Here is a 49,848-nt window from a genome sequence, read left to right as displayed (position 1 = left end):
CTGCTCTCGCACGTATCCGGTATTAGCTCAAGTTTCCCTGAGTTATTCCGAACCGAAGGGCACGTTCCCACGCGTTACTCACCCGTCTGCCGCTGACACCACAAGGATGCCCGCTCGACTTGCATGTGTTAAGCCTGCCGCCAGCGTTCGCTCTGAGCCAGGATCAAACTCTCAAGTTGAAGAGCTGATCAAAGCTGATCACAACATAAACGGAGGCTCACGACCGATCGGCGTTTCCACCAATCGTGTGAGCACCGAAACGTCAGACCAGCATCATCCTACTCACGATCCCACCCAGAAGGCAGGATCCGCAGGGACGACGCCGTCCACGCTTCTCTTTCTCGTATGAACTTGTCAAAGAGCGACCCGGCTGAAAACCGGGGTATCATCGGCGACGACGGGACCAGCGCCTGACCAAGGTCAGGCTCGCCGGCCCGGACTGTCTCGAAGATGGCTCAGCGCCCGGTCCGCTGTCGCGGCCGGCGCCGGTGGGTGGTCGTATAGGCCCCGTTTCCCGGCCCGTCAACACTCGTTTTCCCGGCTCAGCTTCGAAAACTCCCCTCCCCGCTCCAGCGATGGATCGCTTGGCTGAGCGAGAGCGGTCCGGACGGCGATCGGATCGCCGACGGCGTGCCGGAGAAGCGGGGGGCCGGCGCGGGCTGGACCGTGCCGTCGTGGGTGACGAACGTCTCTCGCGCGGCGAGGTGCGGATGGCCCGGGGCCTCGCTCAGCGTGAGGACCGGGGCGACGCAGGCATCCGTCCCTTCGAGGAGGTTGCACCACTCGTCGCGGGTCCTTGTGAGGAACACGGCCTCGAGCTTGGCCCGCAGCACCGGCCACATCTCCGGGTCGTCGCGCCGGTCGAAATCCGGGTCGGCGTCGAGGCCGGCGAGGCGGCGGAACAGGGCATAGAACTGGGGCTCCAGCGGTCCGATCGCGACATGACGGCCGTCGGCGCACGGATAGGTCCGGTACCAGGGCGCACCGCCGTCGAGGAGGTTGGCTTCCCGTTGGTCGGTCCAGCGCCCTTGCGAGGCCAGCTCCGAGAACATCGCCATCAGGGAAGCGGCACCGTCGCAGATCGCCGCATCGACGACCTGGCCGCGGCCGGTGCGGCCGGCCGAGAGCAGGGCAGCGAGAATCCCGGTCACCAGGTAGAGCGCGCCGCCGCCGTAATCGCCGACGAGGTTGAGCGGTGGCACCGGGTGCTCCGCCGGGCCGATCGCCGCGAGCGCGCCGGTGACCGCCAAGTAGGTGATGTCGTGCCCGGCCGACTTCGCCAGCGGCCCATCCTGGCCCCATCCCGTCATGCGGCCGTAGACGAGGCGCGGGTTGCGGGCGAGCACGGCATCGGGCCCGAGGCCGAGCCGCTCCATCACGCCGGGGCGGAACCCCTCGATCAGGGCGTCGGCCCGCTCCAGCAGCGCGAGGGTGCCGGCCGCGTCGGCCGGATCCTTGAGGTCGACCGTCACCGTCGGGCGGCCGCGCGACACCACCGTCTTCGAATAGGGGTCGGCCCCGCCCGGCCGGTCGAGCCGCACCAAGTCGGCGCCCATGTCGGCGAGCAGCATCGCCGCGAAGGGGCCGGGGCCGATGCCCGCGAACTCGACGATGCGCAGGCCCGCGAGCGGCCCGACCTGCCCTGTCCCGCCCGACGGGTTCATGCACGCTTCTCCCCCGATGCTCATCGCCCGGCGCTTGTCGTCGCCTGATCGGCGCGCCTTGACGATGAAAGGTCGGCCCCATAGCGATGGAGCCCAACGACCCGTCCGCGTAGCAGACCGGTCCGCCCTTCGCCATGGGCGGATCTCCGGTGCGGAGGGGCGGCCACCCACCGGACGAGTGGGACCACGGCACGGGGAGAAAGCGGATGAACGTCAACGGCGTAGCGGCCATCGTCACGGGCGGCGGTTCGGGGCTCGGCGCGGCGACCGGCCGGGCGCTGGCGGCCGCGGGCGCGCGGGTCGCCCTCCTCGACCTCAACGAGGGCGCCGCGTCCGAAGTCGCCGGGGAGATCGGCGGGCTCGCCCTGCCCTGCGACGTCGCCGATGCGGCGAGCGCCGAGGCGGCGGTGGCCCGGGCGGCTGAGGCGCACGGTCCGGCCCGCATCCTGGTCAACTGCGCCGGCGTCGCGACGGCCGGCCGGATCGTCGGGCGCAACGGCCCCCTCGACCTCGCCGCCTACGCCAAGGTGATCCAGGTCAACCTGATCGGCAGCTTCAACCTGATGCGCCTGGTAGCGGCCGGCGCCCTGGCGCTCGATCCGCTCGAGGGGGGCGAGCGCGGCGTCATCATCTCCACCGCGTCCGTCGCGGCCTATGAGGGGCAGGTGGGCCAGGCAGCCTACGCCTCGTCGAAGGCCGGCATCGTCGGCCTGACCCTGCCGGCGGCGCGGGAATTCGCGCCGGCCGGCATCCGGGTCTGCGCCATCGCACCCGGTATCTTCGAGACGCCGATGCTGCGCGGCCTGCCGCAGGAGGTGCAGGATTCGCTCGGCGCCGCGGTGCCGTTCCCCTCCCGACTGGGTAAGCCGGCGGAATATGCCAAGCTCGCCATGGCGATCATCGACAACCCGATGCTCAACGGCGAGGTCATCCGCCTCGACGGGGCGCTGCGCATGCAGGCCAAATAACTTACAGGCCAGATAACCAGGGAACCAGCAGCGCCGTCGAACGGCCTCGTTCGACGGCTTTGGGTCAGCCCGAATGGGCGCCGGCGCGCGCCCAGGAGAGAGCCGGATGCTCAGCGACGACCAGATTCTGATCCGCGACACCGCCCGCAGCTTCGCGCAAGAGAGGCTGAAGCCGTTCTCGGCCGAATGGGACCGGGAGTCGCGCTTCCCCCGCGAGGCGATCGCCGAGATGGGAGCCCTCGGCTTCATGGGCATGCTGGTGCCCGAGGAGCATGGCGGGGCCGCCGTCGACCACGTCGCCTACGCGCTCGCCATCGAGGAGGTGGCGGCGGGCGACGGCGCGGTCTCGACGGTGATGAGCGTGCACAACTCGGTCGGTTGCATGCCGATCCTGAAATTCGGCAGCGACGAGCAGAAGGCGCGCTTCCTCGGCCCGCTCGCCCGCGGCGAGCAGCTCGCCGCCTTCTGCCTCACCGAGCCGGGTGCCGGGTCGGATGCGGCGGCACTCAAGACCCGGGCCCGGCGCTCCGGCAATGCCTGGGTGCTGTCGGGCACCAAGCAGTTCATCACCTCGGGGGCGAATGCGGATCTGGCGATCGTCTTCGCGGTCACCGACCCGGAGGCGGGCAAGCGCGGCATCTCGGCCTTCATCGTGCCGACCAAGACCCCCGGCTATACGGTGGCACGCATCGAGCACAAGCTCGGCCAGCGTGCCTCGGACACCGCCCAGATCGTGTTCGACGAGATGGAGCTCACCCCCGACCTGATGCTCGGCCAGGAGGGCGAGGGGCTGAAGATCGCGCTTGCCAACCTCGAGGGCGGGCGCATCGGCATCGCCGCCCAGGCCGTTGGCATGGCGCGGGCCGCATTCGAGGCCGCCCTGGCCTATGCGGGTGAGCGCGAGACCTTCGGGCAGACGATCGACCGGCATCAGGCGGTCGCCTTCCGGCTCGCCGACATGGCGACGCGGATCGAGGCCGCCCGGCTGCTGGTACTGAACGCCGCGCGCCTGCGCGATGCCGGCCGGCCCTGCCTGAAGGAGGCCGCGATGGCGAAGCTCTTCGCCTCCGAGATGGCGGAGGCCGTCTGCTCCGACGCGATCCAAATCCATGGCGGCTACGGCTACCTCGCCGATTATCCCGTCGAGCAGATCTACCGCGACGTGCGGGTGTGCCAGATCTACGAGGGGACCAGCGACGTCCAGCGCATCGTGATCAGCCGGGCGCTGACGGCATAACGGCGCCGAGCCGCGTCCGTCGCGCCGAGGAAGCGGGATCGCGTCCAGGCTGTGAAATACGGTCCGGCGGCGCTCCTCTGACGTAGAGACGAAGGAACTTTCTCCGATGATGCAAGTCGACCGGGGCGGGACGACGCCCGCAAAGCATCGTCCCGCGTCCGGCCGGCGACATATTTCGCCCGACCTGTGTCATCTCGTGCGATGGGCGCGGCGCGACGATCGCATTTCAACCGCTTCTTAATTTTTCTGACATTGTGTCGAGTCCGATCTGGCGTTCCTGCGCCGAGGCCGCCGGCAAGGAGCGTCGCGGTGCATCTTCGTCCCGAGCGTGAGGCCGAGCGCCTCGCCGACCTGCACGCCCTCGCCATCCTGGACACGCCGCCGGAGGAGCATTTCGACGCGGTCTGCCGCCTCGCCCGCGGGCTGTTCCGGGTGCCCTATGCCTGGATCTCGCTGGTCGATGCCGACCGTCTGTGGTGCAAGGCGTCGTCCGGTATCCAGTTCGGCCCGACGGCCCGGGATGCCGCCTTCTGCCACCACGCCATCCTGACCGATGCCCCCCTCTTCGTCGAGGACGCGACGGCCGATCCGCGCTTCCGCGAGATCGCCCTGGTGGCGGGAGTACCGGCCGTGCGGTTCTACGCCGGCGCACCGCTTGTCCTGCGGCCGGGCCTGCCGCTCGGCACCCTCTGCCTCGGCGATACCGTGCCGCGCCGGCTCTCGCCCGAGGAGCTGGCGCGGTTTTCCGACCTCGCCGAGATCGTGGTGGCGCAGCTGCGGCACTACGAGGCCCGGGTCGCCAGCGAGGCCGAGGTTCTGCGCCGTCGCGCGAGCGAGGAGGCCCTGTCGCGCGCCAACGGCAACCTGGTCCTGGCCGAGCAGATGGGGCGCATCGGCCATTGGCGCGTCGATCTCGCCACCGGCGCCACGACCTGGTCGGACGAGGTCTGCCGCATCCACGGCCGGGCGCCGGGCGACCCGATCACCGACGTCGCGGAGGCGCTGTCATATTACCACCCGGAGGACCGGGACCGGATCGCCGGTCTCGTCACGCAGGCGCGGGAGCACCGGACGGGGTTCCAGTTCAAGGCGCGGATCCTGCGCGGGGACGGCGAGGAGCGGATCATCGTCTCGCGCGGCATCTGCCAGGTCGACGAGGCCGGCGGCGCCGTCGCCCTGTTCGGCAGCGTGCAGGACGTGACCGAGATGGCCCGGGCCGAGGCCGAGCTGCAGGCGAGCGCCGCGCGTCTGCGCGCCAGCACCGCCCTCCTCGACGCCACCCTGGCGCATATGGACCAGGGCCTGATGATGGTCGACGAGGCCGGGATCGTGCGGGTCTGCAACGAGCGCGCCCTGGCGCTCCTCGACCTGCCGCGGGACCTGATGCGGTCCGAGCCGAGCTTCGACGCGGTGCGCCGCCACCAGATCGCGCAGGACGACTTCGCCGGCTGCGACGCCGGCCTGCGCGAGCGGGTCGCCCACGGGCCGCTCACCACCCATCCCCGTACCTACGAGCGCGAGCGGCCGAACGGCACGGTGCTGGAGATTCGCACCGTGCCGCTGCCCACCGGGGGTGCGGTGCGCACCTATACCGACATCACCGCCCGCAAGGCGGCGGAGGCGCGGGCCTCCCACGTCGCCCGGCACGATCCCCTCACCGGGCTGCCGAACCGGGCCCTGTTCCGCGACAGCCTCGACCGGCGCCTCGCCTCCTTGGGGCGCCACGGCGGGACCTGCGGCCTGCTCTGTCTCGACCTCGACGCCTTCAAGGCGGTCAACGACACCCACGGCCACCTCGCCGGCGACGCGCTGCTGCGCGAGGTGGCGGGACGGATCCGCGCCGTCCTGCGGCGGGAGGATCTGCCGGCGCGCCTCGGCGGCGACGAGTTCGCGATCCTGCTCGGCGGCGAGACCGATCCGGCCGGGGGCGCCGCCACGGCGGAGCGGCTGGTCGCGGCCCTGCGCGAGCCGGTCGATCTCGGCGGGCAGGAAGCGATGATCGGCGTCAGCATCGGCATCGCCTTCGCGCCCGGGCACGGGCTCGACAGCGACACCCTGCTCAAGCGGGCCGATCTCGCGCTCTACCGGGCGAAGTCGGAGGGCCGCAACACCTACCGCCACTTCGCGGAGGCGATGGACCGGGAGGCGGAGGAGCGCCGGCGCCTCGAGCTCGACCTGCGCCTGGCGCTCCAGCGCGGCGAGTTCGCCCTGCATTATCAGCCGGTCTTCGACCTCGCCGCCGGGCGGATCGCGGCGGTCGAGGCGCTGCTGCGCTGGGACCATCCGGCCCGCGGCCCGCTGGCGCCCGCCGCCTTCCTGCCGCTCGCCGAGGAGACCGGCCTGATCCTGCCGATCGGCGAGTGGGTGCTGCGCTCCGCCCTGCGCGACGCCCGCGCGCTACCGCCGGGGGTCCGGGTGGTGGTGAACGTCGCCGGCGCACAGCTGCGCCAGCCCGGCCTTCCCGGCGCGATCCGGGCCGCCCTCGGGGCGAGCGGCGCGGCGGCGGAGCGGCTGGAGCTGGACATCGCCGAAGCGGCGGTCTCGGAGGCGGCCGTCGGGGAAACGGCGATCTCGGAGATGGAAGGCCGGCTGGCCGAGCTTGCCTCGCTGGGCGTGGGGCTCGCCTTCGACGGCTTCGGCGCCGGCGCCTCCTCCCTCGGCGCCCTGCGCCGCCTGCCCTTCGGGCGGATCAAGCTCGACCACGGGCTCGTGGCCTCGCCCGATGCTCGCGACCTCTTGCCGGCGGTGGTCGCCCTCGGGCGGGCGCTGGGGATGGAAGTCGCGGCCGGGGGGGTGGAAACGCGGGCGCAACTCGCCGCCCTGCGGGAGGCCGGCTGCACCGGGGCGCAAGGGTTCCTGCTCGGGCGGCCGGTGCCGTTCGGCGAGGTTCTGGCGCTGCTGGGGGGAGCGGGCTTCGGTGATGCCGCCGGTCCCGCGATGCGGTCGTGTGCGTGACTGCCGCCGCCGGACGGATATCGGGGGCATTCAGGGCTGTTCGGCCACGAGGGATGAGAGCGTCGGCGTTCACGCCGCCCGCACGGTTCCGGCTCGCAGGATCATCCCGGGGCCGACGCAGCGGAGCCCGGGATGACGCGAAGGGTGGCGGAACCGTCACGAGACTCGAAGAGAGTTCACACCCCCCGGAACACGGCGTAACCGAACCGCGTGAACTTCAGCGGCAGATGATGATGCTCCGCTACATCCGCGATGGTGAAGCGAAACGGCACCTGATCGAGGAAATGCGGCCCCGGCCTCCCTTGCCCGGTGAAGTAGGCGCCAAGCTGGAAGACCACCTCGTAGCGACCGGCCGCGACGCCGACGCCGCGCACCACCGGATGGTCGAACGACCCGTTGGCTCCGATCTCGCCTTCGGCGACGACGCGCGGCCCCCCCTCGTCGAGGGCGGCGATCGTCACCCGCAGGCCGACGGCCGGGCAGCCTTCCGCCACGTCGACGGCGTGGACCGAGATGCCGCCGGCCGTCATCGCGCCGCCTCCCGGGGCAGGACCGGCCAGCGATCGGCGAAGGGGCGGCGTGCCTCCATCGCCTCGGCGAGGTCGAGGAGCAGGTCGTCGCGGCCGAAGCCGGCGACGAGGTGGAGGCCGATCGGCATCCCGTCCGGCGCCGGATCGACGGGCAAGCTCAAACCCGGCAGTGCGGCGGCATTGACCCAGCCCGAATAGACCGCGTGGCCGCGCGGGCCGACCGGGTGTCCGTCGATCACCTCCGGATAGACCGCGTCCGCCGCCCAGGGCATCGCCGCGGCGGACGGCGTGACGATGAGGTCGAGATCGGCGAAGGCCGCGCTCGCGGCGTTGCGCAGGGCCTGCACCCGCTCGACGATCTCGGCGAGCAGGGTCGCCGGGGCGCGGGCGCCGTCGGCCGCCATCGCCCGGTACGGCTCGCTCGCCCGCGCGCCCAGGGCCGGATCGGCTGCGAACAGGCGGGCGAGGCCGATCCTGCCGATCTCCGGCCACAGGGCGTTCAGACCGGCGATGTCGAAGGGCAGAGGCCCCTCCTCGACGGCGACGCCTGATGCCTCCAGGTCGGCGAGCGCCCGCCGGCACGCGGCGGCGATGACCGGATCGAGGGGCGCGTCGCCGATACGCTCGACGTAGCGGGCGCGCAACGGGCGACCGGGCCGGGGCGACGGTGCGAAGGTGGACCACAGCACCCGGGGGTCGGCGCCCTGCATCAGCCGGAGCATCGCCCGGCTGTCCGCCACGGTGCGGGTGAGCGCACCCGCCACCTCGAAATCGAGCAACGGCGAGGGCAGGCCGCCGAGGCGCGGCACCCGGCCGAGGCTGCTCTTCAGCCCGACGAGGCCGGTATGGGCGGCGGGCCGGCGCAACGACCCGCCGCCATCGGTGCCGAGCGCGATCGGCGCGTAGCCGGCCGCCGTTGCGGCGGCTCCCCCGCCGGTCGAACCGCCGGGCGTCAGGGCCACGTTCCACGGGTTGCGGGTGACGCCGAAACGGGCAGATGCCGTGTAACCTTGCACGGCGAATTCCGGCATCGTGGTCTTGGCGAGCGTCACCAGGCCGGCGCGGCGGGCCCGCGCGACGGGCAACTCGTCGGAGGGAGAGGCCGGCGCCTCGCCCGGCTCGGCATAGGTCGAGGGCAGCCCCTCGGTGACCAGGAATTCCTTCACGGTCATCGGCACGCCGTCGAGGGGCGAGAGCGGCGTACCCGCGCGCCAGCGGGCGGCGCTCGCCTCGGCCTCTTCCTGAGCGCGCGGGTTCTCCCGGGCGATCGCGTTGAGGTGCGGCTCCCACGGGTCGGCGCGTCGTCGCGCCGCCTCCAGGGCGTCGACCGGCGAGGCGCGGCCGCCGGCGAAGAGCCGGCCGAGTTCGACCGCCGAGAGGCGCCACAGCTCCGTGCTCAAGCGTCGCCTCCGGCAATCAAGTCATGGTCCGTCATGGGCTTTCCCCGAAATGGCATACGATTTGCGAACCCCCGGGCAGCAAGATCGATGCCGCAGGAAAAGCCACCGTGACACCATCCGGAGCCCGCAACCAGACGCAGGCCCAAGGTCTGGTTCAAGCCGAAGGCCGGTCCGTCGTGCTCGACGGCATCACCCACCTTTATGGCGGCGCGACCGCGGTCGAGAACGTGAACCTCGACATCAAGGGCGGCGAGCTGGTCTCGCTCCTCGGACCGTCGGGCTGCGGCAAGACCACGTTGCTGCGCATCGTCGCCGGCTTCCTGCGCCAGACCGAGGGGCGGGTGATCGTCGGGGATCAGGTCATCGACGCCTTGCCGCCGAGCCGGCGCGCCGTCGGCATCGTGTTCCAGAACTACGCCCTGTTCCCGCACCTGACGGTGGCCGAGAACGTCGCCTACGGCCTCGCCGCCCGCGGCGCGCCGCGGGCCGAGCAGGCCGCGGAAGCGAGGCGCCTGCTCGATCTCGTGCAGCTCGGCCATGCAGGCAGCCGCTTCCCGCGCCAGCTCTCCGGCGGGCAGCAGCAGCGGGTGGCGCTCGCCCGGGCGCTCGCCATCCGTCCCGCGGTTCTGCTCCTCGACGAGCCCTTCGCGGCCCTCGACAAGAACCTGCGCCTCGACATGCAGATCGAGGTGAAACGGCTCCAGCGCGTCGCCGGCGTGACGACGCTGCTCGTCACCCACGACCAGGAGGAGGCCCTGTCGCTCTCCGACCGGGTGGCGGTGCTGTCGAACGGGCGGCTGGAGCAGTTCGCCGCCCCGACCACGGTATACGATGCGCCCGAGAGCCTGTTCGTCAACACCTTCGTGGGCTCGGCCAACGCGGTACCGGGAGTCATGGTGGGCCAGGACGGCGACGGCCCGCGCATCGCGCTCGATGCTGGCGGCGAGGTCGTCGCTCGTCCCCTCGCCCGGCCGATCGCGTCGGGGTCCCGGGTCACCGTGTGCCTGCGGCCCGAGCACCTGCGCCTCACCGACGGGCAGGAGGGCATCGCCGGGGTGGTCGAGATGGCCCTGCCGCTCGGGCCCACCGTCGTCCACGAGGTCCGGGTCGGGGCCGGCCGCCCGCTCAAGATCGCCGAGCCGCGCCTCGGCGGGGGCTCGTTGCGCCCGCCCGGCACGCCCGTGCGCATCGCCGTCGCCCCCGGCCTCGCCTCCGCCTTCCCGGCCGCCGCCTGACACACCCACGGAGCTTCCCGATGCTCGACCGCCGCACCCTTCTCACCACCGCCCTGTCGCTCGGCGCGATGGAGCTGTTTCCCGGCCTGTCCTTCGCGCAGGCGCGGCCCCTCGTCTTCGCGACCTTCACGGGTAGCTGGGAGGAGGCGCACAAGGCCGTGCTGGTGCCGGCCTTCCGCAAGGAGACCGGCAACGCCCCGATCGTCCTCGACCCGATGCTGTCGGTCGACCAGATCGCCAAGGTGTCGGCCGCCAAGGCCAACCCGCCGATCGACGTGATGCTGCACGATCCCGGCCCGGCCCTCAGGGCTCTCGCCCAGGATCTGGTCGAGCCCTATCCGGTCGAACGCAGCGCCGCCTTCAAGGAACTGATCCCCGACGCGCAGGACCCGCACGGACCCGCCGCGTTCTTCCAGGTCGTCGGCCTGACCTACAACCCCGACACGGTGAAGACCCCGCCGACCTCCTGGGCCGACCTGTGGCGGCCCGAATACAAGGGCCGGGTCGGCATCACCAACATGAACTCGACGCTCGGCACCGGATTCATGGTCGAGATCGCCAAGATGCATGGCGGCTCGGAATCGAACATCGACCCCGCCTTCAAGGCGATGGAAAAGCTCAAGCCCAACCTCTCGGCGGTGGCGGCCAATCCGGGCGCGCTCGCCACCCTGTTCCAGCAGGGCCAGGTCGACATCTCGCCCGGCAACTTCAACGCGATCCAGATCCTGAAGGCCAAGGGCGTGCCGGTGGAATTCGTGGCGCCGAAGGAAGGCGCCATCGCCTTCAAGACGCTGATCCAGATCGTGAGAAACTCGCCGAACCGCGAGCTCGCCTTCATGCTGATCGAGGCGGCGATCTCCGAGCCGGTCCAGACCCGGCTGATGCAGGCACCCTATCTGGTGGTGCCCACCAACACCAAGGTCAAGATGACCGGCGAGATCGCCCGCGTGCTCGCCAAGGACACGGACGACTTGAAGAAGAAGTTCGTGTTCCAGGACTGGAAGACCATCAACGCGCAGCGTCCGGCCTGGATCGAGCGGTTCAACCGCGAGATCAAGCTGTAAGGAGCGGCACCCGTGGCTCTGCCGGACGTCACCACCTACCCCTTGCGGCTGGCGAGCCCGCTCGCTCTGTTCTTCGCGGCGTTCTTCGCCGCGCCCCTCGTCGCGCTGCTCGCCCTGTCGCTGCGGGGGGCGGATGGCGGTTTCGGCCTGTCGCAATACGCGGCTTTCCTCGGCGACGGCTTCAGCCTCGGCGTGCTCCTCGGCACGCTCTGGCTCGGGCTCAAGGTCACGGCCGCCTGCCTGGTGCTCGGGCTGCCGCTCGCGCTCGTGGCGACCCGGGCCGGGGGCTGGGTGCGGGGGATCGTCATCCTGGCGGTGCTGACGCCGCTCCTCACCAGCGTGGTCATCCGTACCTTCGCGTGGATCGTGATCCTCGGGCGGCAGGGGGTGATCAATTCCCTGCTGTCCTCGCTGGGCCTGATCGAGACGCCTGTGCGGATGCTCTACGCCGAGGGCGGGCTCGTCGCGGCGCTGGCCCAGGTACAGATGCCGCTGATGGTGCTGCCGCTGATGACGGCGCTGGCGCGCATCGACCCCAGCCTGTGGGACGCCTCGGAAGCGCTCGGGGCCGGGCGCTGGCGCACGTTCGTCCGCGTGACCCTGCCGCTCTGCCTGCCGGGCCTGATCGCCGGCTCGGTCCTCACCTTCGCGGCGGCGATCTCGGGCTTCATCACCCAGTCGCTGATCGGCGGCGGGCAGATGCTGTTCATGCCCGGCTACATCTACCAGCAGGCCATCGCCTTGCAGAACTGGCCCTTCGCGGCGGCGATGTCGGTGATCTTCCTCGTCGCGGTGCTGGCCGTGGTGCTGGCCTTCAACGCGCTCGGCCGCCTCGCCCGCGGCTATGCCCAGACGTGAGAGTGACGATGCCCCGCTCCCCCGGCGCCCGATTCCCCAGCACCCTTGACCGGCTCTCCTTCGAGGGCCTCCTGCACCTGCTGGCGGCTCTCGCCATGGTGCTGCTGCTCGCGCCCACCCTCATCGTGCTGGTGGTCTCGTTCACCGACGGCCTGTCCTTGCGCTTTCCGCCGCCGGGCTATTCCTTGCGCTGGTACGGCGAGCTGATGGAGGCCTGGCAGCTCCATTACGCCCTCAAGAACAGCCTGACGGTCGCCGTGCTGGCCACGGCGCTCGCGGTCGGGCTCGGCGTGCTGGCGGCGCTGGCGGTGGCGCGTTCGCCGCGCCTGTCGGCCCGCCTCCTCGACAGCTTCTTCCTGTCGCCGCTGATCCTGCCGGCGCTGGCCTTCGGCCTGTCGAGCCTGATGTTCTTCTCGCTGCTGGGCTGGCCGGTCTCGGTCTTCACGCTGGTCCTCGGCCACACCGTGGTCTGCGTGCCTTACGTGGTACGCAACACCGTGGCGGCGCTGACCCAGCTCCAGCCGACCCTGCTCGAAGGCTCGGCGAGCCTCGGCGCCTCGCGGCTCTACACCTTCCGCCGCATCACCCTGCCGCTGATCCGGCCCGGCATCCTGTCGGGCGGCTTCCTCGCCTTCATGGCCTCGTTCGACAACATCCCGGTCTCGTTGTTCCTGCGCGACGCCGCCACCGACATGCTGCCGATCCGGATGTGGCAGGACCTCGAAGGCCGCCTCGACGTCACCATCGCGGCCCTCTCCGGGATCCTGATCGTCGCGACGATCGGGGGGATCGCGGTGATGGAACGGGTGACGGGGTTGTCGCGGCGGTTGGTGTGACGGGCCTCGCTCGATGTCGCATCCCGGCCGACAGGTCGGGTGCCCCCGCCCCCGCACGGGAGGGGAGATCCCCCGCTTCGCGATGATGGGGACAAGCCCGGCTGACACCGCATGAGGCCTCCTTGGTAGATCTGCTCCCGCCATTGCCCGACGCCCCGCCCCGCTCCACGCGTCGCGAGCCCTCGCTCACCGAGCAGGCCGCCGCCGCCTTGCGCCGGCTGATCCTGCTCAACATCATCCCCCCCGGCGAGGTCCTGAACGAGCCCGACCTTGTCACCCGCCTCGGCATGTCGCGCACGCCGGTGCGGGAGGCCTTGAAGCTGCTGGCCGGCGAGGGCCTCGTCACTCTGCGGCGCAACCGGGCCGCCCTGGCGGCCCGCCTCGATCCCGCCGACCTCGTGCCGCTGTTCGAGCTGGAGGCGGCCCTCGAGAGCGCCTGCGCCGGCCTCGCCGCCGAGCGGATGACGCCCGCGGAACTCGCCCGCCTCGCCGGGTTGCAGGACGCCCTGGAGGCGGCGCGGGACGACCGCGACACCTATACGCGGCTCAACCGCCAGGCCCATCGGCTGATCGTGACGGCCTCCCGCAGCCCGGCCATCGCCGAGGCGCATGGCCGGGCCTTCGCCCGCCTCGAACGGGCCCGCAACTTCGCCCTCGCCGCCGACGGGCGGGTGGCGGAATCGCTCGCCGAACACCGGGCGATCCTCGACGCCCTGCGGGCCCGGGACCCGGAACGCGCCCGGACCCGGATGCATGCCCACGTCGCCCGCACCCAGGCCCTGCTGGTGGCCCGCCTCGAAGGACGGAAACGATGACCGACGACGCGGTGCCGCCGGCCCTCGGGGTGATCCTGCCTTCCTCGAACCGGGTGGTCGAACGGGCGACGGAAGCCCGCCTCGCGGGGAGAGCCGAGGCCTGCTACGCGCGGGTGCCTTACGGCGCGATGCTGACGGGCGAGGCCTACGACCCGTCGGTGTTCCTCGCCGCCGCCGACCTCCTGGCCGATGCCGGCGTCGCGGCCCTGTGCTGGAACGCCACCCGCGGCGCCGCCCTCGGCTTCACCCCAGACGAACGCCTGTGCGAGGCCGTCACCCGCCGCACCGGCCTGCCGATGGTGACGACGGCCCTGGCGGCCCGCGCACGGCTCCGCGGCGGCGGCGTCCACCGCCTCGGCCTCGTGGTGCAGGGCGGCGCCGACGAGGCCGCCCTGGTCGGCGCCCGCTTCGCGGAGGCCGGAATCACCGTCGCGACGGCTGCCACGCTCGGGATCACCGAGAACCGTCTCGCCGCCCTCGTGCCCCTTCCCCGCCTCGCGGAGGCGGCGCGGGACGCGGCTGCCGGCAGCGACGCGGTGCTGATCTGGAGCACCAACCTCCCGGGCTGGCGCCTGCCGGCGGAGATCGACGGCGTGGCACTCCTCGACGCGACCACCCTCGGCACCGACGCGCTGCTCGCCGCCGGCCTGCCGGGCGGTCCCGCGTGACGCTCCCGCGATGCCGATCGCCTCGGGGCCGCGCTCAGCGGATTTCGCAAGAGCGGTTACCGGTTGTGCGACGAAAATCTGCGACAGCACAAGGGTCTAAGCGGACGGAGCGTTGGCCTGCCCACGCAAGTCTGCTTAGGGTGACGCAGGCCCGGACGGGGCGTGCGGGAGGAGCGGGACCGGAGCTGCGGCGCCGGCGGCCTGCCCGCGCGCCCGCGCCGGCCCCCCTCTCATCAGGCAGCGCCCCATGAGCCTCATCACCTATCTCACCCGGATCCAGTTCGAGCGCGGCGCCGTCCGGCTGATCGGCGAGGAACTGGCGCTCCTCGGCGCCCGCCGGCCGATGATCGTCACCGATCGCGGCGTCGTGGCGGCCGGCCTGATCGCCCGCGTCCTCGACGCCGCCGGCCTGCCCGCCTCGACCCCGGTCTTCGACGGCACGCCCGAGAACCCGACCGAGGAGGCGACGATCGAGGCGCGCGACCGCTTCCGGGCGGAAGGGTGCGATTCGGTGATCGCAGTCGGCGGCGGCTCGCCCCTCGACCTCGCCAAGGGCGTGGCCCTGCTCGCCACCCACGACGAGCCGCTGGCGACCTACGCCGCCATCCTCGGCGGCATCCCGCGCATCCGCGCCGACCAGCCCCCGGTGATCGCCGTGCCGACCACCGCGGGCACCGGCAGCGAGGTCGGCCGGGCGGCGCTCATCACGCTGGCGGACGGGCGCAAGCTCGGCTTCATCTCGCCCCACCTGATCCCGAACGTGGCGGTCTGCGACCCCGAGCTGACGCTCGGCCTGCCCCCCGGCCTCACCGCCGCCACCGGCATGGACGCGCTGACCCACTGCATCGAGACCTATCTGAGCCCCCGCCACAACCCGCCGGCCGAGGCGATCGCCCTCGACGGGCTCGCCCGCGCCACGCGCTCGCTCCTCCGCGCGGTCCGCGACGGCAGCGACCTCGACGCCCGCGAGGACATGATGATGGCGGCGCTCGAAGGCGGCATGACCTTCCAGAAGGGCCTGGGGGCGGTCCACTCGATGTCGCACGCGCTCGGGGGCCTCAAGGCGAAGCGGCTGCATCACGGCACCCTCAACGCCGTGATCCTGCCCCACCTGCTGCGCTTCAACGCCCCGTCCTGCGAGGCGAAGTACGGGGCGTTGCGCCAGGCGATGGGCCTGCCGGAGGGCGCCGACCTCGCCGCGGCGATCGAGGCGCTGAACCGCGACCTCGATCTTCCGACCGATCTCGCCGCCATGGGGGTGACCGAGGCCGAGTGCGAGGCGCTGGTGCCGCGGGCGGTCGAGGACCACTCGACGGCGACCAACGGGCGGCCGGTCGGGGCCGAGGAGTTCCGTGAGCTGTTCCGCGTCTCGCTGCAAGGGCGGGCGGCGTAAGCGGCCGACGCACCACGCAGCCGACATCGGCACGGCGCTTCAAGACCGGTCCGCGCGCGGCTGACACCCTCCATCGTCGGTCCGGGGCCGCGCAGCGGAACCCGGGAGGTGGCGGAGGGTGGCGGAAGCGCCGGGCGGGCTCACGGCGTCACCCCGTCCGTCGAGAACTCCGCCGCCAATGCCGGCAACAGCTCCCCCAGGAAATCCTCCGCTGCCGCCGGCAGGGTGCGCCCCGCCTTGGCGATCAGGCAGACCGGCCGCGAAAAACTCGCCTCGGCGATCGGGCGGGAGCGCAGCTCCGGCTCGGCCCGGATCTCGCGGGCGGAGCCCGGCAGGATGGTGAGGCCGAGCCCGGCCCGCACCATGCCGATCGCGGTCATCATGTATGTCGCCTCGCAGGCCGTCACCGGCAGCCGGCCGGCGGCGACGAAGGCGGCGTCGACCACCGCGCGCACGCTGGTCTCGGCATCCATCAGCACCAGCGGGTGCTCGGCCAGCGCCTCCAGCGTCACGACGTCCGCGGCCCCGATCGGATGCCCGTCCGGATAGACCACGTGCAGGGCATCCGCCGCGCGGGCCAGCACCGTGACGTCGGGATCGCGCACCGCGCCCCCGGTGACGCCGAGATCGACCTCCTCGCTTCGCACCAGCGCCAGCACCCGCTCGGCGATGACGTCCTTGACGACGAAGCCCATGCGCGGATGCGCTGCCCGGAACGCCGCGACGGCGTCCGGCAGCAGCCCCGCCGCCACCGAGGGCAGGGCCGCGATCCGCACCGTGCCGTGGCGGCGCGCCGCGAGGTCGCGGGTGTCGACGACGACGCTGTCGAGCTCGCGCAGCACGCGCTGGAACACCGGCAGCAGCTCGCGCCCGACCCGGGTCGGCTCGACGCTGCGGCTGTTGCGGTCGAGGAGACGCACCGCCAGCGCCTCCTCCAGCCGGCGGATCTGCACGGTGAGGGCCGGCTGCGACAGGTTCAGGAGCGCCGCCGCCCGGGTGAAGCTGCGCAGATGCGCCACCGACACGAAGGCGCGGACCTGGCGAAGGTTGAGATCCATAACGAAACGCTATTCTGGCGATCGGATCTTTTCAATTGCCGGATCGCCGGCCCCGGGTTGTGATTTCGGGGTCATCAACGGCGCCACCATCCCGAGCGCCGGCAACCCTGGGAGGAAGCGATGCTGGCCCTGCTCGGCCTGTGCACCATCGCGCTGCTGCTCGCCTGTATCCTGACCAAACGCCTCTCGCCCCTGGTGGCGCTGATCGTGATCCCGGTCGCCGCCGCGCTCGTCGGCGGGTTCGGGCTCGATACCGGCAAGTTCGTGCTCGCCGGCCTCCAGAGCCTGGCGCCGGTCGTCGGCATGTTCGTGTTCGCGATCCTGTTCTTCGGGATCGTCAGCGATGCCGGCTTGCTCGACCCGATCATCGACCGGATCCTCGCCACCGTCGGCACGCGGCCGAGCCGGATTGTCCCCGGAACGACGCTGCTGGCGCTCCTGATCCATCTCGACGGCTCGGGGGCGGTGACCTTCCTCATCACCATTCCGGCGATGCTGCCGCTCTACGACCGGGTCGGGATCGACCGGCGCATCCTCGCCTGCGCGGCCTCGCTGGCGGCGGGCGTGAACTTCCTGCCCTGGACCGGGCCGATGATCCGGGCCTCCGCCGCGCTGAAGCTGCCGATCCCCGACATCTTCGCGCCGCTGGTGCCGGTCCAGGCGGTCGGGCTCGCCTTCATCTTCGCCGTCTCGTACTGGCTGGGCCTGCGCGAGGAGCGCCGGCTGAAGCGCGCGGGGGCCGGGACGGCCGAGGCGCTCGCGGCCGGGGCGCGGGCATTGACCGAGGCGGAAAGGTCCTTGCGCCGCCCCGACCGGTTCTGGCCGAACCTCGTCCTCACCCTCGCGGTGCTCGGCACGATGGTGCTGATGGCGGAAAAGATCCCGCCGGCGCTGATGTTCATGCTCGGCACGGCTCTGGCGCTGATCGTCAACTATCCTGGCGTCGACGCGCAGCGCCAGCGCATCGACGCCCACGCCAAGGCGGCGATCCTGATGGCGTCGATCCTGCTCGCAGCGGGCGTGTTCACCGGCATCATGCAGGGCACCGGCATGCTCAAGGCGATGGCGCAGGGCGCCGTGGCCTTCGTGCCGCCGAGCCTCGCCCCGCACATCCCGTTCGCGCTCGGCCTCGTCTCGATGCCGCTCAGCATGCTGTTCGATCCGGACTCGTTCTATTTCGGCGTGCTGCCGGTGGTGGCCGAGGTCGCCCACCAGCTCGGCGTGCCGCCCTTGCAGGTGGCGCAAGGGGCGCTGCTCGGCCAGATGACCACCGGCTTCCCGGTCAGCCCGCTGACGCCGGCGACCTTCCTGGTCTGCGGCCTCTGCGGCATCGACCTCGCCGACCACCAGAAATTCACCTTCCCGTTCCTGCTCGCGGCCTCCGTGGTGATGACCTTCGCGGCCGTCGCCTTCGGGGTCTTCCCGCTGTGATCCCGCAGCCCCCGCAGGGTGCGGTTCGGCCCGAACGGGCGTCCGGGCCCATGCGCCGGGCCCATGCGCCGGGCGCCTTCGCCGGAGGCGAAGGCACAAGGAGACAAGTCATGAGAACCATCCGCCTGGGCGCCGGGGCCGGCTATGCCGGCGACCGGATCGAGCCCGCCATCGAGCTCGCCGAGCACGGCGCCCTCGACTACCTGGTCTTCGAGTGCCTGGCCGAGCGCACCATCGCGCTCGCCCAGCAGGCCCGCCTGCGCGATCCGGCCGCCGGCTACGACCCGCTGCTGGAGGCCCGGATGCGGGCGGTGCTGGCCCCGTGCCGGCGGAACGGCACCCGCGTGGTCACCAACATGGGCGCCGCCAACCCGCTGGCGGCGGCCGAGAAGACCCGGGCGATCGCCCGCGACATGGGGCTTTCCGGCCTCAAGGTCGCTGCGGTGATCGGCGACGACGTGCTGGCGGCGGTCGAGGCCGGAGACGACGCGATCCTCGAGACCGGCGGGCGGGTGCGCGACCTCGGCAACCGGGTGATCTCGGCGAACGCCTATCTCGGCGCAGGTCCCATCGCCGAGGCGCTGGCCCAAGGCGCCGACGTCGTGATCACCGGCCGGGTCGGCGACCCGGCCCTGTTCCTCGCCCCCCTCATCCACGCCTTCGGCTGGGCGTTGGACGATTGGGACCGGCTCGGCCGCGGCACGCTCGCCGGGCATCTCCTCGAATGCGCCGGCCAGGTCACCGGCGGCTACTTCGCCGATCCCGGGGTGAAGGACGTGGCCGGCCTCGCCCGCCTGGGCTTTCCCATCGGCATCGTGACCGAGGACGGCGAGATCGAGATCACCAAGGTGCCGGGCTCGGGCGGGGCGGTGACGCTCGCCACCTGCAAGGAGCAATTGCTCTACGAGGTGCACGACCCCGCCCGCTACCTGCAGCCCGACGTGGTGGCGGATTTCTCCCACGTGACCATGGAGGCTCTCGGCCCCGACCGGGTGCGGGTGACGGGGGGCCGCGGCGCGCCGGCGACCGGCCTCCTCAAGGTCTCGGTCGGGCTGATCGATTCCTATATCGGCGAGGGCCAGATCTCCTATGCCGGGCCGGGAGCCTTGGGCCGCGGGCGGCTCGCCCTCGACATCGTGCGCGAGCGCTTGACGCTCACCGGCGTACGGGCGAGCGAGCTGCGCTTCGACCTGATCGGCGTCGATTCGCTCCACGGCCCAAGCCTCGCCGGCTCGGCGGAGCCCTACGAGGTCCGCATCCGCGTCGCCGGGCGCTGCGACAGCCTCGGTGAGGCGACGCGGATCGGCAACGAGGTCGAGACGCTCTACACCAACGGCCCGGCCGGGGGCGGCGGCGCCTGGAAATCGGCCCGCGAGGTCGTCGGCGTGCTCTCGGTGCTGGTGCCGGCGGCGCTCGCCCGGCCGAGCGTGCGGATGTTCGAGGCGTGAGGGAGGATCCGATGAAGCTGCGCACGCTCGCCCATTCCCGCACCGGCGACAAGGGCAACACCGCCAACATCTCCCTGATCGCCCGCGACCCGGCCGATTACCCGCGCCTCGAACGGCACGTTACCGCCGAGCGGGTGCGGGCCCATTTCGCCGGGATCTGCGCCGGCACGGTGACCCGCTACGCCCTGCCCCGCCTCGGCGCCCTCAACTTCGTGCTGACGGACGCCCTCGGCGGCGGGGTCACCCGGTCGCTGGCGCTCGATGCCCACGGCAAGGGGTTGAGTGCGGCGTTGCTCGACATGGAGATCCCGGACGAGGAGCGCGGGTAGAGGACCGCAGCGTTCGGCGCCGAATCGACTTCCGAAGGACGCGCTGGATCTCCTTCCCGCGTGGGAAAGGGAGACGCCCTCTCCTTTTCCCCGGTCAGCCCGGCGCTCGGGATGAACGGGAGCCCCGCCGATCCCTCACCCGCATAATTGTTGACAATCCTACGATAAGAATGATGATGGCTCAACGCCGCGGGGAGTCCCGTGGGCCTTCCCCATCCGTCACGGGTCGTCACCGATGAAGCTCGCATCCTACTGGCTCGAGACCGCGCCGCCCTTCACGGCCGGCAGCCCCGGCCCGGCGGAAGGGCGGTTCGACGTCGCGGTGGTGGGGGGCGGATTCACCGGCTTGTCGGCGGCCCTCGCCCTGTCGAAGCGCGGCGCCAGGGTGGCGGTGCTGGAGGCGGACGCCGTCGGCAGCGCCGCCTCGGGGCGCAACGGCGGTCAGTGCAACAACGGCTTCGCGTCGGATTACCGCGCCATCGTCGGCCGCTTCGGCGAGGAGCGGGCGGCGGCGCTCTACCACGCCTACGATGCGGCGGTGGACAGCGTCGAGCGGCTGGTCCGCGAGGAGAAGATCGACTGCGACTTCCGCCGCACCGGCAAGATCAAGCTGGCGGCGAAGCCCGAGCATGTCGACAAGCTGCAACGCACCTTCGAGGCGGTGTCGCGCCGGGCCGACCCGGAGACCCGCTTCGTGCCCGGCCGCGAAATCCGCAGCGAGGTCGGGTCGGACGCGTTCTACGGCGGCCTCGTCTATCCGAAGAGCGGCGGCATGCATGTCGGCAAGTTCGCCCGGGGCCTGGCCCGGGCGGCGGCGGATCGCGGCGCCGCGGTGTTCGAGCACGCCCCCGTCACCCGCCTGCGCCGGCTCCAGGGCACCGCCCACGAGGTCACCACCTCCCGCGGCACGATGACGGCCGACCAAGTGCTGATGGCGACCGGCGCCTCGATGGTCGGGCCGCTCGGCTGGTTCCGCCGCCGCATCGTGCCGATCGGCTCCTTCGTGATCGTGACCGAGCCGCTGCCGCGCGACGTGCTCGACCGGCTGATGCCGACGCGCCGCATGGCGACGAACTCGAAGAATGTCGGCACCTATTTCCGGGTCACGCCGGACGACCGGCTGCTGTTCGGCGGCCGGGCCCGGTTCGCGGTCTCGAACCCGCTCTCGGACGAGAAGAGCGGACGGGTGCTGCGCCGCGCCCTCGACGAGGTGTTTCCGGAGCTCGCCCGCGCCCGGATCGACTATTGCTGGGGCGGCATCGTCGACATGACCGCCGACCGGCTGCCGCGCGCCGGCATCCGCGACGGGCTGTACTATTCGATGGGCTATAGCGGCCACGGCACCCAGATGGCGACCCATATGGGGCAGGTGATGGCCGACGTGCTGGAGGGGCGCAGCGAGCGCAACCCCTTCGCCGGCTGGGACTGGAAAGCCATCCCCGGGCATTTCGGCCCGCCCTGGTTCCTTCCCTTCGTGGGGGCGTATTATCGTCTGCAGGACGTCCTGCACTAGGATTATTGTCTGAATACGAGTGGGGCGTGAGCGCGATGGCGAGCCGGAACGACACCAACGCGAAGGCCGCCCCGGCGACCAAACGCCTGCCCCGTACCACCCTGTCCGGCCAGATCGCCGAGCAGATCCGCGCCGCGATCCTCGACGGCACCTACGCGCTCGGCGCGCAGCTCAACGAGATGGAGCTGGCCTCGACCTTCGGGGTCAGCCGCGGGCCGGTGCGGGAGGCGCTGCAGCGCCTGATCCAGGAAGGCCTGCTGCGCAGCGAGCCGCATCGCGGCGTGTTCGTTCCCGAACTCGCACCGACCGACCTCATCGACATCTACTTCGTGCGCCGCTCCCTCGAACTGGTCGCGATGCGGCGCATCCTCGAGACGCCGGAGCGCGCGGAAGTGGTGCGCGACCTCGCCGGCATCGTGCGCCAGATGAAGGCCGCGGTGCGCCGCAAGGACTGGCCGCAGGTCGCCGATCTCGACATGCAGTTCCACCGCCGCATCGTCGACGAGGCCGGCAGCGAGCGCCTGACCCGCAGCTTCGCCACGCTCCAGGCCGAGACCCGGCTGTGCCTGCAGATGCTGATGGGCGGCTACCGCGAGAACGCGGCGCTCATCGACGAGCACCAGCTCCTCGTCGACCTGATCGAGCGCGGCGCGCTCGAGCCGGCTCTGGCCGAGCTGGAGCGCCATTTCGGCGATCCGGTCCGCACGCTGCAGAAGGCCAACGCCTCGCGCAAGGAGAAGCTCGGCGCCGAGGCGGCGTGAGGTCCGCCGCCTCGATGGCGTGAACCCATGCTCAAGCTTAACCCCCGGTGAGCCGAACCTGCGCAGTTCTCCGCGATCCTCTCCGGTTTCGCTGACCAGGCGAGCAGAGCCGCGCGGTTCGACTTGGATCAGCTTCGATTTCGACTGGATCGGCAGTCACGCGCATGTTACCTGGCGAATGCGGATTGATTCGGTCCGCTCTCCCCTCCTGGGAACTGCCATGATGCTCCGGTTTCGCTTGGGCCGGCTGGCCTGCCTGTCGGCAGCCGTCGTCGCCGGTCACCTCGCTGCGGCCCTCTCCGCGGCGGCGTGCCCGGCCACGCTGCCGCCGGCGGCGGAGCGGATGAGCCTCGCCCTGACCGAGGCCCACGTGGCCCGGCGCGAGCCGGTGCGAGTGCTCGCCATCGGCTCGTCCTCGACCGAGGGCATCGGCGCCTCCGGACCGGACCGGACCTATCCCCATCTGCTGGAGCAATCCCTGCGCGCGGCCTGGCGCGGCACCCCGGTCGGCGTGACCAATGCCGGCATCGGCGGCGAGACCGCCGACCAGACGCTGGTGCGCCTCGCCGAGGCCCTGAACCAGCCGGTGAAGCCCGACCTGGTGATCTGGCAGGTCGGCACCAACGACGCGATCACCGGCGGCGACGAGGCCGCCTTCCGCCGCCGGCTCGAGCACGGCGTCGCCCTGGTCCGCGCCGCCGGCAGCGACCTCATCATCCTCGACCAGCAATACTACCCGGCGATCCCCGACCACGCCCGCTACGAGCGCTTCGTCGGCCTCGTCGCCGCAGTGGCCGTGGGCGCCGAGGTGCCGGTCTTCTCGCGCTACGCCCTGATGAAGGATTGGAACCGGCAGGACCCGACGCTGCTCGCCGGCATGCTCTCCTCCGACCGCTTCCACATGGGCGACCAGGGCTATGCCTGCCTCGCCCAGGCGCTCGGCCGCGACATCCTCGACGCGGTGACCCCGCGACCCGACCCGCTGCAGGCGGTGGCGCGGGCCAAGCGCCAGCCGCTGCCGGAGACGGCGACCTTGCGGCGGGGCTGAGCGGGCTCGGCATCGCGAGGGAGACTGTGCGCCCCCGGACGGATCCCGTCCGGGGGCGTCGTCGATCGAGCGGCACGTGATACGACGCCGATTTCCGCAGGGGAACGCGATTGTGCACCGATCGCCGGGCGGTCAATCGGAAGTCGGACGAGCTCGTGATCCGGATCGTCCGCCCTCCGCGACATCCCGGCTTCCGCTGCGCGGCCAAGGATGACGCGGGGGATGTTCCAGGGTGGTTCGTTCGACTTGCGCGGAATCGAACGTGCCGTCACACCGCCGGCCCCCTGAGATGCCACTCCGTCGCCCCCTGATACGCCTGACCGATGCGGAGCGCCGTCGCCTCGTCGTAGCCGCGGCAGACGATCTGGAGCGAGAGCGGCAGCCCGCCGGCCGTGAACCCGTTCGGCAGCGCCAGGGCGCAGAGTTCGAGCAGGTTGCCGAAGCGGGTGAACCGCGAGGGCATGACCGCCTGGTCGACCGCATCGAGGGGGATCGCCGCGGTCTCGGTCGTCGGGGTCAGGAGGGCGTCGATGCCGTCCATCGCCCGGGCGAAGGCAGCCTTCATCTCCGCCTGCATCACCCGGGTGCGCAGGTAATCCTGGGCGCTCACGCCGGCTCCGTCCAGAATGCGGCGTCGGACATCCTCGTCGAGGCGCGAGGCCCGGTCCTCGGAGAGGGCGCCGTTGAAGAGATAGCACTCGGCCATCACGATCGCCGAGGTGGCCAGGAGGTCGGCGAAGCGGAACGGCAGGTCGACCTCGACGATCTCGGCGCCGAGCCGTGCGAACTGGTCGAGCGACGCGTCGTAGGCGTCGAGCATCTCCGAGGAGACGCCGGACCGCTCCGCCGCCGGCATCCGGGCAAGGCGCAAGCCCCGCACCCCGCGATGCAGCGCCGGCATCGGGTCCTCCGGCACGATGCCGCGGGTGTTGGGATCGCGCGGGTCGGGCCCGGACAGGATCGTGTAGAGCAGGGCCACGTCCTCGACGCTGCGCGCCATCGGCCCGGGCGTGTCGAGGGTGGTGCTGAGCGGCACGATGCCGGCGGTGCTGACGCGGCCGATCGTGACCTTGAGGCCGGTGAGCCCGCAGAACGAGGCCGGCAGGCGCACCGAGCCGCCGGTATCGGTCCCGATCGCCCAGGGCGCCATCCGGGCCGCGACCGCGACGCCGGAACCGCTGCTGGAGCCGCCGGGCGTCCTCGGCGTCGCGAGGTCCCAGGGGTTCCAGGGCGTGCCCATATGCCGGTTGGTGCCCCAGCCGCCATAGGCGAACTCGACCGTGTGGGTCTTGCCCAGCACGATCATGCCCTGGGCCAGCATCCGCCGGGCGATGGTGGCGGTCCCGGTTGCGCGCCGCTCGCGGAAATGCGCCGAGCCGCCGGTGGTGATCCGGCCCTCGAGGTCGATCAGGTCCTTCAGCGCCACCGGCACGCCGTGCAGCGGGCCGACGGCGTGCCCGGCGCGAATCATCCGGTCGGCGCCCTCGGCGGCGAGCCGCGCGTCGTCGGCGTAGACATCGACGAAGGCGCGCAGCTTGGGCTCCAGCCGCGCGATGCGGTCGAGATGCGCTTCCACCGCCTCCACCGGCGAGATCGTCCGGGACGCGATGGCACGGGCGAGGGCGTGGGCGGGACGCTCGACGAGGTCGGTCACGATGGCATTCCTCACTGCACGCTGATCCGGGTCAGGTCGACGAACCAGGATTGGGGCGAGACGAACCCCTTCACCCGCGGCGACATCGCCCTGGGGTTGAGGTCATGCACGATGTACAGCCAGGGCGGATCATCGACCAGCCGCTCATGGGCGGCCTGCGTCGCCCGGGCGATGGCCGCGGGGTCGGTCGTGCCGGCAAGCTCAGCCAGCGCCGCGTCGAAGCGTGCATCCTTCCATTGCGGGAAGTTGAAGCCCTTCGGCGAGACGTTGGCGGAGGAAAAGTAGCGCGCCATCACGGCGGCGTCCGAGGAGGGCGAGGAGACGTTGAGCGCGTCGGCGCCTTGGAGCGAGGGCGAATCCGGCGCCGCCCGCCCGGCATTGAGCAGCACCTGCCACTCGACCACGGTGAAGGTGACCTCGACGTTGCAGGCTTGCTTCAGGTTCTCCTGCAGGAACTCGTTCATCGGCAGCGGCTGCATCTGGCCCGAGCCCGAGGTCGAGATCATCACCTTGAGGGCGAGGGGCTTCCGGTCGGTGAAGCCCGCCTCGGCCAGCAGCGCCCGGCCCTTCTCCGGATCGAGGCGGTAGCGGTTCTGCGGCGCGCCGAAATCCGGGTCGGAGGGTTTCAGCCAGCCGATGGCCGGCTCGGCGGTGCCGTTCAGGAAGGTCACCAGCCCGTCCCGGTCGACGCAGTAATTGAGCGCCCGTCGCACCCGCACGTCCTTGAGCGGGCTGTTGGCCGCGCCGATGTTGTAGAACCACGGCCAGACATGCGGGTAGGAGCCGGTGGTGATCGTGAATCCCGCCTGGCGGAGCGACGCGAGCCCGTCCGGCGCCGGCGCCTCGATCCAGTCGACCTGGCCGGCGCGGAGCGCGGCGATGCGGGCATTGGCCTCCGGGATCGGCATCAGCCGCACCCGGTCGACCTTGGCGAGGGCGTCTCGGTCCCAGTAATCCGGGTTGCGGGCCAGCTCCACCGCCTCGCGCGGGCGCACCCCGGTGATGCGGAACGGCCCGGTGCCGGCGGCCGGCAGCATCCCGACCTTGGCCCAGTCCCGCCCCGCCCGCTCGAACGAGGCCGGCGAGGTGAAGAGCAGGTAGACCACCATGGTGGGGAAGTACGAGGCCGGTGCCGATCCGGTGATCGCGACCGTGCGGTCGTCAATCTTGCGGTAGCGCGTCAGCAGCGGTGCCCGCGCCCGGGTGATGCCGGCCGCGGGCGGCTCGTATTGCGGACTGTCGGCCTTGAAGTAGCGATCGAGGTTCCAGATCACCGCATCGGCGTCGAAGGCGGTGCCGTCATGGAAGCGCACGCCCTGGCGCAGGTGGAAGATCCAGGTGCTCGGATCGTCGGGCGCCTGCTCCCAGCGTTCCGCCAGCCCCGGCCGCAAGCCGGCCGGCCGGTCGGTGCGCGAGAGGTCCCACAGCACCAGCCCCTCGAAGACCGGGTAGCCGAGGAAGCGCATTCCCTCGAAGCCGTTATTCGGCATTCCGGTCGTGGTCGGCACGTCGGCTGCGGTCATGCCGATGCGCAGGACCGACTCGGCGAAGGCCGATGGCGCGAGGGTCGGTAGGGCGGCGAGGAGCGCAGCGAAGAGACGGAGGGGACGGGGCATGGCGGACGGTTCCGTTAGGGCTTGTCCTTCACCGCAAGAGCCGGGCCAAGCGCAACAGCTGCGCCAAGCGCAACAGCCGGGCCGGACCCGCTCGCCCGCGCCGCTTCGTCAGCTTTTGAGCCGGTACCCCGTCCGGAAGATCCAGGCCACCGCCGCCAGGCACAGGACCAGGAACACCAGAGCCATGCCGAGGCTCACCGCCGGGTTGACGTCGGAATGGCCGTAGAAGCTCCAGCGGAAGCCGCTGATGAGGTAGACGACCGGGTTGAGCAGGCTCACATTCCGCCACACCGGCGGCAGCATGTCGATCGAGTAGAAGCTGCCGCCCAGGAACGTCAGCGGCGTGACGATGAGGAGCGGCACCAGCTGCAGCTTCTCGAACCCGTCCGCCCACAGGCCGATGACGAAGCCGAACAGGCTGAAGGTGACGGCGGTGAGCACCAGGAACAGCACCATGACGAACGGGTGCTCGATCCGCAGGGGTACGAACAGCGACGAGGTCGCCAGGATGATCAGCCCGAGCATGATCGACTTGGTGGCCGCCGCCCCGACATAGCCGGCGATGATCTCGACGGCCGAGATCGGCGCCGAGAGGATCTCGTAGATCGTTCCGGAGAAGCGCGGGAAGTAGATGCCGAACGAGGCGTTGGCGATGCTCTGCGTCAGCAGCGTCAGCATGATCAGCCCCGGCACGATGAAGGCGCCGTAGGGAACGCCGTCGACCGAGGTGATCCGCCCGCCGATGGCGGCGCCGAACACCACGAAGTAGAGCGAGGTCGAGATCACCGGCGCGACGATGCTCTGAAGCAGCGTGCGGAAGGCGCGGTGCATCTCGAAGCCGTAGATGGCGCGGATGGCGGGCCAGTTCATGCGCGGTCCCTCACGAGATCGACGAAGATGTCCTCGAGCGAGCTCTGCCGGGTCTGGAGGTCGCGGAAGCGGATGCCGGCGGCAGCGAGGTCGGTCAGGAGCGCGGTAATGCCGGTGCGCTCGGCTTTGGCGTCGTAGGTGTAGGTCAGCGCCGTCCCGTCCTCCGACAGAGCCAGCGGATGGCCGGCGAGCGCAGGCGGCAGGGCGCTCACCGGCTCGTGCAGCTGGAGCGTCAGCTCCTTGCGGCCGAGCTTGCGCATCAGCTCGGCCTTCTCCTCGACCAGCACGATCTCGCCCTTGGCGATCACCCCCACCCGGTCGGCCATCTCCTCGGCCTCCTCGATGTAGTGGGTGGTGAGGATCACGGTGACGCCCTGGTCGCGCAAGCGGCGCACCAGGCGCCACATGTCCTGGCGCAGCGCCACGTCGACGCCGGCCGTGGGCTCGTCGAGGAAGAGGATGCGCGGCTCGTGCGCCAGCGCCTTGGCGATCAGCACCCGGCGCTTCATGCCCCCCGACAGGGTCATGATCTTCGCGTCGCGCTTCTCCCACAGCGAGAGGTCGCGTAGCACCTGCTCGACATGGGCCGGATCGGGCTTCAAGCCGAACAGGCCGCGGCTGAAGCTCACCGTCGCCCACACGGTCTCGAAGGCGTCGGCGGTCAGTTCCTGTGGCACGAGGCCGATCAGCCGCCGGGCGGCCCGGGGCGCCGACAGGATGTCGTGCCCGCCGACCGTCACCGTGCCGGTGCTCGGCGTGACGATGCCGCAGATGATGCTGATGAGGGTCGTCTTCCCGGCGCCGTTCGGGCCGAGCAGGGCGAAGATCTCGCCCTGGCGGACCGTCAGGTCGACGCGCTTGAGCGCGGCGTGACCCGAGGCGTAGGTCTTCGACAGGGTGTCGATGGCGATGATGGGTGTCATCCGGTCCCGGGCGTCCTGGGGCTTGAGCGTCGTCCGCGCCCCGCCCGGGCCGCCGCGACGGCGGGCGGGGACGGGGCGTTGCGAGAGAAGCGCTCACAGGGTGGCGGATCACCTAGGCCGCTCGAGCCCCGTCCGCCACCATCCTCAGCCGGCAAGTCGTCGCGCCCAGGGGGAGCGCGGCGAGAAACCGGCCGGGTGTGGCCCGGATGTGCACGCATTGTCCGCGGCGGCCGGTGCGCGAGCGCACGCGGCGCGCCCGATCAAGACTTCCCGGACGGCTCGGCCTCGTCGTCCCGGTCGTCGATCTCGCCGTCATAGGCGTCCTCGTCGTCGGCGTCGTCCTGGGTGTCGGGCACGTCGTCCCGGCTCCGGGTCTTGGTGTAGAAGTTGCCGACCTGCAGCGCCTCGCCGGCGGTGACCATGGCGCTGAGATAGGCGTTGATCGTGGCCGGTGCCGCATCGGGCAGCGCGCGCAGGATCTGCGGCTGCGACAGGCCCTGCGGCCCGGCGCCGTCGATCAGCGCCTTGAGGCGGCCCTTGGTCGAGTTCGCCCGCGGCCCCCGCGGACCGCGCCGCCCGCTCGCCCGCGGCTCGCCCCGATCCGGGCCGGAGGCCGGCCCGGCGGAGGGGAGCGACAGGCCGAGATCCTCGATCGGCGTATCCTCGATGATCGCCCGGAGCGCGTTCTCGGCGAGCCGGAGCTTGGCCAGCTCCGTCCCGATGCGCTCGTACTCGGCCTCGAGCGCCGCTCTCCGTTCGCTCACATCAGCCAAGGCCTTCATGAGCGCTTCATTCCCCGACATCGCCCCTCCAGGAAATCTGGGCCACGGCTCCTTGCATAGCTGAGGTGCAGCGTCAACGAAGACGCGTTGGCTGGGAGACATGTCGGCGTGTTTTGTCCCATTGCAGTCAGTCCGCGACGCGGGTGTGATCTGTCGCGGCGAACGGGGACAAGAACAGGAGCGTGGATGGATCGTCCGAACCAGGCTATCCACACAGACCAAAAAGGTTGACCGCCGCTCCGATCAAGTCGGCGACGACCGTGTCCGATTTGTGGGGAAGAAGTGGTGAGCGCGCTGGGACTCGAACCCAGGACCTACAGATTAAAAGTCCGTTGCTCTACCAGCTGAGCTACGCGCCCGCTCCCCGGGATGGCGGCGCGGCGCTGGTTGAGCCGGCCGAGATCCTGTTCGGAGCAGAGGCGGACATAGGGGGTTGACGCGGCCGGGTCAACCGGGAGACCACGGCCGCCCACACAAGTCGCGTCCCGATGGCCCCCGAACCCACCCCGCCCCCCGATTCCGCTGCACCCTGGAGACGGTTCGCCGGTCTCCTCGTCGGCGCGGCCGGTCTCCTGGGCTTCCTCGTGCTGGCCTTCGTGACGATCCTCGATCCCTACGGCCTGCGCGCCGGCCCGGGCCGCGCGCCGGGGCCGATCATGGATCTCAACCAGCGCTTCATGTACCCGCAGGTGGTGCGCGGCGGGGCCTTCGACGCGGCGGTGTTCGGCACCTCGACGGCCCGTCTCCTCGACCCGCGGGCCCTCGACCGGGCGTTCGGCGGGCCTTTCGCGAACCTCGCCATGAACGCGGCGACGCCCTGGGAGCAGACGCAGCTCGCCCGGCTGTTCCTGGCGCGGTCCCCCGCCAGGGCGGTGCTGTTCGGCCTCGACGCGCCGTGGTGCGAGGCCGACGCGGACCGGAAACGCCTGACCTTCCGGGCGTTCCCGCCCTGGCTGTACCGCGAGCCGCTGGCCTGGACCGCCCCGTTCCATCAGTGGAACCAGCAGAGCGCCGAGATCGCCGGCCGGGCGCTGCTCCACCGCCTCGGGCGGATGCCGGCGCGGATCCGCGGCGACGGCTACGAGGTCTTCACCCCCCCGGAATCCCACTACGACGCCGCCCGCGCCGCGGCGCATATCCACGGCGATGCCCCCGTTCCGGAGGGCGTGCCCGAGGCCGACCCCGCCACGCCCGCGCTGGCCTGGCTCGACGACCTCCTCGGCCTCGTGCCGGCGGACGGGTTGAAGCTCGTCGCCTTTATGCCGGTCAACGTGGCGGCGCAGCCCCGGCCCGGCAGCGCGGGAGCGGCGCGCGAGGCCGCCTGCAAGGCGCGGGTGGCCGAGATCGCCCGCCGGCGCGGCGCCGTGCTGGTCGATTTCCGCATCCCGTCCGCCGTGACGCGGGACGACACCGCTTACTGGGACGCCCTGCATTACCGCCTGCCGATCGCGGCGCGCATCGTTGCGGCTCTCCGTCGGGCGGTGGATGAGCGGCGGGACGACCCGGACGGCTTCTATCGCGTGCTCGCGGCGCCGCCGGCAGCGGAGCATTGACGGCTCACGCCGCCCGATCCCTCTCCGCTTTCTGCCAGCCGTCGCGGGTCTCGCCGATGAAGTCCTGGAGCCGCCCCTCGGCGATGGCCTTCCGCAAGCCCGCCATCAGGTCCTGGTAGTAGGACAGGTTGTTCCAGGTCAGCAGCATCATCCCCAGGATCTCGCCGGCGCGGACGAGGTGATGCAGGTAGGCCTTGCTGTACTGGTTTGCCGCCGGGCAGGTCGATTCCAGGTCGAGGGGAGTGTTGTCCTCGGCAAAGCGCGCATTGCGCAGGTTGAGCCGGCCGTGGCGGGTATAGACCATGCCGTGGCGGCCGGCCCGGGTCGGCATCACGCAATCGAACATGTCGATGCCGCGGCTCACCGCCTGCACGATGTCGTCCGGCGTGCCGACGCCCATCAGGTAGCGCGGCTTTGCCGTCGGCAGGTGCGGCTCGACGGTCTCGATCATCGCCAGCATCGTCGCCTGCGGCTCGCCGACCGCGAGGCCGCCGACGGCGTAGCCCTTGAGGTCGAGGTCGACCAGGGCCTTGGCGCTCTCGATCCGGAGCGCCGGGATGTCGCCGCCCTGGACGATGCCGAACATCGCCTTGCCGGGCTGGTCGCCGAAGGCGATGCGGCAGCGCTCGGCCCAGCGCAGCGACAGGCGCATGGCGCTCTCGATCGCCGATTCGGGCGCGGGCAGGCGGACGCATTCGTCGAGCTGCATCTGGATGTCGGAGCCGAGCAGGCCCTGGATCTCGATCGAGCGCTCGGGGCTCAGGAGATGCGTCGAGCCGTCGAGATGCGACTGGAACCGCACCCCGGTCTCGTCGAGCTTGCGCAAGCCCGCCAGCGACATGACCTGGAAGCCGCCGGAATCGGTCAGGATCGGGTAGGGCCACTGCATCATGGCGTGCAGGCCGCCCAGGCGCGCCACCCGCTCGGCGCCGGGGCGCAGCATCAGGTGGTAGGTGTTGCCCAGCACCACGTCGGCGCCCAGCGCCTTCACCTGCTCGGGATACATCGCCTTGACGGTGCCGGCGGTGCCCACCGGCATGAAGGCCGGGGTGCGGATGACGCCCCGCGGCATCCGGATCTCGCCGGTGCGGGCCGGGCCGTCGGTCGCCGCCACCGTGAACGTGAACTGGTCGGTCATCGCGTCTCCGCCCGGAAGAGCAGGCTGCTATCGCCGTAGGAATAGAAGCGGTAGCCGCGCTCGATCGCCGCCGCATAGGCCGCCCGCATGGGCTCCAGCCCGGCAAAGGCCGAGACCAGCATGAACAGCGTCGAGCGCGGCAGGTGGAAGTTGGTCATCAGCACGTCCACCGCCCGGAAGCGGTAGCCCGGGGTGATGAAGATGTCGGTGGCGCCGGTCCAGGGCCGGATCGTGCCGTCGGGCTCCGCCGCGCTCTCGAGGAGCCGGAGCGCCGTGGTGCCGATTGCGACGATGCGCCCGCCCGCCGCGCGGGCGCGGTTGAGCGCCTCGGCGGCCTGCGGCGTGATCTCGCCCACCTCCGCGTGCATCCGGTGCGCGTCGGTGTCGTCGGCCTTGACCGGCAGGAAGGTGCCGGCGCCGACATGCAGCGTCACCCGGACCTGCGGCAGGCCGGCGGCGGCGCAGGATGCGAGCAGCTCGGGCGTGAAGTGCAGGCCGGCGGTCGGCGCCGCGACGGCGCCGGGCTCGCGGGCATAGACGGTCTGGTAGTCGGCGCCGTCCTGCGCGTCGGTCGGGCGCTTGGCGGCGATGTAGGGGGGCAGCGGCAGTTCGCCCGAGGCCGCCACCGCCTCGTCGAGGGCGGGTCCCGAAAGGTCGAAGGCGAAGGTGGTCTCGCCCCCCTCCCCGCGCTCGACGATCGTGGCGTCGAGCCGCGTGAGCGCGCAGGTCTCGCCCTCCCCGGCCCGGCCGAAGCTGACCCGGTCGCCGACCCGCAGCCGTTTGGCCGGTCGCGCGAAGGCGCGCCAGCGGTCCGGACCCTCCCGCAGGTGCAGCATCGCCTCGATCCGCACCGGCTGGCCGTCCGGCCGGTGCCGCAGGCCGCGCAGGCGCGCCGGGATCACCCGCGTGTCGTTGAAGACCAACACGTCGCCGGGGCGCAGCAGGCCCGGCAGGTCGCGCACCACCCGGTCTTCCGGGGGAGCGCCCAGGCGCAGCAGCATCAGGCGGGCGCCGTCCCGCGGCACCGCGGGCCGGAGGGCGATGCTCTCCTCCGGCAGGTCGAAATCGAACAGGTCCACGCGCATGCGGCCCTTCAGCCAGGATTCCGCCCCCGGATCAATGGGCGAACGCGCTATGGAGCCAAACGCGCTTGTCACGGGAGGCCATGGCGCGCCGGCCCGCGGCGCCCCATCTGGAACGGCGTCGTTCAGGAGGTCCCGTCATGCCCAGCCATCCGACCCTCGATGCCGAGCTCGTCGTCTGGTGGGACTGCGAGGCCGCGCGGCTGGAGAGCCTCGCCGCCTCCGCCCGCTTCGGCTTCATGCGCCAGCATTACGCCCGCAAGGCCGCCGCGGCCCGGGCGCGGGCGCAGGTGAGCCGGCTGCGCGAGCAGGCTCGCGCGCCCGCCGGTCCCGTCGCGACCTGACCACGGCCGGCCTGCCGACGTCCGAGGTGACCCAGGGGAATAGCCGGGCTTCGAGGTCTTAGCCCGGGCTATGACCTGTGCCGTGGCCTTCCGCGGCGCACCGCCTTATGGGAGCGGCGCCGCGCCGCGGCGGCGTTCGTCGCGCCGCGGCACAGACCAAGCCGGATCATCGTCATGGAACGCGCGCAAGCCGCCGCCCTCGCCAGCGCCGGGGTCGGCCTCCTGGTGCTCGCCCTCAAATTCGGGGCCTGGTGGATCACCGGGAGCCTCGCGCTCTACTCGGATGCGCTCGAGAGCATCATCAACGTGGTGGCGGCGATGACGGCCTTCGTGGCCCTTCGCGTCGCCGCCCAGCCCGCCGACCAGGACCACCCCTACGGCCACCACAAGGCCGAGTATTTCTCCGCAGTCATCGAGGGGGCGCTCATCATCGTCGCCGCGGTGGTCATCCTGCGCGACGCCTACGACGCGGTGCAGGCGCCCAAGACCCTGGACGCGCCGCTGCTCGGCGTCGCGGTGAACGGCCTTGCCACGGTGATCAACCTCGTCTGGGGCATGGTGCTGGTCCGCCGCGGCCGCGACTGGCGCTCGCCCGCCCTGGTGGCGGACGGCAAGCACGTGCTCGCCGACGTGTTCACCTCCGGCGGCGTGCTGATCGGCCTCGGGCTGGCCACCGCCACCGGCTGGCTGATCCTCGATCCGATCATCGCCGCGGTGGTGGCGGTCAACATCCTGTGGTCGGGCGGCGCCATGGTGCGCGACTCGGTCAACGGCCTGATGGATCAGGCGGCGCCGGCCGAGATGGTGGGGCAGATCCGCCGGCTGATCTCCGAGCACGGCGAGGGCGCGCTGGAGGCCCACGACGTGCGCACGCGGCACGCCGGCCAGGTCACCTTCATCGATTTCCACCTCGTGGTGCCGGGCGAGATGACGGTGGCGGAATCGCATGCGATCTGCGACCGGCTGGAGGCGGCGATCGAGGGTGCGGTCGCCGGCGCCGTGGTGACGATCCACGTCGAGCCGGCCGAGGAGGCCAAGCAGCGCGGCCTTCCGGTTATCTGACCTCCGGCCCCTTGCGGCGGGCCGCCCCGCCCGGCGACAAGGCGGACGCAACGGAGGACCGACGAGCGTGACGGGTGCGGACGACGATTACGTGTACGACGAGGCGACGGGCGAGTGGCGCCCCGCCGGCGAGATGAAGAGCGCTGCGGTCCGCGAGGTGCGCGACGCCTCCGGCAACGTGCTGAACGACGGCGATTCCGTCACCCTGATCAAGGACCTGAAGGTCAAGGGCGCGAACCAGACCCTCAAGCAGGGCACGGTGATCCGCTCGATCAGGCTGACGGACAACAACGACGAGATCGATTGCCGCCACGACACGATCAAGGGCTTGGTGCTGCGCACGGAGTTCGTGCGCAAGCGGTGAGATCGGGACGGGCCTGACCGATCGATCACCGAGGTCTTCATCACTCGTACGACTCCCGTTTGATTGCTCGGCGATTGCTGCGCGATCGCGTTCGCAATGCGGAAGTCGGTTTCGCTCAAGTGCCGGGCGACCCGCGTGATACGAAGTCCGGAAGGGATCTTCCGGACTTCGTATCACAGGGGCATTCCGGGGCCGCTGCGCCGCCGCGGAACGACGCGGAGCCGGTCTCGGCGGGGCGCGTCAGTGCCGCTTCCCGTGAGCGGAAGGTCTACCCTTCCCCGAGTACCGGCACCATCCGGCGCATCGCCTCGGTGAGATCGGCGGCGGAGCGAGCGAAGCACAGCCGCAGGCAGCCCTCGCCGCCGGGACCGAAGGCCGAGCCGGGAGCGAGGCCGACATTCCCCTCGTCGACGATGCGCTTGGCGAGGCGAACGTCGTCCGGCTCGGACGGCACCCGCGGGAAGGCGTAGAAGGCGCCGGGCGGGGCCGGCAGCTCGACCCCCGGCAGCGCGCTCAAGCCATCGCAGACGATGGCGCGGCCGGCGCGGGCCTGCGCGATCTGCTCGGCCACGAGCGATTCGCCCTCCCGGAGGGCCGTGATGGCGGCGTGCTGCAGGAAGGTGGCGACGCCCGACGTGCCGTAGAGAACGAGCCCGTCGACGATCCGCCCGATCGAGGCCGGGCCTTCGAGCCAGCCGATCCGCCAGCCGGTCATCGCCCAGTTCTTGGAGAACGTCTGGACGAACAGCACCCGGTCGCGATCCTCGGGCTGCCAGACGTCGCGGATCGACGGCGCGCGGCCCAGGGCCTCGTAAGCGGGATCGAAGCAGAACCGGCCGTAGATCTCGTCGGCGACGATCCACAGGTCGTGGCGGCGGGCGATCTCCAGAACGGCCGCGAGATCGGCCCGGGTCGCGACCCAGCCGGTCGGGTTCGCGGGAGTGTTGAGCACGATGGTTCGGGTGCGAGGGGTGATCGCGCCGGCGATCCGGGCGATGTCGAGGCTCCAGCCGGCGCCCGCATCGAACTGCATCGGCACCGGGACGGGCTTGGCCCCCTGCATCGCCACCGCGCCGAAGAAGTTCGACCAGGTCGGGGTCGGCAGCACCACCTCGTCGCCGGGCTCGGCGACGATGCGGATCGCGGTGTGGAAGGCGTGCATGCCGCCCACCGTCACGAAGAACCGCTCGGGCCCGACGGTATCGCCGTAGAGCCGCGAGACGTACTCGGCCAGGGCCTCGCGGAGCGGCGGGATGCCGAGCATCCGCGTGTAGAAGGTGGCGCCATCGCGAAGGGCCCGCTGCGCCGCCTCGGCGATGAAGGCCGGTGTCGGCCGGTCGCCCTCCCCGACCCAGAGCGGGATCAGGCCGGGCCGCTCGACGCCATAGGCCACGAGCTCGCCGATGCCGCTCGGCCATACCCCTGCGGCCTCGCGGCTCACCGGCGGCATCGTGTCGGGCAGGGGCGTGACGGACATGCGAGTCTCACCGAACGTGACGGGGAGCCCCAGGCATTGCAAGAGCGTCGCCCCGGCGCAAGCCGGAGCGTTGGAAGGTCAGATCCGCGTCGCGATGAAGAACCAGCGCGTGCCTTCGAGGGAGCCGGTCTCGCTCAAGGGAACGAACGGCCCCTCGTCCGAGCGGCAGAAATGGCGCTTGAACCGGTCGGCCGGGAAGTAGCCGAGGAGCCGGTCGACCGAGCCGCCGAATTTTTCGAGGCCGGCCCCGCCATGCACCTCGACGAACCAGTTCGGGATCCGGTCGCGGGACGCGCCTGCTCCGTCCAGCACCGCGCATTCGAAGCCCTCGACATCGACGTAGACGATGTCCGGCGTGCCGAATTCCTTCACGAGGCTGTCGATCGAGCGGCACGCCACCTGGACCTTGCCGTGGGTGCCGGCGCCGCCGTCGACCTGGCCGTTCAGGCTCTCGTTGAATTCGAGGATGCCGTCCCGGCTCGCCGCGGCGGCGTGCAGGATGGTCAGGTTGCGGGCGCCGTTGAGGGCGACGTTCTCGTTGGCGACCCGGGCATTGTGCGCGTTGGCTTCCAGGGCAACGACCCGGCCCGCGGGGCCGACATGGGTGGCGAGCTGGAGCGCCACCACGGCCTGGTGCGCGCCGAGGTCGAACACGACCACGCCGTCCTTGAGCGCCCCGCTCTCCTTGAAGAACATGATCTCGGCGAGGTTGCCGGAGTCATGGTCGTACCATTCCTCTCCGACCGGATCGCAGAGGCTGACCCTGAGCTCGACGCCGCCGAATCGGTGCGTCGCCACCCGCCGCTCGAAGGTCTTCAGCGAGCGCTCCAACTTGGCTCGCCGGGCCATGGATTGCATCCATGGCGGCATCAACTGCTTGGACAACGCCGTCAACATGGGATGACTGACCCTTTCGCCGATCGCTCGATGGTTCATAGCAGATCGGGGGTGGGGGGCCGAAGCGGCTTCGGATTTCTCGGTTAAGCGGTTCTGTGCCGAATATCCAAGATGGGCCGCGCAGACTTAATTTATCGAAATGTTACCGGGCGCTTGGTCGCGTACCAGCACAGTCCCGTTGGACTTGAAACTTTTTTCGAATAGGGCTCGATCGCGCGCCCAGCGGCGCGTAGCACTCCTCGAGTTCGCTCGGAGGGACGAACCGAGGGCCGTCGATGTGTTTTAGAACGATCGCCCCCAGATAGGTCCACCCTTCACTGTCCAGATCCTGTGTCGGCTCGAAGACCGGGCCGGAAGCCTTGCTCACGTTCGCGACGGCCTCGAATGTTGCACCGTCCCGCAGAATGCCGAGCCGATTCTGTGGTGTTCTGTAGAGGAGCACTCTTGGACCGACCCCCCAATCGATTCCGAGATCAGCCTCAAGACTTCCCGTTGATGTTTCGATGACGAGGATTTCGGGGCCATCGTCCAGGAGGCCGGCCCAGCCCTGCACGTGCACTCGCGCACCACCTATCAGCAACGGAACCACGACCTCGATCGCCGGCCACAGCGCATATCGTAGATACGTTGCGCCGAAGAGGAGCCCGAAGACCAGCGCGGCAATGGTCCAGGGGTTCATTCGCCGCTTCACTGGGTTCATGCCACCGTCCGAGGGAACCGTATCTTCGGTGACATTCATGGCGTGAGGCTAGCGACGCCGGAGGCGGCGCGGCGTTTTCGAGCCGCGCCGGTCAGATCAGGGATCAGTCCTGCCGCACCAGGATCAGCGTCGCGAGCGGCGGCAGCGACAGGGTCAGCGAGTGGTCCTGCCCATGCGAGGCCTCCGCCACCGCGTCGACCCCGCCGTAATTGCCGACATTGCTGCCGCCATACCCTTCCGCATCCGAGTTGAACGCCTCGCGGTAATGGCCGGCCATCGGCACGCCGATGCGGTAGCCGTGGCGTACCACGGGGGTGAAGTTCGACACCACGATGGCGATCTCACCGGGCTTGCGGCCCTTGCGGGCCCAGGCGATGACGTTGTTCTCGGCATCGTCCGAAACCAGCCACTGGAAGCCGGCAGCCTCGGTATCACGCTCGTGAAGAGCCGGGGTCGCGGCGTAGAGGTGGTTGAGGTCGCGTACCAGGGCCTTGAGGCCGGCGTGGAACGGATCGTCCAGCAGGTGCCAGTCCAGGCTCTGGTTGTGGTTCCACTCCTTCTCCTGGCCGAACTCGCCGCCCATGAACAGCAGCTTCTTGCCGGGATGCCCCCACATGAAGCCGAAATAGGCGCGCAGATTCGCGAATTTCTGCCAGCGGTCGCCCGGCATCTTGCCGAGCAGCGAACCCTTCCCGTGCACCACCTCGTCGTGGGACAGCGGCAGGATGAAGTTTTCGGAGAAGGCGTAGAGCAGCCCGAAGGTCAGGTCATGGTGATGGTAGCGGCGATGCACCGGCTCCTTCGAGATGAAGCGCAGGGTGTCGTGCATCCACCCCATGTTCCACTTGAAGCCGAAGCCGAGGCCGCCGGTATAGGTCGGGTGCGAGACGCCGGGCCAGGAGGTCGATTCCTCCGCCACCGTCATCGTGCCGGGGGCGTGGGAGTAGGTCGCCTCGTTGGTCTTGCGCAGGAAGTCGATCGCTTCCAGGTTCTCGTTGCCGCCGTACTGGTTCGGGATCCACTCGCCCGCCCGGCGCGAATAGTCGAGGTAGAGCATCGAGGCCACCGCATCGACCCGCAATCCGTCGAGGTGGTAATGCTCGAGCCAAAACCGGGCGTTCGAGGCCAGGAAGGCCGAGACCTCGGTGCGCCCGAAATTGTAGATGTAGGTGCCCCAATCCTGGTGGAAGCCTTGGCGCGGGTCGGCATGCTCGTAGAGATGCGTGCCGTCGAACTGGCCCAAGCCGTGGGCGTCGAGAGGGAAATGGCCCGGCACCCAGTCGAGCAGGATGCCGATGCCGGCCTCGTGCGCCGCGTTGACGAACTCCGAAAAATCCTCGGGCGAGCCGAATCGGCTGGTCGGTGCGTAGAGCGAGACCGGCTGGTAGCCCCAGGACCCGTCGAACGGATGCTCGGTGATCGGCAGCAACTCGATATGGGTGAAGCCCATCTCCTTGGCATAAGGAATCAGGCGCTCTGCCAGCTCGCGGTAGGTGAGGTAGCGGTTGCCCTCCCCCGGCACCCGCGCCCACGAGCCGAGATGGACCTCGTAGATCGAGATCGGACCGTGGCGGTGGTCGAGGGCGTTGCGGCTCTGCATCCAGGCGCCATCACGCCAGACCGGTGACGGCAGGCCTTCGAGGCGCGAGGCGGTCTCGGGCGGCTGCTGCGCCGCGAAGGCGACCGGGTCGGCCTTGAGCGGCAGGAGCGCGCCGTCGGGCCCGCGGATCTCGAACTTGTAGTGGCCGCCCTTCTTCAGCTCGGGGATGAACAGCTCCCAGACGCCGCCATCCAGCCAGAGCCGCATCGGGTGGCGCCGGCCGTCCCAGTCGTTGAAGTCGCCGACCACCGAGACCCGGCGGGCATTCGGCGCCCAGACCGCGAAGCGAAAGCCCGGCGTGCCGCCGATCTCGACCGCGTGGGCGCCGAGAACCCGGTGCACGGCGTCGTTGCCGACGTCGCGCAGCATGCCGATCTCCTGCTGGTTCAAAGTCGCGCCGTACTCGTAAGGGTCCCGCCGGGTGCGCTCGGTGTTGTCCCAGCCCTCGACCGCGATGCGGTAATCGGGGCGCTGCGGATGCGGGAAGCTCGCGACGAAGAAGCCGGCCGGGTGGCGCCGCTCCATCGGCACGCGGGTATCGCCGACCACCACCGTGGCGGCGCGGGCCTCCGGCAGCACCGCCCGGACCTCCCACTGGCCCTCGCCGACCTCGTGCGGCCCCAGCACCGCGAAGGGATCGCCGTGCTCGGCGCGCATGAATGCCTCGACGGCGTCGGGATGGACCGCGTAGGCGCGGCCCGGCACCGGTGGCCGGGCCGGACGGGACGGCACCGGGCCGGACACCTTCGGCGAGGCCGCCGCCTGCATGGCGGCGATGCGCAGGGAGACGAGCCCCTTCGGCTTCGCTTGTCCCAGTCCCTTGTCCTTGGCCTTCTTGTCCGACTTCTTGTCCGTTCCCGTCGTACCGGCCGTGACCGGCTGCACAAGAACGGCCTTGACCTTGGACTTGTCCACCTTCGCGGCCTTGCCTTTCGTCTTGCCGGTGTCTTTGGGGCTCTCGGTCACGGGCGTCTCAAGGCTGCGGTCGGTCTGGTGCCGGCGAGCGGCCGGCTTCCGGGCGCGGGTCTCGTCGTCCATGGGTCACGAACCTCTCTGGTCTTCCAGGATGGCCAGCACGCCGCGGGCCGGAATCTCGATCCAGTCCGGACGGTTGTTGGCCTCGTAGTCGATCTCGTAGAGCGCCTTCTGCATCAGGCAGAGGCGCAGCAGGCGCTCATGAGTCGCCTCGTCGGTGACGGCGGCGCGGCTGCCCTGCACGGTGGCGGCGTAGGCTTCCAGGAAGGCCCCGCTCACCATCGCGCGCCAGGCGGCGACGGCGGTCTTCGCCCGCTCGCTCGCATCGGCGAAGCGCGAGGCGACCTCCCGGGTCACGGTCTCGCCGCCATAGGCGAAGGAGCGCAGGATGCCGGCGACGTCGCGCAACGGCGTCGACTTTGCCCGGCGCTCGTCCACCGGCCGCGACGGCTCGCCCTCGAAATCGACGATGATGAGGTCGTCCTGCGAGGCGAGCACCTGGCCGAGATGATAGTCGCCGTGGATGCGGGTGCGGTGGGCCCCTTTCGGCGCCTCCCGGCTCAAGGACTCCACCAGCGCCTCGATCTCTGCCCTGGCGGCGAGGATCGCCCCGGCGGCCTCGCGGGCGCCCTCGGACGCCGAAGCGCCGAGCGCACCGCACGCCCGCAGGGCCTTCTCGGCCTGGCGGCGCGTATCGGCGGCCAGAGCCGCGAGGTCTTCGCCCGTGAACGGCTCGGCGGCGAAGGCCGCATCCTCGGTTTCGATGGCGAGCGCCCGGTGCATCTCGGCAGTGCGCTGGCCGAGCAGGCCGGCCCAGCGCAGATGGGTGGCGAAAGTCTCCTCCGGCGAATGCGCCTCGCTCTCGGGCACGAGCACGATCGCGTCGAGGTCGCGGCGCAGGTATTCGAGCATCAGGGTCCAGGCGTCGCCCTGGTTGCGCACGAAGGCCTGGAGCAGGCCGAGCGCCGTGGCGGTGCCGTCCGGCGCGACATGCTCGATCACGCCGAAGAGCGCCGGGGTGTTCTTGAACCCGGCCTCCTCGGTGAGGAAGCGGCCGACCTCGACCTCCGGATGACTGCCGGGCTGCAGCCGGCGCAGCAGCTTGAGCATGGCCCGCGAGCCGAAGGCGATCGAGGTGTTGCTCTGCTCCGCGGACAGACGGCGGATGTCGGCCGGGTCGAGTTCGAGCTCGGGATCGAAGGCCGACGTCGCGCTGAAGCGGATGCTGCCCTTCTCGGACGGGATCTCGCGGCTGTTGCGGATCGCGTCGACCATCGCGAGGGCGAAGTCGGTCGAGGAGGCGGCGCCGTAGAGGAGGCCCATCCGCGGCCCGCGGCGCACCCGGGCGACCGCGTGATCCATCAGCGACTCGTCCTCGCGGCCCTCGTCGACCGCGAGCGGAACGAAGTATTCCTGCGTCTCGCCGTTGGCGAGCGAGACCGCGATGCGCGGCAACAGGAAGCCGTTCGAGCCTTCGAGCCGCGGCAGGATCGCGCTGTCGACCACCTCGACCCCGCGGATGCGCGAGCCCTTGGCGCCGAACCAGCGCCGCGAGCCGATGAAGCGCGGCGCCACGGTGCGCTCGAAGGCCTGGCGCTCGCGACCCTTCATCAGGGTCTCGACGCCGCCGGTGAGCACCAGCGTGAACAGCTCCGGCGCCTCCGGGCTCGGGCCCATCGTGCCGGCATTCGCGGTCGAGAGCGAGAACCAGTAGAAGCCGTAGGCCGGCATGGTGAGCAGGTACGGCAGGTCGCCGATCGGCGGGAACGAGGTGCCGCCGGTGAGTTCCACCGGCACCGCGGTGCGCAGATCCGACAGGTCGAGCTGCACCGCCTGCGGCGCCCGTGACAGGTTGGCGACGCAGAGCACCCGCTCGTTGTCGTGCTCGCGAATCCAGGCCAGAACCTTGCGGTTGTCCGGATACAGGAAGCGCAATCCACCGCGCCCGAGCGAGACGTGGTTGTTGCGGATCGCGATCATCCGCCGGGTCCAGTTGAGCAGGCTGGTCTGGGCGCGGGTCTGCGCCTCGACGTTGACCGCGTCGAAGCCGTAGATCGGGTCCTGGATCGTCGGGAGAAAGAGTCGGGCCGGGTCGGAGCGGGAGAAGCCGCCGTTGCGGTCGGGCGACCACTGCATCGGTGTGCGAACGCCGTCGCGGTCGCCGAGATAGATGTTGTCGCCCATGCCGATCTCGTCGCCGTAATACAGCACCGGGGTGCCGGGCATCGAGAGCACCAGGAACTTCATCAGCTCGATCTTGCGCCGGTCGTTCTCGAGCAGCGGCGCGAGGCGGCGGCGGATGCCGAGATTGATGCGGGCGCGCCGGTCGGCGGCGTAGAAGCTCCAGAGGTAGTCGCGCTCCTTGTCCGTCACCATCTCGAGCGTCAGCTCGTCGTGGTTGCGCAGGAAGATCGCCCATTGGCAGCCCTCCGGGATCTCCGGCGTCTGCCGCATGATGTCGGTGATCGGGTGCCGGTCCTCCTGCGCGATCGCCATGTACATCCGCGGCATCAGCGGGAAGTGGAACGCCATGTGGCATTCGTCGCCCTCGCCGAAATACTGCGCAGTCTCCTCCGGCCACTGGTTGGCCTCGGCGAGCAGCATTCGATCGGGATAGGATTCGTCGAGGGCGGCGCGGATCTTCTTGATGACCGTGTGGGTCTCGGGGAGATTCTCGCAGTTCGTGCCGTCGCGCTCGATCAGGTAGGGAATCGCGTCGAGGCGCAACCCGTCCACCCCCATGTCGAGCCAGTAGCGCATCACCTCGATCACCGCGTCCAGGACCTTCGGGTTGTCGAAGTTCAGGTCGGGCTGGTGCGAGTAGAAGCGGTGCCAGTAATACGCCTTGGCAACCGGGTCCCAGGTCCAGTTGGACGCCTCGGTATCGAGGAAGATGATGCGGGTGTCGGTGTACTTCTCGTCGGTGTCCGACCAGACGTAGAAGTCGCGCCACTCCGAGTCCTTCGGGGCGTTGCGGGCCTGCTGGAACCAGGGATGCTGGTCCGAGGTATGGTTGATGACGAGCTCGGTGATGACCCTGAGGCCCCGCGCATGGGCCTCGTCCACGAAGGCGCGGAACTGGTCCATCGTGCCGTAGGATGGGTTGATGTCGCGGTAATCCGCGATGTCGTAGCCGTCGTCGCGCAGCGGCGACGGATAGAACGGCATGACCCAGATCGCCGTGACGCCGAGGTCGCGGATGTAGTCCAGCTTCGCGGTCAGGCCGTCGAAATCGCCGATGCCGTCGTTGTTCGCGTCGAAGAAGGACTTGACGTGCACCTGATAGATGATGGCGTCACGGTACCATTGCGGATCGGTACGATCGATCATCGCGTCAAAGCCTCATTCGATCGGGTCGTGGCGCCGGGCTGATGGCTGTTGTGGCTGTCGCCATGCCTGGGCTCAACGCGGGGCGCCGGGGAGAGTTCGGATGCCTGAGGGCGCGGACGGTCGCCCGTCCGCGCCGGGACGCTACCGGTCAGGCAGAGCCGTGCTGCCACGCGCCGCCGGGCGCCGCAAGCCGGTCGGGGCGGCGGAGCCGCCAGATCACCACCGAGCGCTCGGCCGGATCGAGGGCGATGCGGTGGGTCTTGCCGCGCAATTCGAACTTGTAGCCCTGGAGCAGGTCCTCGACCTCCACCGCGCCGTCATCCGGCAGGCCGAGCTGCCAGAGCGGCACCTCGTAGGTGCATTCCTGTCGGTTCCTCGGGTCGAGGTTGACCATGCAGAACACCGCGTTGTCGCCGGACGGCGTCATCCGCAGGTAGGCCAGGATCTGGTCGTTCCACGCCGGGGTGAAGACCACGTTGCGGAAGTCCCACAGGGCCGGGTTCTCGCGCCGGATGCGGTTCAACGCAATGATGTGGTCGCGGATGTTGCCGGGGCGATAATAGTCCCAGGCCTTCAGCTCGTACTTCTCGGAGTCGAGGTATTCCTCCTTGCTCGGCACCGGCGCGGCGTCGCACAGCTCGAAGCCGTTATAGATGCCGTAGACGCTGGACAACGTGGCGGCGAGTGTGCCGCGGATGACGAAACCCGGCCGGCCACTGGTCTGCAGGAAGATTGGGTTGATGTCCGGCGTGTTGGCGAAAAAATTCGGGCGGTAATACTCGCCCATCTCTCCGGCGAGTTCGGTCGCGTAGGCCGCCAGCTCGTCCTTGGTGTTACGCCAGGTGAAGTAGGTGTAACTCTGCTGGAAACCGGCCTTGGCGAGCTTCTTCATCATCTTCGGCCGGGTGAAGGCCTCGGCCAGGAACAGCACGTCCGGGTAGCGGTCGTTGACGTCGCGGATCATCCATTCCCAGAACGGGATCGGCTTGGTGTGCGGGTTGTCGACCCGGAAGATCTTCACCCCCAGCTCGACCCAGCCGACGATGATGTCGCGCAGCTCGATCCATAGCGACGGGAACGCACCCTCGCGGTAGAAGTCGACGTTGACGATGTCCTCGTACTTCTTCGGCGGGTTCTCGGCGAACTTGATCGTGCCGTCGGGCCGCCAGTCGAACCATTCCGGATGCTGCTTGATCCAGGGATGGTCCGGCGAGCACTGGATGGCGAAGTCCAGCGCCACTTCCATGCCGTGGGCGTGGCTCGCCGCGACGAGGCGGCGGAAGTCGTCGATCGTGCCGAGGTCGGGATGCACCGCCTCGTGGCCGCCCTCCTCGGCGCCGACGGCGTAGACCGAGCCGACATCGCCGTCCTTCGCCTTCAGCGAGTTGTTCTTGCCCTTGCGGTTGGTACGGCCGATCGGGTGGATCGGCGTGAAGTAGAGCACGTCGAAGCCGAGTTCGCGAATCTCGGGCAGGCGCGCGATCACGTCGTCGAAGGTGCCGTGGCGGTTCGGGTCGCCGGATTGCGAGCGCGGGAAGATCTCGTACCAGGCCGAGAACCGGGCGGCGAGCCGGTCGGCGAAGACCTCCAGCACCACCGGATAGCGCGAGAGGTTCGCGCGCTCGGAATTGCGGTGGATCAGCGCCGTCTGCTCGAGCAGGCGATGAAGCTGGGCTTCCGATCCGGGTGCGTCGGCCTCCAGGGCCGCCACGAGGCCGGTCAGCGCGGCGGCGTCGCTGCCCTCGGCCAGCGCGGCGGCGCGCTTGACGAGACCGACGCCTTCCTGGGTCTCCAGATGCACGGCAATGCCGGCCTTGCGCTTCTTCTCCAGGCCGCGCAGCCAGGACGAGAAGTCGTCGCGCCACGCCTCGACGGTGTATTCGTAGCGGGCGTTGCGGGTGAGCGGGAAATGGCCGTGCCAGCGGTCGTTGTCGACGAACAGCATCGGGTCGCGGCGCCACTCGGTCTCGCCGGCCAGCCGCGACAGGACCGCGGCGTTGATGACGTCGTGCCCGTCGGTGAAGATGTCGGCCTCGACATGGAGCTGGTCGCCGACGACGCGCTTGATCGCCGAGCGGCCGCCGTCGATTTCCGGGCTCACCGCCTCGATGACCACCCGTCCCTCCCCGTCCGGGGTGGTGCGGCGGGGACGGCGCATGGCGCCGATGCGGCGGGCGGCGAGGATGCGGACGGCCCGGGGCTCCAGGCCGATCGACTGGTCGGCCCGGAACACCAGCGGCGCCACCTCGGGCGTCAGGTCCTGGAACGGGCCGAACTCGCCGCCGCTGCCGGCGATCAGCGGTGCCGGATCGACCGCGACGGGGCGGTCGGTCGGGTTGTGCAGCACCATCACGGCGTTCTCGGCCGAGCCGGGATGGCCGGTATCGATCCGGATCAGCGCGACGTAACGCGCGTCCGGCGCCGAGAGGCGCCATTGCGCGCCCTCGACATTGGCCGCCGGCAGGTCGGCCCGCAGGCGGTTGATCGCCGCGATGAAGCCCGAGATGTCGATGCCGGTCTGGTGCTCGCGGCTCTCCGGTGTGGTGTCCACCACGTGGAGGGGCTTGGCGTAGCCCCATTCGTAGCCGATCGGCATCAGCACGCCGGCCGAGAAGAAGGCGGCGAGCGCGTAGCGGCTCTTCAGTTCCGCCGCCACCGCCTCGCGCCCGCCCGGGAGCGAGGCCGCGAGGCGCTGCATGTCGTGGTTCTCCGGGAAGGCGATCGAGGGCGCCAGGATGCGCAGCCGCTCGTACTGCTCCAGCGCCCAGGGCGCCTTCAGGTCCCACCAGGCGAAGGAGTTGAACAGGTAGTCGAACCCGGCCTCCGCCGTCGCCCGCGCTTCCTCGAAGGTGCAACCCAGCGTCTCCGCGGCGAAGAGCGCGGCGTGGTCGCGGTCCTTGGCGGCGCCGATCAGGCTGCGCCACACGTCCGGCGGCACCTTGTAGGCGGCATCGCAGCGGAAGCCGGCGACCCCCAGCGCTTGAAGCCGGGCGATGTAGCCGTTCCACAACTCGGTCAGCGCCGCGCGCGGGCCGGCGGCGACGTAGTCGAACTCGGCGAGGTCGCCCCAGACGGTGATCTTCGACGGATCGTCGGGATCGACCGCGTGCGGGCTCACCGGCGCGCCGGATGCGTCGCGCACGAACAGGTCCGGGCGCTCATGCGCCAGCCTGCCGTCGTTGGCGGCGTGGTTCACCACCAGATCGGTCATGATCTTCAGGCCGTGCCCGGACGCCGCCTCGCAGAAGCGGCGGATCTGCTCGTCGTCCGGAGTGCCGTCGAGGTCGCGCAGGCGCTCGTCGAGACGGTCGATATCGGCCACCGCGTAGAGCGAGCGCGAGCCGCCGGCCTGGTGGAACGGGTTGAGATAGACCCAGTCGAAGCCCAGTTCCGCGATGCGCGGCAGTTCCGCGGTCCAGGCCGAGACCCGGCCGACCAGAAGGGGAAACAGGTTGTAGATCCGCGGTCCGGCCGCCAGCGGCGCCAGGGTGGCCGGCAGCGGCGTCACCTCGCGGGTGCGCTTCGCCGGCTTGGTGCTGGTGCGGGGTACGTTCATCGGCCCGGTCCTGCCTGCTCTTTCTCGTCCAACGGGCGCGGGGCGGGGAGCCCCGCGCCGGGGTCTCAACTGGCGGAGTGACGCAGAACGGCCAGGGGGAGGCGCGCGAAGAGTCGATCGATCGACACCCGCCCGCCCTCCGACCGGACCTCCTCGCCCGTCACCAGGTCGCGCCAGACGCTGCCCTCCGGCACCGGCAGGCTCGTTCCGGCGAAGGCGCCGGCGAGGCACGGGCCGCCCTCGGCGGCGACGCGGCGCGGCACCGCCACCAGCAGGTCGCCGGCCTCCGAGCCGGCGGAGGCGTCCTGACGCAGGAAGGCGACGACGTGCTCCGCCCCCTGCCCTTCCGCCGCGACCGGGGTGTAATCGGCCTCGGCGTAGAAGCCGGGATAGGCGGCGCGGTCGGCGAGCAGCCGGGCGAGCACCGCCTGCTTGATCCGCCCGTCCGGCCAGGAGGCCAGCAGGTCTTCGACGCTCACCTCCTGCCCGAGCGCCGCCTCGCGCTCGGCGTAATCGACCGGACGGCGGTTGTCGGGATCGACGAAGGAGAAGTCCCAGAACTCCGTGCCCTGGTAGATGTCGGGCAGGCCCGGCAGGGTGCATTTCAGCGCCGAGCGCGCGAGGCCCGTCACCATGCCGATCCGCGCCAGCCGCTCCGCGAAGGGCCGGAATTCACGCAGGAAATCCGAGCCCGGCGCCACCAGGGCATCGAACAGCTTCGCGACCGCGCCCTCGTAGGCCTCGTCGACGTTGACCCAGCTCGACCGGCGCTTGCCCTCGCGCATCGCCTTCTCGGCATAGGCGCCGAGCCGCTCGCGGAACGCCTCGACGTCCTTCGGGCCGGGCGAGTCGGACAGCAGCTCCAGCGGCCAGGCACCGAGGATCGCCTGCAGGAACATCCACTGGTCGTTGGCGTCGGGGGCCGCCTCGCCTTCGACCTCCGACAGTTGCGGCACGACGAGCCGGCTCCACAGGGCCCAGGCCTCGGCCCATTCCTCCGGCATCTCCGAGAGGGCGAGAAGCCGCGTGCGGGCATCCTCGCCGCGCTTGGTGTCGTGGGTGGCCGTGGTGATCATCGCGTTCGGCCAGTCGCGGGCGCGGGCGGCCTGGAGCGCGTGAAAGTGCTCCGCGGTGACCCCGTACTCTCCCGGATCGCCCCCGACCTCGTTGAGCGCCAGAAGCTCGACGAAGCGGTAGAACAGGGTGTCCTCCAGGCTCTTGGCCATGACCGGGCCGGTGAGCTGCTGGAAGCGGCGCCGGAAACGGCGCACCACCTCGGGATCGGGACGGCCCGGCCCCTCGGTGTCGAGCCGGCCGAGCAGGACCCGTTCGGCGAAATCGTGCACCGAGCGGTCGGGCAGGCTGGAGCGCCGCTTGGCCTTGCGCACCGTGTCGCCGATGAGCTTCAGGTCCTCCGCCTCGATCTCGCCCTCGTCGAGCTCCTGGGGCAGGTAGCTGCGATAGACCGGGAAGCGGGCGACGATCTCGGACAGGGCCTGGCGCAGCGCATTGACCGAGAAGTCGCGGGTGCGCCGGTCCGCATCCGCCACCTGCTTCAGATCCGAGGTCAGGACTTCCAGCTCGCTGGCGAAGCTGGTCTCCAGGATCTCGCCCTTCACGTTGCGCAGGAGCCAGGCGTAGGGCTCGTCCATGCCGGTCGCCCCGGCATAAAGCTTGGCCACCGCCTCGCGCTTGCCCTGGTCGACGAACAGCCCGTCGATCTGGTTGAGCACGTCGTAACCGGTGGTGCCGGCGATCGGCCACGGCCGGAGCTTCTCGCCGGGCTCCAGGATCTTCTCCACCACGATGTAGAAGCCCGGTCCGAGCGCCGCCTGGAGCGCGCGGGCATAGCCCGCCGGATCGGCGAGACCGTCGATATGGTCGATGCGCAGCCCGTCGATCCGCCCCTCGCGGATCTGGCGGAAGAGCATCGCGTGGGCGCCCTCGAACACCCGCCGATCCTCGACCTTGAGGCCGGCCAGCGAGTTCACGTCGAAGAAGCGGCGATAGTTGATGTCGCTCGCCGCGACCCGCCAATGGGCGAGGCGGTAGGCCTGGGCTTCGAGGATGCGGTGCAGCGCGCCGAAGCTGTCGGGATGGCCCTTGAAGCCGTTGACGAGGGTCACCGCCCGGTCGATCGCGGCTGTCAGCTCGGGCGAGCCCGAGACCGCGTGGGCAAGGCGCCGCTTCAAGCCTTCCGCCTCCTCCGGGAAGGCGGCCATGCGCTCGGAATTGGTCTCGTCGCCCATCCGGCGCAAGCGCTCGGAGATCGACAGAACTTCCGCAGAGGCCTCGTTGCCCACTTCCGGCAGGGCCGCGAGCGCCCGGTCGAGGATGATCGGATAGTTCAGCGGGTTGACCGGGAAGCGGTGCTCGAAGTGCCAGACGCTGAAGCCGCCCTCCTCCGCGTCGAAGGCGAGCTTCAGGTCGCCCTTCTCCAGCGCCTCACCGTAGCGGTCGCCGAGGAACGGCACGACCAGTTTGTTGCGGGCGCCGAGCCGCCCCCAGTCGATGTCGAAGGCGTCGGCCGCCGGCGACAGGGCGCCCCATTCGAGCACCGAGAGCCACCACGGATTGTCGGCGCCGCCGACGCCCATGTGGTTGGGCACGATGTCGAGCAGGAACTTGAGGTCGTGGGCCTTCAGCGTGTCGCTGAAGCGGATGAAGGCCTCCTCGCCGCCGAGTTCCGGATTGATCTCCCGATGGTCGACGAT

At 70.7% G+C, this 49,848-nt stretch carries 38 protein-coding genes, 1 tRNA gene and 1 rRNA gene (1 of these 40 running past the window's edge); 20 read left to right on the top strand and 20 right to left on the bottom strand.

Features of this window, described 5'->3' with window-relative positions; genetic code table 11:
• Both G4G93_RS19115 and G4G93_RS19110 read right to left on the bottom strand, forming a co-directional pair.
• Positions 1–179: ribosomal RNA gene (locus G4G93_RS19115) — 16S ribosomal RNA — on the bottom strand; the annotation flags it as partial.
• Between the two features lie 363 nt (positions 180–542).
• A complete protein-coding gene (locus G4G93_RS19110; protein ID WP_165086336.1) occupies positions 543–1,664 on the bottom strand; it encodes a CaiB/BaiF CoA-transferase family protein in 1,122 nt (373 codons plus the stop codon).
• Between the two features lie 206 nt (positions 1,665–1,870).
• Between G4G93_RS19110 and G4G93_RS19105 the strand changes: the two genes are divergently transcribed.
• From G4G93_RS19105 to G4G93_RS19095, 3 genes are all read left to right on the top strand, one after another.
• Positions 1,871–2,632 (top strand): SDR family NAD(P)-dependent oxidoreductase, encoded by a 762-nt coding sequence (locus G4G93_RS19105; protein WP_165086334.1) that lies wholly within the window; start codon positions 1,871–1,873, stop codon positions 2,630–2,632.
• A gap of 106 nt (positions 2,633–2,738) precedes the next feature.
• Positions 2,739–3,869 carry an acyl-CoA dehydrogenase family protein gene (locus tag G4G93_RS19100; RefSeq protein ID WP_165086333.1) on the top strand — a complete coding sequence of 377 codons (1,131 nt, stop codon included), beginning with the start codon at positions 2,739–2,741 and terminating at the stop codon, positions 3,867–3,869.
• A 309-nt stretch (positions 3,870–4,178) separates the two neighbouring features.
• Positions 4,179–6,824, top strand: coding sequence for an EAL domain-containing protein (locus G4G93_RS19095; protein WP_165086331.1), 2,646 nt, complete (start codon positions 4,179–4,181; stop codon positions 6,822–6,824).
• Between the two features lie 176 nt (positions 6,825–7,000).
• Here G4G93_RS19095 and G4G93_RS19090 read toward each other — a convergent pair whose 3' ends face one another.
• Both G4G93_RS19090 and G4G93_RS19085 read right to left on the bottom strand, forming a co-directional pair.
• Complete coding sequence (locus G4G93_RS19090; RefSeq protein ID WP_165086329.1) at positions 7,001–7,354, bottom strand: hydroxyisourate hydrolase; 354 nt, start codon at positions 7,352–7,354, stop codon at positions 7,001–7,003.
• Positions 7,351–8,754, bottom strand: a complete 1,404-nt coding sequence (locus G4G93_RS19085; RefSeq protein ID WP_165086327.1) for an amidase — start codon at positions 8,752–8,754, stop codon at positions 7,351–7,353. Before G4G93_RS19085 ends, G4G93_RS19090 begins: the two co-directional genes overlap by 4 nt.
• A 107-nt stretch (positions 8,755–8,861) precedes the next feature.
• On the opposite strand from G4G93_RS19085, the gene G4G93_RS19080 reads away from it, so the two are divergent.
• The 7 genes from G4G93_RS19080 (at position 8,862) to G4G93_RS19050 (ending at position 15,623) form a co-directional block, all read left to right on the top strand.
• Complete coding sequence (locus G4G93_RS19080; protein ID WP_312892116.1) at positions 8,862–9,989, top strand: ABC transporter ATP-binding protein; 1,128 nt, start codon at positions 8,862–8,864, stop codon at positions 9,987–9,989.
• A gap of 20 nt (positions 9,990–10,009) precedes the next feature.
• Positions 10,010–11,053, top strand: a complete 1,044-nt coding sequence (locus tag G4G93_RS19075) for an ABC transporter substrate-binding protein (RefSeq protein ID WP_165086324.1) — start codon at positions 10,010–10,012, stop codon at positions 11,051–11,053.
• Positions 11,054–11,065: 12 nt separating this feature from the next.
• Positions 11,066–11,911 carry an ABC transporter permease gene (locus G4G93_RS19070; protein WP_165086322.1) on the top strand — a complete coding sequence of 282 codons (846 nt, stop codon included), beginning with the start codon at positions 11,066–11,068 and terminating at the stop codon, positions 11,909–11,911.
• 8 nt (positions 11,912–11,919) lie between these two features.
• The gene (locus G4G93_RS19065) at positions 11,920–12,747 is read left to right on the top strand and encodes an ABC transporter permease (RefSeq protein WP_165086320.1); all 828 of its coding nucleotides are present in this window, start codon (positions 11,920–11,922) and stop codon (positions 12,745–12,747) included.
• A 122-nt stretch (positions 12,748–12,869) separates the two neighbouring features.
• Complete coding sequence (locus G4G93_RS19060) at positions 12,870–13,562, top strand: GntR family transcriptional regulator (protein ID WP_246736873.1); 693 nt, start codon at positions 12,870–12,872, stop codon at positions 13,560–13,562.
• The gene (locus G4G93_RS19055) at positions 13,559–14,230 is read left to right on the top strand and encodes an Asp/Glu/hydantoin racemase (RefSeq protein ID WP_165086319.1); all 672 of its coding nucleotides are present in this window, start codon (positions 13,559–13,561) and stop codon (positions 14,228–14,230) included. Before G4G93_RS19060 ends, G4G93_RS19055 begins: the two co-directional genes overlap by 4 nt.
• Before the next feature lie 247 nt (positions 14,231–14,477).
• Complete coding sequence (locus G4G93_RS19050; RefSeq protein WP_165086317.1) at positions 14,478–15,623, top strand: iron-containing alcohol dehydrogenase; 1,146 nt, start codon at positions 14,478–14,480, stop codon at positions 15,621–15,623.
• A 140-nt stretch (positions 15,624–15,763) separates the two neighbouring features.
• On the opposite strand, the gene G4G93_RS19045 is transcribed toward G4G93_RS19050, so the two are convergent.
• Positions 15,764–16,681, bottom strand: coding sequence for a LysR family transcriptional regulator (locus tag G4G93_RS19045; RefSeq protein ID WP_165086315.1), 918 nt, complete (start codon positions 16,679–16,681; stop codon positions 15,764–15,766).
• A gap of 120 nt (positions 16,682–16,801) precedes the next feature.
• On the opposite strand from G4G93_RS19045, the gene G4G93_RS19040 reads away from it, so the two are divergent.
• The 6 genes from G4G93_RS19040 (at position 16,802) to G4G93_RS19015 (ending at position 23,211) form a co-directional block, all read left to right on the top strand.
• Complete coding sequence (locus G4G93_RS19040; protein ID WP_165086314.1) at positions 16,802–18,112, top strand: CitMHS family transporter; 1,311 nt, start codon at positions 16,802–16,804, stop codon at positions 18,110–18,112.
• A 110-nt stretch (positions 18,113–18,222) separates the two neighbouring features.
• On the top strand, positions 18,223–19,560 hold the full coding sequence (locus G4G93_RS19035; RefSeq protein WP_165086312.1) for an acyclic terpene utilization AtuA family protein: 1,338 nt from the start codon (positions 18,223–18,225) through the stop codon (positions 19,558–19,560).
• Positions 19,561–19,571: 11 nt separating this feature from the next.
• Entirely contained in the window at positions 19,572–19,889 is a 318-nt protein-coding gene (locus G4G93_RS19030; protein WP_165086311.1) for a hypothetical protein, read from the top strand.
• A 235-nt stretch (positions 19,890–20,124) separates the two neighbouring features.
• Complete coding sequence (locus G4G93_RS19025) at positions 20,125–21,402, top strand: FAD-binding oxidoreductase (protein WP_165086309.1); 1,278 nt, start codon at positions 20,125–20,127, stop codon at positions 21,400–21,402.
• A gap of 35 nt (positions 21,403–21,437) precedes the next feature.
• Positions 21,438–22,163, top strand: a complete 726-nt coding sequence (locus tag G4G93_RS19020; protein WP_165086366.1) for a GntR family transcriptional regulator — start codon at positions 21,438–21,440, stop codon at positions 22,161–22,163.
• A 220-nt stretch (positions 22,164–22,383) separates the two neighbouring features.
• Complete coding sequence (locus G4G93_RS19015; protein WP_165086307.1) at positions 22,384–23,211, top strand: SGNH/GDSL hydrolase family protein; 828 nt, start codon at positions 22,384–22,386, stop codon at positions 23,209–23,211.
• A gap of 268 nt (positions 23,212–23,479) precedes the next feature.
• On the opposite strand, the gene G4G93_RS19010 is transcribed toward G4G93_RS19015, so the two are convergent.
• The 6 genes from G4G93_RS19010 to G4G93_RS18985 all read right to left on the bottom strand — a co-directional run bounded on the left by G4G93_RS19010 (position 23,480) and on the right by G4G93_RS18985 (position 29,415).
• Complete coding sequence (locus tag G4G93_RS19010) at positions 23,480–24,865, bottom strand: amidase (RefSeq protein ID WP_312892114.1); 1,386 nt, start codon at positions 24,863–24,865, stop codon at positions 23,480–23,482.
• Positions 24,866–24,876: 11 nt separating this feature from the next.
• On the bottom strand, positions 24,877–26,481 hold the full coding sequence (locus G4G93_RS19005) for an ABC transporter substrate-binding protein (protein ID WP_165086304.1): 1,605 nt from the start codon (positions 26,479–26,481) through the stop codon (positions 24,877–24,879).
• A gap of 108 nt (positions 26,482–26,589) precedes the next feature.
• Entirely contained in the window at positions 26,590–27,351 is a 762-nt protein-coding gene (locus tag G4G93_RS19000) for an ABC transporter permease (protein WP_165086302.1), read from the bottom strand.
• Positions 27,348–28,274, bottom strand: a complete 927-nt coding sequence (locus tag G4G93_RS18995; protein ID WP_165086300.1) for an ABC transporter ATP-binding protein — start codon at positions 28,272–28,274, stop codon at positions 27,348–27,350. The genes G4G93_RS19000 and G4G93_RS18995 overlap by 4 nt, the downstream gene beginning before the upstream one ends.
• Before the next feature lie 260 nt (positions 28,275–28,534).
• Positions 28,535–29,038 carry a hypothetical protein gene (locus tag G4G93_RS18990; RefSeq protein WP_312892113.1) on the bottom strand — a complete coding sequence of 168 codons (504 nt, stop codon included), beginning with the start codon at positions 29,036–29,038 and terminating at the stop codon, positions 28,535–28,537.
• A gap of 301 nt (positions 29,039–29,339) precedes the next feature.
• Positions 29,340–29,415, bottom strand: a tRNA-Lys gene (locus tag G4G93_RS18985).
• 129 nt (positions 29,416–29,544) lie between these two features.
• Between G4G93_RS18985 and G4G93_RS18980 the strand changes: the two genes are divergently transcribed.
• Positions 29,545–30,609 carry a hypothetical protein gene (locus tag G4G93_RS18980; protein WP_165086297.1) on the top strand — a complete coding sequence of 355 codons (1,065 nt, stop codon included), beginning with the start codon at positions 29,545–29,547 and terminating at the stop codon, positions 30,607–30,609.
• Between the two features lie 4 nt (positions 30,610–30,613).
• Here G4G93_RS18980 and tgt read toward each other — a convergent pair whose 3' ends face one another.
• Together tgt and queA are read right to left on the bottom strand one after the other, a co-directional pair.
• Positions 30,614–31,747 (bottom strand): tRNA guanosine(34) transglycosylase Tgt, encoded by a 1,134-nt coding sequence (tgt, locus tag G4G93_RS18975; protein ID WP_165086295.1) that lies wholly within the window; start codon positions 31,745–31,747, stop codon positions 30,614–30,616.
• Positions 31,744–32,832 (bottom strand): tRNA preQ1(34) S-adenosylmethionine ribosyltransferase-isomerase QueA, encoded by a 1,089-nt coding sequence (gene queA, locus G4G93_RS18970; RefSeq protein ID WP_165086293.1) that lies wholly within the window; start codon positions 32,830–32,832, stop codon positions 31,744–31,746. The genes tgt and queA overlap by 4 nt, the downstream gene beginning before the upstream one ends.
• 137 nt (positions 32,833–32,969) lie before the next feature.
• On the opposite strand from queA, the gene G4G93_RS18965 reads away from it, so the two are divergent.
• The 3 genes from G4G93_RS18965 to G4G93_RS18955 all read left to right on the top strand — a co-directional run bounded on the left by G4G93_RS18965 (position 32,970) and on the right by G4G93_RS18955 (position 34,599).
• The gene (locus G4G93_RS18965) at positions 32,970–33,173 is read left to right on the top strand and encodes a hypothetical protein (protein ID WP_165086291.1); all 204 of its coding nucleotides are present in this window, start codon (positions 32,970–32,972) and stop codon (positions 33,171–33,173) included.
• A 174-nt stretch (positions 33,174–33,347) separates the two neighbouring features.
• Entirely contained in the window at positions 33,348–34,235 is an 888-nt protein-coding gene (locus tag G4G93_RS18960) for a cation diffusion facilitator family transporter (protein WP_165086289.1), read from the top strand.
• Between the two features lie 67 nt (positions 34,236–34,302).
• Positions 34,303–34,599: an alkylphosphonate utilization protein gene (locus G4G93_RS18955; RefSeq protein ID WP_165086288.1), complete on the top strand. Its 297-nt coding sequence runs from the start codon at positions 34,303–34,305 to the stop codon at positions 34,597–34,599.
• Positions 34,600–34,867: 268 nt separating this feature from the next.
• On the opposite strand, the gene G4G93_RS18950 is transcribed toward G4G93_RS18955, so the two are convergent.
• The 7 genes from G4G93_RS18950 to G4G93_RS18920 form a co-directional block, all read right to left on the bottom strand.
• Positions 34,868–36,076 (bottom strand): pyridoxal phosphate-dependent aminotransferase, encoded by a 1,209-nt coding sequence (locus G4G93_RS18950; protein WP_165086286.1) that lies wholly within the window; start codon positions 36,074–36,076, stop codon positions 34,868–34,870.
• Between the two features lie 78 nt (positions 36,077–36,154).
• On the bottom strand, positions 36,155–36,925 hold the full coding sequence (locus G4G93_RS18945; protein ID WP_165086284.1) for an FkbM family methyltransferase: 771 nt from the start codon (positions 36,923–36,925) through the stop codon (positions 36,155–36,157).
• Between the two features lie 190 nt (positions 36,926–37,115).
• Entirely contained in the window at positions 37,116–37,673 is a 558-nt protein-coding gene (locus G4G93_RS18940; protein WP_165086282.1) for a hypothetical protein, read from the bottom strand.
• Between the two features lie 103 nt (positions 37,674–37,776).
• Entirely contained in the window at positions 37,777–40,041 is a 2,265-nt protein-coding gene (gene glgB, locus G4G93_RS18935; RefSeq protein ID WP_165086364.1) for a 1,4-alpha-glucan branching protein GlgB, read from the bottom strand.
• 273 nt (positions 40,042–40,314) lie between these two features.
• Entirely contained in the window at positions 40,315–43,578 is a 3,264-nt protein-coding gene (gene treS / locus G4G93_RS18930; RefSeq protein WP_165086280.1) for a maltose alpha-D-glucosyltransferase, read from the bottom strand.
• 148 nt (positions 43,579–43,726) lie between these two features.
• Entirely contained in the window at positions 43,727–47,134 is a 3,408-nt protein-coding gene (locus G4G93_RS18925; RefSeq protein ID WP_165086279.1) for a maltotransferase domain-containing protein, read from the bottom strand.
• Between the two features lie 65 nt (positions 47,135–47,199).
• Positions 47,200–49,848 carry the 3' portion of a malto-oligosyltrehalose synthase gene (locus tag G4G93_RS18920; protein WP_165086277.1) on the bottom strand. The gene runs 2,274 nt beyond the window's last position, so only the last 2,649 of its 4,923 coding nucleotides appear in the window; its start codon lies beyond the right edge, outside the window; it ends in the stop codon at positions 47,200–47,202.

Source organism: Methylobacterium sp. DB0501 (assembly GCF_011043735.1).
Classification (GTDB): Bacteria; Pseudomonadota; Alphaproteobacteria; order Rhizobiales; family Beijerinckiaceae; genus Methylobacterium; species Methylobacterium alsaeris.
This window is presented reverse-complemented; position numbering and strand designations above follow the sequence as displayed.

Coding starts and splice junctions, on each gene's coding strand:
- G4G93_RS19090 (WP_165086329.1), bottom strand. CDS start 7,354: ATGACGGCCGGCGGCATCTCGGTCCACGCCGTCGACGTGGCGGAAGGC.
- G4G93_RS19015 (WP_165086307.1), top strand. CDS start 22,384: ATGATGCTCCGGTTTCGCTTGGGCCGGCTGGCCTGCCTGTCGGCAGCC.
- G4G93_RS18950 (WP_165086286.1), bottom strand. CDS start 36,076: ATGTCCGTCACGCCCCTGCCCGACACGATGCCGCCGGTGAGCCGCGAG.
- G4G93_RS19065 (WP_165086320.1), top strand. CDS start 11,920: ATGCCCCGCTCCCCCGGCGCCCGATTCCCCAGCACCCTTGACCGGCTC.
- G4G93_RS18945 (WP_165086284.1), bottom strand. CDS start 36,925: ATGGCCCGGCGAGCCAAGTTGGAGCGCTCGCTGAAGACCTTCGAGCGG.
- G4G93_RS19020 (WP_165086366.1), top strand. CDS start 21,438: ATGGCGAGCCGGAACGACACCAACGCGAAGGCCGCCCCGGCGACCAAA.
- tgt (WP_165086295.1), bottom strand. CDS start 31,747: ATGACCGACCAGTTCACGTTCACGGTGGCGGCGACCGACGGCCCGGCC.
- G4G93_RS19030 (WP_165086311.1), top strand. CDS start 19,572: ATGAAGCTGCGCACGCTCGCCCATTCCCGCACCGGCGACAAGGGCAAC.
- G4G93_RS19035 (WP_165086312.1), top strand. CDS start 18,223: ATGAGAACCATCCGCCTGGGCGCCGGGGCCGGCTATGCCGGCGACCGG.
- G4G93_RS18925 (WP_165086279.1), bottom strand. CDS start 47,134: ATGAACGTACCCCGCACCAGCACCAAGCCGGCGAAGCGCACCCGCGAG.
- G4G93_RS19110 (WP_165086336.1), bottom strand. CDS start 1,664: ATGAACCCGTCGGGCGGGACAGGGCAGGTCGGGCCGCTCGCGGGCCTG.
- treS (WP_165086280.1), bottom strand. CDS start 43,578: ATGATCGATCGTACCGATCCGCAATGGTACCGTGACGCCATCATCTAT.
- G4G93_RS19055 (WP_165086319.1), top strand. CDS start 13,559: ATGACCGACGACGCGGTGCCGCCGGCCCTCGGGGTGATCCTGCCTTCC.
- G4G93_RS19105 (WP_165086334.1), top strand. CDS start 1,871: ATGAACGTCAACGGCGTAGCGGCCATCGTCACGGGCGGCGGTTCGGGG.
- G4G93_RS19075 (WP_165086324.1), top strand. CDS start 10,010: ATGCTCGACCGCCGCACCCTTCTCACCACCGCCCTGTCGCTCGGCGCG.
- G4G93_RS18965 (WP_165086291.1), top strand. CDS start 32,970: ATGCCCAGCCATCCGACCCTCGATGCCGAGCTCGTCGTCTGGTGGGAC.
- G4G93_RS18940 (WP_165086282.1), bottom strand. CDS start 37,673: ATGAACCCAGTGAAGCGGCGAATGAACCCCTGGACCATTGCCGCGCTG.
- G4G93_RS19025 (WP_165086309.1), top strand. CDS start 20,125: ATGAAGCTCGCATCCTACTGGCTCGAGACCGCGCCGCCCTTCACGGCC.
- G4G93_RS19000 (WP_165086302.1), bottom strand. CDS start 27,351: ATGAACTGGCCCGCCATCCGCGCCATCTACGGCTTCGAGATGCACCGC.
- G4G93_RS18960 (WP_165086289.1), top strand. CDS start 33,348: ATGGAACGCGCGCAAGCCGCCGCCCTCGCCAGCGCCGGGGTCGGCCTC.
- G4G93_RS19040 (WP_165086314.1), top strand. CDS start 16,802: ATGCTGGCCCTGCTCGGCCTGTGCACCATCGCGCTGCTGCTCGCCTGT.
- G4G93_RS19005 (WP_165086304.1), bottom strand. CDS start 26,481: ATGCCCCGTCCCCTCCGTCTCTTCGCTGCGCTCCTCGCCGCCCTACCG.
- queA (WP_165086293.1), bottom strand. CDS start 32,832: ATGCGCGTGGACCTGTTCGATTTCGACCTGCCGGAGGAGAGCATCGCC.
- G4G93_RS18995 (WP_165086300.1), bottom strand. CDS start 28,274: ATGACACCCATCATCGCCATCGACACCCTGTCGAAGACCTACGCCTCG.
- G4G93_RS18980 (WP_165086297.1), top strand. CDS start 29,545: ATGGCCCCCGAACCCACCCCGCCCCCCGATTCCGCTGCACCCTGGAGA.
- glgB (WP_165086364.1), bottom strand. CDS start 40,041: ATGCAGGCGGCGGCCTCGCCGAAGGTGTCCGGCCCGGTGCCGTCCCGT.
- G4G93_RS19045 (WP_165086315.1), bottom strand. CDS start 16,681: ATGGATCTCAACCTTCGCCAGGTCCGCGCCTTCGTGTCGGTGGCGCAT.
- G4G93_RS19100 (WP_165086333.1), top strand. CDS start 2,739: ATGCTCAGCGACGACCAGATTCTGATCCGCGACACCGCCCGCAGCTTC.
- G4G93_RS19050 (WP_165086317.1), top strand. CDS start 14,478: ATGAGCCTCATCACCTATCTCACCCGGATCCAGTTCGAGCGCGGCGCC.